55 protein-coding genes and 1 riboswitch (2 of these 56 cut by a window edge) are annotated in these 55,781 nt (G+C 58.5%); of the genes, 43 read left to right on the plus strand and 12 right to left on the minus strand.

Annotated features, from left to right (window positions below):
* The 8 genes from hemE to AC1DCP_RS11690 all read left to right on the plus strand — a co-directional run.
* Positions 1-581, plus strand: partial view of a uroporphyrinogen decarboxylase gene (hemE, locus tag AC1DCP_RS11655; protein ID WP_019565951.1) — the 3' portion only. Its footprint begins 454 nt before the window's first position; only the last 581 of its 1,035 coding nucleotides appear in the window; its start codon lies off the left edge, out of view; it ends in the stop codon at positions 579-581.
* Positions 578-1,123 carry a protoporphyrinogen oxidase HemJ gene (hemJ, locus tag AC1DCP_RS11660; protein WP_026330887.1) on the plus strand — a complete coding sequence of 182 codons (546 nt, stop codon included), beginning with the start codon at positions 578-580 and terminating at the stop codon, positions 1,121-1,123. Before hemE ends, hemJ begins: the two co-directional genes overlap by 4 nt.
* A gap of 185 nt (positions 1,124-1,308) precedes the next feature.
* The gene (gene rho / locus AC1DCP_RS11665; protein WP_013637014.1) at positions 1,309-2,574 is read left to right on the plus strand and encodes a transcription termination factor Rho; all 1,266 of its coding nucleotides are present in this window, start codon (positions 1,309-1,311) and stop codon (positions 2,572-2,574) included.
* An 85-nt stretch (positions 2,575-2,659) separates the two neighbouring features.
* Positions 2,660-3,991 (plus strand): tRNA uridine-5-carboxymethylaminomethyl(34) synthesis GTPase MnmE, encoded by a 1,332-nt coding sequence (mnmE, locus tag AC1DCP_RS11670; RefSeq protein ID WP_065688731.1) that lies wholly within the window; start codon positions 2,660-2,662, stop codon positions 3,989-3,991.
* A gap of 62 nt (positions 3,992-4,053) precedes the next feature.
* The gene (gene mnmG / locus AC1DCP_RS11675) at positions 4,054-5,937 is read left to right on the plus strand and encodes a tRNA uridine-5-carboxymethylaminomethyl(34) synthesis enzyme MnmG (protein ID WP_065688730.1); all 1,884 of its coding nucleotides are present in this window, start codon (positions 4,054-4,056) and stop codon (positions 5,935-5,937) included.
* An 11-nt stretch (positions 5,938-5,948) separates the two neighbouring features.
* Positions 5,949-6,566 (plus strand): 16S rRNA (guanine(527)-N(7))-methyltransferase RsmG, encoded by a 618-nt coding sequence (rsmG, locus tag AC1DCP_RS11680; RefSeq protein WP_065660008.1) that lies wholly within the window; start codon positions 5,949-5,951, stop codon positions 6,564-6,566.
* 19 nt (positions 6,567-6,585) lie between these two features.
* A complete protein-coding gene (locus AC1DCP_RS11685) occupies positions 6,586-7,380 on the plus strand; it encodes a ParA family protein (protein WP_013637010.1) in 795 nt (264 codons plus the stop codon).
* A gap of 31 nt (positions 7,381-7,411) precedes the next feature.
* On the plus strand, positions 7,412-8,293 hold the full coding sequence (locus tag AC1DCP_RS11690) for a ParB/RepB/Spo0J family partition protein (RefSeq protein WP_013637009.1): 882 nt from the start codon (positions 7,412-7,414) through the stop codon (positions 8,291-8,293).
* A gap of 62 nt (positions 8,294-8,355) precedes the next feature.
* On the opposite strand, the gene AC1DCP_RS11695 is transcribed toward AC1DCP_RS11690, so the two are convergent.
* A complete protein-coding gene (locus AC1DCP_RS11695; RefSeq protein WP_003516384.1) occupies positions 8,356-8,556 on the minus strand; it encodes a DUF1674 domain-containing protein in 201 nt (66 codons plus the stop codon).
* A gap of 119 nt (positions 8,557-8,675) precedes the next feature.
* Between AC1DCP_RS11695 and htpX the strand changes: the two genes are divergently transcribed.
* From htpX to purH, 4 genes are all read left to right on the plus strand, one after another.
* Positions 8,676-9,641 (plus strand): zinc metalloprotease HtpX, encoded by a 966-nt coding sequence (gene htpX / locus AC1DCP_RS11700; protein ID WP_013637008.1) that lies wholly within the window; start codon positions 8,676-8,678, stop codon positions 9,639-9,641.
* Positions 9,638-11,023, plus strand: a complete 1,386-nt coding sequence (locus AC1DCP_RS11705; RefSeq protein ID WP_013637007.1) for an RsmB/NOP family class I SAM-dependent RNA methyltransferase — start codon at positions 9,638-9,640, stop codon at positions 11,021-11,023. The genes htpX and AC1DCP_RS11705 overlap by 4 nt, the downstream gene beginning before the upstream one ends.
* A 151-nt stretch (positions 11,024-11,174) precedes the next feature.
* Entirely contained in the window at positions 11,175-12,815 is a 1,641-nt protein-coding gene (locus AC1DCP_RS11710) for a heparinase II/III family protein (protein WP_081308615.1), read from the plus strand.
* Positions 12,816-12,968: 153 nt separating this feature from the next.
* A complete protein-coding gene (purH, locus tag AC1DCP_RS11715; protein ID WP_476774294.1) occupies positions 12,969-14,585 on the plus strand; it encodes a bifunctional phosphoribosylaminoimidazolecarboxamide formyltransferase/IMP cyclohydrolase in 1,617 nt (538 codons plus the stop codon).
* Positions 14,586-14,679: 94 nt separating this feature from the next.
* Here the strand turns inward: purH and AC1DCP_RS11720 are convergent, their stop codons facing one another.
* Together AC1DCP_RS11720 and AC1DCP_RS11725 are read right to left on the minus strand one after the other, a co-directional pair.
* Positions 14,680-16,212 carry a UxaA family hydrolase gene (locus AC1DCP_RS11720; RefSeq protein ID WP_081308603.1) on the minus strand — a complete coding sequence of 511 codons (1,533 nt, stop codon included), beginning with the start codon at positions 16,210-16,212 and terminating at the stop codon, positions 14,680-14,682.
* Positions 16,213-16,255: 43 nt separating this feature from the next.
* Entirely contained in the window at positions 16,256-16,948 is a 693-nt protein-coding gene (locus AC1DCP_RS11725; protein WP_003516394.1) for a FadR/GntR family transcriptional regulator, read from the minus strand.
* Between the two features lie 254 nt (positions 16,949-17,202).
* Here AC1DCP_RS11725 and AC1DCP_RS11730 point away from each other — a divergent pair, with 254 nt between their 5' ends.
* From AC1DCP_RS11730 to AC1DCP_RS11770, 9 genes are all read left to right on the plus strand, one after another.
* The gene (locus AC1DCP_RS11730) at positions 17,203-18,768 is read left to right on the plus strand and encodes a sugar ABC transporter ATP-binding protein (protein ID WP_013637002.1); all 1,566 of its coding nucleotides are present in this window, start codon (positions 17,203-17,205) and stop codon (positions 18,766-18,768) included.
* Between the two features lie 8 nt (positions 18,769-18,776).
* A complete protein-coding gene (locus tag AC1DCP_RS11735; protein WP_003516396.1) occupies positions 18,777-19,799 on the plus strand; it encodes an ABC transporter permease in 1,023 nt (340 codons plus the stop codon).
* A 74-nt stretch (positions 19,800-19,873) separates the two neighbouring features.
* Positions 19,874-20,815: an ABC transporter substrate-binding protein gene (locus AC1DCP_RS11740; protein WP_003516397.1), complete on the plus strand. Its 942-nt coding sequence runs from the start codon at positions 19,874-19,876 to the stop codon at positions 20,813-20,815.
* 121 nt (positions 20,816-20,936) lie between these two features.
* The gene (locus tag AC1DCP_RS11745; RefSeq protein ID WP_065688727.1) at positions 20,937-21,950 is read left to right on the plus strand and encodes an aldo/keto reductase; all 1,014 of its coding nucleotides are present in this window, start codon (positions 20,937-20,939) and stop codon (positions 21,948-21,950) included.
* A gap of 4 nt (positions 21,951-21,954) precedes the next feature.
* Complete coding sequence (locus AC1DCP_RS11750) at positions 21,955-22,776, plus strand: amidohydrolase family protein (protein ID WP_065688726.1); 822 nt, start codon at positions 21,955-21,957, stop codon at positions 22,774-22,776.
* Between the two features lie 3 nt (positions 22,777-22,779).
* Positions 22,780-23,790, plus strand: coding sequence for a zinc-binding alcohol dehydrogenase family protein (locus AC1DCP_RS11755; RefSeq protein ID WP_065688725.1), 1,011 nt, complete (start codon positions 22,780-22,782; stop codon positions 23,788-23,790).
* Positions 23,787-24,920, plus strand: a complete 1,134-nt coding sequence (locus AC1DCP_RS11760) for a mannitol dehydrogenase family protein (RefSeq protein WP_065688724.1) — start codon at positions 23,787-23,789, stop codon at positions 24,918-24,920. Before AC1DCP_RS11755 ends, AC1DCP_RS11760 begins: the two co-directional genes overlap by 4 nt.
* Positions 24,921-24,931: 11 nt before the next feature.
* Positions 24,932-25,261 carry an L-rhamnose mutarotase gene (locus AC1DCP_RS11765; RefSeq protein ID WP_003516404.1) on the plus strand — a complete coding sequence of 110 codons (330 nt, stop codon included), beginning with the start codon at positions 24,932-24,934 and terminating at the stop codon, positions 25,259-25,261.
* Positions 25,262-25,297: 36 nt separating this feature from the next.
* On the plus strand, positions 25,298-26,575 hold the full coding sequence (locus AC1DCP_RS11770) for an L-fuconate dehydratase (protein WP_003516405.1): 1,278 nt from the start codon (positions 25,298-25,300) through the stop codon (positions 26,573-26,575).
* Here the strand turns inward: AC1DCP_RS11770 and cobD are convergent.
* Positions 26,557-27,603, minus strand: a complete 1,047-nt coding sequence (gene cobD, locus AC1DCP_RS11775) for a threonine-phosphate decarboxylase CobD (protein ID WP_065688722.1) — start codon at positions 27,601-27,603, stop codon at positions 26,557-26,559. The genes AC1DCP_RS11770 and cobD overlap by 19 nt on opposite strands.
* Between cobD and cbiB the strand changes: the two genes are divergently transcribed.
* Positions 27,602-28,567, plus strand: a complete 966-nt coding sequence (gene cbiB / locus AC1DCP_RS11780; RefSeq protein ID WP_065688721.1) for an adenosylcobinamide-phosphate synthase CbiB — start codon at positions 27,602-27,604, stop codon at positions 28,565-28,567. The two genes, cobD and cbiB, sit on opposite strands and share 2 nt — an antisense overlap.
* On the opposite strand, the gene AC1DCP_RS11785 is transcribed toward cbiB, so the two are convergent.
* Complete coding sequence (locus AC1DCP_RS11785) at positions 28,554-30,011, minus strand: cobyric acid synthase (RefSeq protein WP_065688720.1); 1,458 nt, start codon at positions 30,009-30,011, stop codon at positions 28,554-28,556. The genes cbiB and AC1DCP_RS11785 overlap by 14 nt on opposite strands.
* A 1-nt stretch (position 30,012) precedes the next feature.
* Entirely contained in the window at positions 30,013-30,630 is a 618-nt protein-coding gene (cobO, locus tag AC1DCP_RS11790) for a cob(I)yrinic acid a,c-diamide adenosyltransferase (RefSeq protein ID WP_038492973.1), read from the minus strand.
* A gap of 127 nt (positions 30,631-30,757) precedes the next feature.
* Positions 30,758-30,972, plus strand: a riboswitch (cobalamin riboswitch).
* Positions 30,973-31,127: 155 nt separating this feature from the next.
* On the opposite strand from cobO, the gene AC1DCP_RS11795 reads away from it, so the two are divergent.
* From AC1DCP_RS11795 to AC1DCP_RS11825, 7 genes are read left to right on the plus strand one after another with little or no spacing between them, the layout of a single operon-like run.
* Positions 31,128-31,514, plus strand: a complete 387-nt coding sequence (locus tag AC1DCP_RS11795; protein ID WP_065688719.1) for a DUF1636 family protein — start codon at positions 31,128-31,130, stop codon at positions 31,512-31,514.
* Positions 31,511-32,548 carry a cobalamin biosynthesis protein CobW gene (gene cobW, locus AC1DCP_RS11800; protein ID WP_003516415.1) on the plus strand — a complete coding sequence of 346 codons (1,038 nt, stop codon included), beginning with the start codon at positions 31,511-31,513 and terminating at the stop codon, positions 32,546-32,548. The genes AC1DCP_RS11795 and cobW overlap by 4 nt, the downstream gene beginning before the upstream one ends.
* Positions 32,549-32,553: 5 nt before the next feature.
* On the plus strand, positions 32,554-35,904 hold the full coding sequence (cobN, locus tag AC1DCP_RS11805; RefSeq protein WP_476774295.1) for a cobaltochelatase subunit CobN: 3,351 nt from the start codon (positions 32,554-32,556) through the stop codon (positions 35,902-35,904).
* Entirely contained in the window at positions 35,901-37,259 is a 1,359-nt protein-coding gene (cobG, locus tag AC1DCP_RS11810) for a precorrin-3B synthase (RefSeq protein ID WP_065659996.1), read from the plus strand. The genes cobN and cobG overlap by 4 nt, the downstream gene beginning before the upstream one ends.
* Complete coding sequence (locus AC1DCP_RS11815; RefSeq protein WP_065659995.1) at positions 37,256-37,888, plus strand: precorrin-8X methylmutase; 633 nt, start codon at positions 37,256-37,258, stop codon at positions 37,886-37,888. The genes cobG and AC1DCP_RS11815 overlap by 4 nt, the downstream gene beginning before the upstream one ends.
* A complete protein-coding gene (locus tag AC1DCP_RS11820) occupies positions 37,885-38,652 on the plus strand; it encodes a precorrin-2 C(20)-methyltransferase (RefSeq protein WP_065659994.1) in 768 nt (255 codons plus the stop codon). The genes AC1DCP_RS11815 and AC1DCP_RS11820 overlap by 4 nt, the downstream gene beginning before the upstream one ends.
* Positions 38,649-39,410, plus strand: coding sequence for a precorrin-3B C(17)-methyltransferase (locus AC1DCP_RS11825; RefSeq protein WP_013636988.1), 762 nt, complete (start codon positions 38,649-38,651; stop codon positions 39,408-39,410). Before AC1DCP_RS11820 ends, AC1DCP_RS11825 begins: the two co-directional genes overlap by 4 nt.
* Here AC1DCP_RS11825 and AC1DCP_RS11830 read toward each other — a convergent pair.
* Positions 39,377-40,159: a cobalt-precorrin-6A reductase gene (locus tag AC1DCP_RS11830; protein WP_065688717.1), complete on the minus strand. Its 783-nt coding sequence runs from the start codon at positions 40,157-40,159 to the stop codon at positions 39,377-39,379. The genes AC1DCP_RS11825 and AC1DCP_RS11830 overlap by 34 nt on opposite strands.
* Here AC1DCP_RS11830 and AC1DCP_RS11835 point away from each other — a divergent pair.
* From AC1DCP_RS11835 to cobM, 3 genes are read left to right on the plus strand one after another with little or no spacing between them, the layout of a single operon-like run.
* Positions 40,158-41,435: a bifunctional cobalt-precorrin-7 (C(5))-methyltransferase/cobalt-precorrin-6B (C(15))-methyltransferase gene (locus tag AC1DCP_RS11835; RefSeq protein ID WP_065688716.1), complete on the plus strand. Its 1,278-nt coding sequence runs from the start codon at positions 40,158-40,160 to the stop codon at positions 41,433-41,435. The two genes, AC1DCP_RS11830 and AC1DCP_RS11835, sit on opposite strands and share 2 nt — an antisense overlap.
* On the plus strand, positions 41,429-41,842 hold the full coding sequence (locus AC1DCP_RS11840) for a cobalamin biosynthesis protein (protein WP_065688715.1): 414 nt from the start codon (positions 41,429-41,431) through the stop codon (positions 41,840-41,842). Before AC1DCP_RS11835 ends, AC1DCP_RS11840 begins: the two co-directional genes overlap by 7 nt.
* On the plus strand, positions 41,839-42,612 hold the full coding sequence (gene cobM, locus AC1DCP_RS11845; RefSeq protein ID WP_065688714.1) for a precorrin-4 C(11)-methyltransferase: 774 nt from the start codon (positions 41,839-41,841) through the stop codon (positions 42,610-42,612). The genes AC1DCP_RS11840 and cobM overlap by 4 nt, the downstream gene beginning before the upstream one ends.
* On the opposite strand, the gene AC1DCP_RS11850 is transcribed toward cobM, so the two are convergent.
* Positions 42,567-43,697 (minus strand): cobalt-precorrin-5B (C(1))-methyltransferase, encoded by a 1,131-nt coding sequence (locus AC1DCP_RS11850; protein ID WP_065688713.1) that lies wholly within the window; start codon positions 43,695-43,697, stop codon positions 42,567-42,569. The genes cobM and AC1DCP_RS11850 overlap by 46 nt on opposite strands.
* A 59-nt stretch (positions 43,698-43,756) precedes the next feature.
* Here AC1DCP_RS11850 and cobA point away from each other — a divergent pair, with 59 nt between their 5' ends.
* The 3 genes from cobA (at position 43,757) to AC1DCP_RS11865 (ending at position 47,232) form a co-directional block, all read left to right on the plus strand.
* A complete protein-coding gene (gene cobA / locus AC1DCP_RS11855; RefSeq protein WP_476774296.1) occupies positions 43,757-44,545 on the plus strand; it encodes a uroporphyrinogen-III C-methyltransferase in 789 nt (262 codons plus the stop codon).
* Entirely contained in the window at positions 44,542-45,858 is a 1,317-nt protein-coding gene (locus tag AC1DCP_RS11860) for a cobyrinic acid a,c-diamide synthase CobB (protein ID WP_320187520.1), read from the plus strand. The genes cobA and AC1DCP_RS11860 overlap by 4 nt, the downstream gene beginning before the upstream one ends.
* 123 nt (positions 45,859-45,981) lie before the next feature.
* On the plus strand, positions 45,982-47,232 hold the full coding sequence (locus tag AC1DCP_RS11865) for a cytochrome-c peroxidase (protein ID WP_112153249.1): 1,251 nt from the start codon (positions 45,982-45,984) through the stop codon (positions 47,230-47,232).
* On the opposite strand, the gene leuB is transcribed toward AC1DCP_RS11865, so the two are convergent.
* The 3 genes from leuB to AC1DCP_RS11880 all read right to left on the minus strand — a co-directional run bounded on the left by leuB (position 47,213) and on the right by AC1DCP_RS11880 (position 49,551).
* Positions 47,213-48,325, minus strand: coding sequence for a 3-isopropylmalate dehydrogenase (gene leuB, locus AC1DCP_RS11870; protein WP_112153248.1), 1,113 nt, complete (start codon positions 48,323-48,325; stop codon positions 47,213-47,215). The genes AC1DCP_RS11865 and leuB overlap by 20 nt on opposite strands.
* 224 nt (positions 48,326-48,549) lie before the next feature.
* Positions 48,550-49,155 carry a 3-isopropylmalate dehydratase small subunit gene (gene leuD / locus AC1DCP_RS11875; protein ID WP_025594665.1) on the minus strand — a complete coding sequence of 202 codons (606 nt, stop codon included), beginning with the start codon at positions 49,153-49,155 and terminating at the stop codon, positions 48,550-48,552.
* Positions 49,156-49,320: 165 nt separating this feature from the next.
* Positions 49,321-49,551, minus strand: a complete 231-nt coding sequence (locus AC1DCP_RS11880) for a hypothetical protein (protein ID WP_112153247.1) — start codon at positions 49,549-49,551, stop codon at positions 49,321-49,323.
* 109 nt (positions 49,552-49,660) lie between these two features.
* Here AC1DCP_RS11880 and AC1DCP_RS11885 point away from each other — a divergent pair, with 109 nt between their 5' ends.
* Positions 49,661-50,572, plus strand: coding sequence for an HpcH/HpaI aldolase/citrate lyase family protein (locus tag AC1DCP_RS11885; RefSeq protein WP_162696131.1), 912 nt, complete (start codon positions 49,661-49,663; stop codon positions 50,570-50,572).
* Entirely contained in the window at positions 50,569-50,775 is a 207-nt protein-coding gene (locus AC1DCP_RS11890) for a DUF1737 domain-containing protein (RefSeq protein ID WP_003505258.1), read from the plus strand. The genes AC1DCP_RS11885 and AC1DCP_RS11890 overlap by 4 nt, the downstream gene beginning before the upstream one ends.
* 21 nt (positions 50,776-50,796) lie before the next feature.
* On the opposite strand, the gene AC1DCP_RS11895 is transcribed toward AC1DCP_RS11890, so the two are convergent.
* Positions 50,797-51,237 (minus strand): metallopeptidase family protein, encoded by a 441-nt coding sequence (locus tag AC1DCP_RS11895; RefSeq protein WP_003516449.1) that lies wholly within the window; start codon positions 51,235-51,237, stop codon positions 50,797-50,799.
* Between the two features lie 328 nt (positions 51,238-51,565).
* On the opposite strand from AC1DCP_RS11895, the gene rplU reads away from it, so the two are divergent.
* The 6 genes from rplU to proB all read left to right on the plus strand — a co-directional run.
* A complete protein-coding gene (rplU, locus tag AC1DCP_RS11900; RefSeq protein ID WP_003516451.1) occupies positions 51,566-51,880 on the plus strand; it encodes a 50S ribosomal protein L21 in 315 nt (104 codons plus the stop codon).
* A 40-nt stretch (positions 51,881-51,920) separates the two neighbouring features.
* Positions 51,921-52,190: a 50S ribosomal protein L27 gene (rpmA, locus tag AC1DCP_RS11905; protein WP_003492686.1), complete on the plus strand. Its 270-nt coding sequence runs from the start codon at positions 51,921-51,923 to the stop codon at positions 52,188-52,190.
* A gap of 131 nt (positions 52,191-52,321) precedes the next feature.
* A complete protein-coding gene (locus tag AC1DCP_RS11910) occupies positions 52,322-52,954 on the plus strand; it encodes a GNAT family N-acetyltransferase (RefSeq protein WP_003516453.1) in 633 nt (210 codons plus the stop codon).
* Complete coding sequence (locus tag AC1DCP_RS11915; RefSeq protein ID WP_025594658.1) at positions 52,951-53,541, plus strand: GNAT family N-acetyltransferase; 591 nt, start codon at positions 52,951-52,953, stop codon at positions 53,539-53,541. Before AC1DCP_RS11910 ends, AC1DCP_RS11915 begins: the two co-directional genes overlap by 4 nt.
* A 168-nt stretch (positions 53,542-53,709) precedes the next feature.
* Positions 53,710-54,777 (plus strand): GTPase ObgE, encoded by a 1,068-nt coding sequence (gene obgE / locus AC1DCP_RS11920; protein ID WP_003516456.1) that lies wholly within the window; start codon positions 53,710-53,712, stop codon positions 54,775-54,777.
* A protein-coding gene (proB, locus tag AC1DCP_RS11925; protein WP_065688708.1) for a glutamate 5-kinase crosses the window boundary here: on the plus strand, positions 54,774-55,781 show its 5' portion. The gene runs 162 nt beyond the window's last position; the window shows 1,008 of its 1,170 coding nt (coding positions 1-1,008); the start codon lies at positions 54,774-54,776; the stop codon falls past the right edge of the window. Before obgE ends, proB begins: the two co-directional genes overlap by 4 nt.

The raw sequence follows: 55,781 nt of genomic DNA on the forward strand, positions 1-55,781 counted from the left end.
CCGGCCACGGAACACCTGATCAGGCGCCGGCGCGCTTGTTCGGTTATCGGGAGCCGGCAGCCATGGAAAAGCTTCTTGCCTTGCTGGCTGAGGTTTCCGCCGACTACCTTGTGGCGCAGATTGATGCCGGGGCCGATGCGGTGCAGGTTTTCGACTCCTGGGCCGGGGTGCTTGGCGAGAAGGAATTCGAGGAATATGCGGTAAAACCCGTCGCCCGTATCATCGCTTCGGTGCGCGCTCGCCGCCCCTCCGCGAAGATCATCGCCTTTGCCAAGGGGGCCGGTTATCTTTTGAAGGATTATCGCCGCAAAACGGGCGCAGACGCCATCGGGCTCGACTGGTCGGTGCCACTCGGTTTCGCAAGGGACTTGCAGAAGGAAGGCCCGGTACAGGGCAATCTGGACCCCATGCTGATGGTGGCGGGTGGCAAGGCTCTGGAGGACGGTATCGACGCTGTGCTGCAGGCTCTGGGACAGGGCCCGCTGATCTTCAATCTCGGCCATGGCATCACGCCGCAGGCCGATCCTGAAAACGTTGCAAGGCTGGTGCAGCGGGTGCGTGCCGGCGGAGCCGGGGCATGAGCGGAGAGAAGCAGACCTCCGCCCGCTCAGGAAACAGGGCCGCCCTTCGCGCAGGTATGGCGCTTGGTGTCTTTGCCGCTTTTGTCGCGCTGTTGTTTTACGCCGATCCGGCCGATCTCTATCTCTGGATCAAGGCGCTTCATATCATCGCGGTGATTTCCTGGATGGCGGCGATTTTTTACCTGCCGCGCCTGTTCATTTACCACACCGATGCACCCACCGGTTCGCAGCAATCCGAAACCTTCAAGGTGATGGAACAGCGGTTGATCAAGGTCATCATGAACCCGGCGATGATGATCAGCTGGATATTAGGGCTTTATCTCGCATGGTCGGTTTATGGTTTTTCCGGCGGCTGGCTACATGCGAAAATCGCACTGGTGGTGCTACTAACCATCGCCCACGTCTATTTCACCCGCAGTGCCAAACGGTTCGCCCGGGATGAAAATATCAGGCCTGCCCGTCACTGGCGGTTGATGAACGAGGTTCCGACGGTACTGATGATCCTCATAGTCATACTTGTGGTTGTGAAACCCTTCGGTTAAGAGGTCGCAACGATAAATTTCGCGGAATTCGTGCTTTCCTCTTGCAGTAGCCCTATTCAATCGCTATTTTCGGACCACTCATCTCGTGGCATGTGAATTATTCAGTCATCTGCGGCTTCTCCCTCAGCATCTGATTCGCGAACACGCCCTCCCCCGACATTACATTATCAAACGGTCTTTCCTTCATGGCTGAAATGAAGCTTCAGGAACTTAAGAGCAAATCGCCTACCGACTTGCTAACTTTTGCTGAATCCCTGGAAGTTGAAAATGCGAGCACCATGCGCAAGCAGGAGCTTATGTTCGCAATCCTCAAGGTTCTCGCGAGCCAGGACATCGAAATTATCGGCGAAGGCGTCGTTGAAGTCCTGCAGGACGGTTTCGGTTTTCTACGGTCCGCAAATGCAAATTATCTGCCGGGTCCGGACGATATCTACATTTCGCCCTCGCAAATTCGCCGTTTCTCTCTGAAGACCGGCGATACTGTCGAGGGGCCGATCCGTGGACCCAAGGAAGGCGAACGTTATTTCGCGCTTCTCAAGGTCAACACGATCAATTTTGACGATCCTGAAAAGATCCGTCACAAGGTTCACTTCGATAACCTGACGCCGCTTTATCCGAATGAGCGGTTCAAGATGGAGCTGGAGCTTCCGACATCGAAGGATCTGTCGTCGCGTGTGATCGATCTGGTCGCGCCACTTGGCAAGGGCCAGCGTGGATTGATCGTCGCGCCGCCGCGTACCGGTAAAACTGTTCTCTTGCAGAACATCGCGCATTCCATCACGGCTAACCATCCAGAATGTTACCTGATCGTCCTTCTGATCGACGAACGTCCGGAAGAAGTCACCGACATGCAGCGCTCAGTCAAGGGTGAGGTGGTGTCGTCAACCTTCGACGAACCGGCTGTACGCCACGTCCAGGTGGCCGAAATGGTCATCGAAAAGGCGAAGCGTCTTGTCGAACATGGCCGCGACGTCGTCATCCTCCTCGATTCAATCACCCGCCTCGGCCGAGCTTATAACACGGTCGTTCCGTCTTCCGGCAAGGTCCTGACCGGTGGTGTGGATGCCAACGCGTTGCAGCGGCCGAAGCGTTTCTTCGGTGCCGCACGTAACATCGAAGAAGGTGGATCGCTGACGATTATCGCGACTGCGCTGATCGACACCGGCAGCCGCATGGACGAAGTCATCTTTGAAGAATTCAAGGGTACGGGTAACTCGGAAATCGTGCTTGACCGTAAGGTCGCTGACAAGCGTATCTTCCCGGCGCTCGATATTCTCAAGTCCGGTACACGTAAGGAAGACCTGCTCGTGCCGCGTCAGGATCTCCAGAAGATTTTCGTGCTTCGCCGCATTCTCGCGCCGATGGGAACGATGGATGCCATCGAGTTCCTGATCGACAAGTTGAAGCAGACCAAGACCAATTCGGATTTCTTCGAATCGATGAATACCTGATCCGGAGTTTTACCGGTTCCATCGACAAAGCTTTAAAGCCGCATCCGTTCATTCGGATGCGGCTTGACTGTTTTAACCGAGGTGAATGATGCCAGCTTCCGCCGATACCATTTATGCGCTCTCCAGTGGAGCATTGCCGGCCGGCGTCGCAATTATCAGGATCAGTGGGCCCGGCGCGTTCGAAGCCTTTGTGACGTTGGCCGGTCGTGACCTTCCCGCACCGCGGCAGGCGGCTCTATGTTCGATTCGAAACCGAAACAATGAGATCATCGACCAGGCGCTGATGATCGTTTTCCCTGCACCAAATTCCTTTACGGGTGAGAACTGCATCGAAATCCACAGCCACGGCAGCCGTGCGGTTGTCGCATCAATTTTTGCCGAGCTCGAACTGCTCGAAGGATTTCGGCCTGCGGATGCCGGCGAGTTCTCCCGCCGTGCGTTTGAAAACGGCAAGATGGATCTTCTCGAAATTGAAGGTCTGGCGGATCTGCTGCAGGCTGAAACGGAGATGCAGCGGCGTCTGGCGGTTGAGCAGAGCACTGGTAAGCTGTCAGCGCTCTACGATGGCTGGGCAGGCCGGTTGACGCGTGCTCGCGCCCTGATCGAGGCAGAGCTGGATTTCGCCGACGAGGAAGATGTGCCGGATTCCGTTGCCGCGCAGGTGTGGGACGCGATGATGCAACTTCATGGTGAAATCAACAGCCATCTCAAGAACGGCGGAAGCAGTGAGATTATTCGTGACGGGTTCAAGGTGGCGCTGGTGGGAGAGCCTAACGCTGGCAAGTCTACGCTTCTTAATGCTCTGAGCGGCCGTGACGTTGCTATTGTCACTGACATTGCTGGTACGACCAGAGACGTGCTGAGCGTTGATATTAATCTCGACGGTTATCTGGTCCGCATATTCGATACGGCCGGAATTCGGGAGACGCAGGATGTGGTCGAAAAGGAAGGCGTAAGGCGGGCCGTTCTGACAGCGGAAACCGCGGATCTTATTTTGATATTGCAAGATAACGATTCGACTCCGAAACAATCGATCATTTCGCTGGAAAATGCTCGCCATTTGCATCTACGGACAAAAACCGCGATTTCCTCTTCTACAGTTGACGCTGTTTTTGATCTCGCCATCTCCGCCAGGGAAGGCGTCGGTCTCGACGAATTGCGTCTATTGATCAAGCGAGAGATTGAAAGCAGGGTTGGTGTTGCACAGACATTGGTCCCTGCCCGCGCCCGCCACAAAAAACGACTTGAAGAGACGCTGAACTATGTTAGTGATGCGCTCAATTCCGAGACCATGGACCTTGCGATAAGGTCCGAATATTTGAGACTCGCAGCAACATCGCTTGGACGCATTACGGGTCGCGTCGATGTGGAAGATTTGCTGGGCGTAATATTCTCGGAATTCTGCATAGGAAAATGATTCACGTGAAACATTGGTGGCCAATACGGCAAAGCCGATGATTTGGGATAAGGCGCAGGGATATGCACCAGTCATTTGATGTCATTGTTATCGGTGGTGGACATGCCGGCAGCGAAGCTGCGGCGGCCGCTGCACGACATGGCGCTAAAACCGCTCTCGTTACCCATAAGCGAGAGACGATCGGGGTGATGTCCTGTAACCCGGCAATCGGTGGTCTCGGTAAAGGACACCTGGTCCGCGAAATTGATGCGCTGGACGGTTTGATGGGCCGGGTTGCTGATGCAGCGGGAATTCAATTCCGTATGCTCAATCGCAAAAAAGGCCCCGCCGTCCGCGGGCCGCGTACGCAGGCTGATCGGCGACTTTATCGCGAGGCCATGCAACGGGAAATCAATGCGATTGAAAACCTTAGCATTATTGAAGGTGATGCTTTCGATATTGAAATGGCGGATGATAAGGTCTGCGCCGTAATCATGGCAAACGGTAGCCGGATTCCTTGTGGTGCTGTTGTGTTGACGAGCGGCACTTTTCTACGCGGCCTTATTCATATCGGCTCCGAAAAGATTCCCGCAGGCCGGGTTGGTGAAAAACCGTCTCTTGGCCTTTCCGAAACGCTTGGCCGTCTGGGCCTCGCCATGGGCCGGCTGAAGACTGGCACCCCTGCCCGGCTTGATGGTCGCACGATCGATTGGAACGCTGTGGATCGGCAAGCGGCCGATGAAGATCCCGTTCCGTTCTCCTTTATGACGGATCGCATTGTCAATCCACAGATCGAATGCGGCGTAACCCGGACGACGCCGGCGGGACACAAGATCATTCAGGATAATATTCATCTGTCAGCGATGTATTCGGGACAGATCGAGGGTGTTGGCCCGCGCTATTGTCCGTCGATCGAAGACAAGATTACACGCTTCGGTGAACGGGACGGCCACCAGATATTCCTAGAGCCAGAAGGCCTTGATGACCACACAATTTATCCAAATGGTATTTCTACGTCGCTTCCTGCCTCAGTTCAGGAGCAGTTTATCCGCACCATCCCCGGCCTTGAGCAAGTCAACATCATTCAGCCCGGCTACGCGATTGAATATGACTATGTCGATCCGCGTGAGCTGAAGCCTTCTCTGGAATGCCGGAAAATTCCGGGATTGTTCCTGGCAGGGCAGATCAATGGCACGACGGGTTATGAAGAGGCGGGCGCCCAGGGTCTGGTTGCCGGGTTGAATGCGTCGCTATATGCAGGCAATGCAGACCCCATTCATTTCAGTCGTACGGAATCCTATATCGGTGTGATGATCGACGATCTCACCTCCAAGGGTGTCAGCGAACCCTATCGAATGTTTACGTCGAGAGCCGAATATCGGCTTTCACTTCGCGTTGACAACGCTGATCTGCGACTTACGCCTGTCGGTCAGATGGCCGGCATTATCGGGCATGACCGCCAAAAACGCTTCGCAGATTTTATCTCAGATCTGGATCGGGGTCGCGAGCTGATGAAGAGCATTTCCATCAGTCCCTCCCAGGCTGCTAAACAGGGATTGAAACTCAACCAGGACGGTCAACGTCGTTCGGTTTATGAAATGCTCGCCTACCCCGATATCACGATGGAAACTCTTACCACTCATTGGCCGGAGCTACGGGCGCTTAATACCAAGGTCGCTGAGGTTTTGGAAATCGAAGCGAGTTACGCTGTCTATATGCAGCGTCAAAGCGCGGATATTGTCGATATCAAGCGAGACGAAGACAGAAAAATCCCCAATGATTTCGATTTCCAGTCTTTGTCCGGTCTCTCCAACGAACTGAAACAAAAGCTGGAAAAGGCACGTCCAGAGAACATTGCCCAGGCTGCGCGTGTTGACGGTATGACACCTGCTGCGATATCGCTGCTTCTCGCACTTCTGCGGAAAGGCTCCGCATCAGGAAGTGAAAAATTGCGCATGCACCAATAGCGAGTCGGACCATGAAGATAAACGGCCAGAGTGTTTCACGTGAAACACAGGAGAGGCTCGAGCATTTCGTCGAGCTTTTCAAGAAGTGGAACAAAACCACAAATCTGGTTGCGCCTTCGACTCTCATTGAGCTCTGGAGCCGGCATGTCGCGGACAGTGCACAGATATTTCAGCTCGCCCCTCAACCGCAAAAATGGATTGATCTGGGAAGCGGCGGCGGTTTTCCGGGCGTCATTACAGCGATTTTTCTCGCGGAACTGGGTGATGGTTGGGTCGATCTGGTTGAGAGCAACAATAAAAAGGCTGCGTTTTTGCGAATTGCGCTGAAGGAAACCGGCGCAAGAGGCGCGGTTCATCCAGTCAGAATTGAAAAAGCGCCTGAAACCGTTGAAAATTGCGATGCGGTTTCGGCAAGAGCCCTCGCCGAGATGAATTTACTTTTCGAATATATTCACCCGTGGGCGCAAAATAATCCAAATCTCAGGGCATATTTCAATAAAGGCAGGGATTATGAATCCGAACTGCAGAAAGCGCATGGCCGCTGGCAGTTTGATCTGATAAAACACCAGAGTGCCATTGAGGCAGATTCTGTTGTTCTTGAAATCAGTAACCTCACTAAGAGGCACTGACGAGCTGGTCAGGTGCGGTATGACTTCTGAAAAAAACCGGATTATCGCAGTCGCAAACCAGAAGGGTGGCGTTGGCAAAACAACGACGGCCATCAATCTGGCTACCGCGTTGGCGGCTATTGGAGAGCGTGTGCTGATCATTGATCTCGATCCGCAGGGTAATGCCAGCACAGGATTGGGAATCGACCGCAAAGAGCGCAAGCTTTCTTCCTATGATCTTCTGGTGGGTGATCATACCGTTGCCGAAGTTGCGGTTCCGACAGCAGTTCCGAACCTCGATATCGTCCCGTCAACGATGGATCTTCTGGGCTTTGAGATGCAGGTTGCGAATGTTGCCAACCGTGTCTTTCTGTTGCGTACCGCCATGGAGACGCAGGAAGCGAGAGACTATTCCTACATTCTGGTAGATTGCCCGCCCTCTTTTAATCTTTTGACGATGAATGCCATGACCGCCGCCCATTCGGTGCTGGTACCGTTGCAGTGCGAGTTCTTTGCGCTGGAAGGCCTCAGCCAGCTGCTGGATACGGTTAGCCAGATACGCGGCTCCGTCAATCCGCAGCTTGATATTCAGGGTATCGTTCTCACGATGTTCGATGCGCGCAACAATCTTGCGCAGCAGGTGGTTTCCGATGTGCGGATGCATCTGGGAGAAAAGGTTTACCACACTCTCATTCCGCGCAATGTTCGGGTTTCCGAAGCGCCGTCTTATGGTAAACCGGCAATTCTTTATGATCTGAAATGCGCTGGCAGCCAGGCTTATTTGCAATTGGCTTCCGAAGTGATCCAGAGAGAGCGTCTGCGCAAGGCGGCCTGACGTTTTGCCGGAGTATATGGAGTAATATCTTATGAGTGATGATCTTTCCAAGCGTCGACTCGGACGCGGTCTCGCGGCGTTGATCGGCGAAATGGATCAGCCTGTGCCGGTGGGTGAACCGCAGCGCGCCGTTAGTGCGGATCGCGCCATCCCGATCGAGTTCATCGCTCGCAGCCAGAGAAACCCACGTCGACACTTTGACGAAAATGAGTTGCAGGATCTTGCCTCATCCATTCGTCAGCACGGGATTGTTCAGCCTGTGGTCGTGCGAACGATTGGCGTCAACCGTTACGAGATAATCGCTGGTGAACGGCGCTGGCGCGCGGCACAGCTGGCCGGTTTTACGGACGTTCCTGTCATCGTTCGGGATGTAGACGACCGCACGGCTCTGGAGCTGGCTATCGTCGAAAACGTCCAGCGTTCCGATCTCAATCCGCTTGAAGAAGCGATGGGCTATGAGCAGCTGATCGCCGAACATGGCTACACTCAGAACGACCTCGGTGAAATCATCGGCAAGAGCCGAAGCCATGTTGCAAACAGCCTTCGTCTTCTGAAACTTCCCGATCCGGTTCGAGACATGTTGGCGGATGGTTCGCTTTCCGCTGGCCATGCGCGCGCGCTTGTTTCCACTTCCGATCCGTCAGGTCTGGCTCGGACTATCGTTTCCAAGGGTCTTTCGGTGCGTGATGCCGAGCGCCTGGCGCAAAACGACATCAAGTCGCAGGGTGACGTCTTGGAGAAGCGGCCTTCGGCTGAGAAGGATTCCGATACGGTCGCGCTTGAACGCAGCCTGTCGGATGCTCTCGGTCTGGACGTGAAGATCAGCCACAAAGGCGGATCGGGACAAATCCGCATCGGATACCGCACGCTAGAGCAGCTGGAAGCCGTGTGCCGGCTTCTGGAGCAAAAATAAGCAAGTATCTGTTTTAATTGATAAAATACCCGCGTTTAGCGGGTATTTTTATGCTGTGGTGCTCAAAAGTCGATAGCGCGGCCGTTTATTTCGTAGTCACCGAAACGAACAGGTTCCGCGCCGCCGCGACCGCCGGTTTCCTGCGGCAATTGAAGATCCGCCTGTTGTTTGCGCCGTTCTTCCGCTTCCTTCAACGCACGTTCCGCCGCCGGCGAAAGCCGCTTGAGCATTTCCGCGCCGTTGTCATTATCCGCATCCTGCATGAGTAATCCTCCCTATGACGGGATATTGAAATATGTTTGCCGTTCACCAGATTATATAAACAGATGGGCTTTATAAACCCCGGAATATTTCCTGAGTGGTAACAAGGAGAATTTGACATATGAACATGATGCGCACGGCAATGCTTCTGGCCTTCATGACGGCATTGTTCATGGGTGTCGGTTTTCTGATCGGCGGTAAGGGCGGCATGATGATTGCCTTGCTTATTGCCGCTGGTATGAATCTTTTCTCCTACTGGAATTCGGACAAGATGGTCTTGTCGGCCTATCGTGCACGCGAGATCGATGAGGCGAATGCGCCTGAATTTTTCCACATGATCCGCGATCTCTCGCATAATGCCGATCTTCCGATGCCCAAGGTTTATATTTATGATAGCCCGCAGCCGAACGCCTTCGCGACGGGAAGAAACCCGCAGAATGCCGCTGTCGCCGCCTCGACGGGCCTGCTGGAGCGCCTCACCCCTGAAGAAGTGGCTGGTGTCATGGCGCATGAGCTGGCCCATGTGCAGAACCGAGATACGCTAACGATGACTGTGACCGCGACGCTGGCAGGCGCCATCTCGATGCTCGGCAACTTCGCGTTTTTCTTTGGTGGCAATCGTGAAAACAACAATAATCCGCTGGGCTTTATCGGCGTACTGGTTGCGATGATCGTGGCGCCGCTTGCCGCGATGCTGGTGCAGATGGCGATCAGCCGTACCCGGGAATATTCTGCCGACCGGCGGGGAGCGGAAATTTGCGGCAATCCGCTCTGGCTCGCTTCGGCACTGCAGAAAATTTCGGGCATGGCGCAGAGCATTCATAATGAGGATGCGGAGCGTAACCCGGCGACGGCGCATATGTTCATCATCAATCCCCTGTCCGGTGAGCGCATGGACAACCTGTTTTCTACGCATCCGAATACGGAAAACCGGGTGGCGGCACTTCACGCTATGGCACAGGAGTTTTCCCCGCGAGGATCGACGCCAGCGCCATCGGGTGATAGACCTCAGCGCAAATCAGGCTCCGTTCCCAATACGGGCTGGGGACGAGGCAAAGAAAACGAGCGCAAGGGACCGTGGTCTTGACATCTGATACTCAAAATAAGCCGTCGCGGTCCAAAAAACCGGGACAGGACCATGCAAGGGGCCGCGAAGACGGCCCTTCGTCTTTCCAGGATAAACCCGGCCTTGCTGCACGCGTTGCCGCAACCCGCATTCTGGCGGCCGTTCTGGAAAAGAAAACCTCGCTGGACGGTATGCTGGACAGCGAAAACGGCAATCCCGTCTATCGCGCGCTATCCCTTGCGGACCGGGCGCTGGTGAGAGCGATCGTCAACAGCGCGCTTCGCCACCTTCCGCGTATCGAAGCCGCCTTGTCGATGCTGCTTGACGGACCGTTGCCGCAGGGCGCCCGGTCGCTTCATCACGTCCTTGTCGTTGGCGCAGCGCAAGTGCTTCACCTTGATGTCCCCGATCATTCTGCGGTCGATCTTGCCGTGGAACAGGCACACCGCGATCCGCGCAACAGGCGCTTTGCCAAGCTGGTGAATGCCGTCCTCAGGCGATTGGGCCGGGAAAAAGCAGAAATCGAAAAGGCGATCGCGGATGTGCCCGTGCTGCCGGACTGGTTCTACGCTCGGCTTGTTTCGGCTTATGGAGATGAGGTTGCCAAACGGATTTCCGAAGCGCAGCTGACGCCCTCTTCCATCGATCTCACGGTGAAGAAGGATCAGGCTGTCTGGGCGGAAAAGCTGGGCGGTACGGTTTTGCCGAATGGCAGTGTCCGTCTCGGTGAATTTGAAGGCCAGATTCCCTCGCTTGAAGGCTTTGCCGAGGGTGCCTGGTGGGTTCAGGATCTCGCGGCCAGCATGCCTGTGAAGCTGATGGGCGATATTTCCGGCAAACGTGTTGCCGACCTCTGTGCAGCTCCGGGCGGCAAGACTGCCCAGCTCGCGCTTGCCGGCGCGAAGGTGACTGCCCTGGACCAATCCGGCAATCGTCTTCGCCGCCTCAGGGAAAATCTCGACCGGCTTGGTCTTCACGCCGAAACCGTTGAAGCCAATATGCTGAAGTACCAGCCGGAACAGCTTTTCGACGCCGTTCTTCTGGATGCCCCCTGCTCGTCTACCGGCACGTTGCGTAAACATCCCGATGTCTGCTGGACGAAGGACGAGAATGATATTGCCAAGCTTGCAGCTCTTCAGGGCCAGATGTTGCGACACGCGCTCACGCTGGTGGGAGCCGGCGGCATTGTGGTGTTTTCCAATTGCTCGCTCGATCCCTCTGAAGGGGAAGCGATGATTGCACAGGTCCTAGCGGAAAACCCGGACTTCGAGCGTGTTGCCGTTCGCAAGGACGATTGGCCAGGAATGGAAGCCGCCGTCACTGCCGAAGGCGATCTTCGTACAACGCCGGATATGTTCGGCGGCATCGACGGGTTTTTTAGCAGTGTCTTGCGTAAGAAGTAGAAAAAAGCCAAGCTTCCGCGAATCATTGGATAATTGCCGATACGTTCCGATCATCACGGTTCACTCATAAAAACAAAACATGTGAAACGGGAAACACAGCTTGTCAGGGTCCTTTGCAGGCAGCATCAATGCCGCCGGTCTTCTCTCGCGGATGGCGTATCGTCATCTGTGTGTGGGCCTCGCTCCTTTGCGCCTGCGCATATCCCGGTTTGCCAATCGCGTTCCCGATGGTCTCGTGGCGGCGCCGACCGATCTGAGGGCAATCGATCCGTATTTTGCCGAGGAATTGCTGCGGGGCCGGATTGCGCTCGCCGGTCGCGTCGTCGAGACCGGCGGTCTATCGCCATTTCAGGTGGACTATCCCTCGCTGGTTTTTGAAGAGCGGCTGCATACATTTGGCTGGCTGCGGCATATCCGTTCCGACAGATCGAGTGAGGCCAGCAAGCGGGCGCGCCGTATCGTTGCCGAATGGATGACTATTCACGGCAAGCGGGTTGCGGGGATCGCCTGGTCTCCGGAGATCGCGGCACAAAGGCTGATTGCCTGGCTGTCCCATTCTCCCGTCGTTTTACATGAGGCCGATGCGGGTTTTTATCGTCGTTTCCTGAAAAGTCTTGCGTTTCACGTGCGTTATCTCGACAGGATCGTCAAACATGCGCCGGATGGGGAAGCGAGGCTGCGGATCAGGATTGCGCTGGCCGTCGCGTCCATCGCCATGCCGACCCGCCTTTCCCATATTACTCGGCACGGAATGAAGCTGGCGCAGGAAATGGAACGCCAGATTCTTCCAGATGGCGGGCATGTTTCCCGCAATCCGCGGGTCATGCTGGATTTGCTGCTCGATCTTTTGCCGCTTAGGCAAAGCTACATCAATCTCGGTCACGATCTGCCCTCGGGGCTGGTGCCGGCGATTGACAGGATGTTTCCGGCCATCCGGTTTTTCCGCCATCAGGGCGGCGATCTGGCGCTGTTCAATGGCGCCACCGCCACGCTTGCCAATGAACTTGTGTCGGTACTTCGTTATGATGAGACAGCCGGCCGGCCGTCCAAAATGCTGCCGGATGTCAATTATCATCGTCTTGCAACTGATGAGACGGTCATCATCGTGGATACTGGTCATCCAGGCTCGGCGGAGCTTTCGCGTAACGCCCATTCGGGCTGCCTGTCCTTTGAGATGTCCTGTGGCAAGAGCCGGTTCATCGTCAATTCGGGCTTCCCGAAAAACGCAGCACCCGAATATCAGCGGGCGAGCCGCTCGACGGCGGCCCATTCGACAGTCACGCTGGCCGACACGTCGTCTTGCAGACTATCCCGCTCGAGACTGCTCGGGCCGATCATGGTTTCCGGTGTCAGTCAGGTGGAGAGCCGCCGCGGAACGGATGCAAATGGCAATGATGTCCTGTGGGCGTCGCATGACGGTTATTTGCAGAATTTCGGTTGCTATCACGATCGGGAAATTGAGCTGAATGTTGCCGGTACGAAGATAAAGGGCCGTGATCTGCTTCGGGCCGACGAGAATGTGGTGAAGGCGCAATTGCAATCCATATCGGCGGTATCGCGGTTCCATATCCATCCCCACATCCAGCTTTACCAACAGGACGAGGAGTCGGTTTATCTGGAGGCAGCGGATGGAACCACCTGGCTGTTTTCTGCGCCGGGACTGGAGCTTTTCGTGACCGAGGATGTTTTTATGGCGGATGCATCCGGCATGCGGCCTTCGCAGCAGATCGAGCTGCCATTCAATCTGGCGAACACTCGGGAAATCCGCTGGATCATCGAACGCAAGGCGTAGAGGATTCCTGGCGAGTTTCAGGCAAAAACCGCCATAGTTTTCGCCGTTCCGCGTCCCCGCTGTTTATTAATATGGCAAGCTGTGTTAACGCGGCGGCAATTGCTGGATCAATCCCAGTCCAGCCTGTCCTCCCCGTCAAACGGAGTATGCCCGATGGCTGTCGTTTCCAAAAAAATCCCCGCTCCCGATAAAGTCAAAATCCGTACAGCCCTTCTTTCCGTTTCTGACAAGACGGACATTATCGAGCTGGCGACTGTCCTGTCCAAACTTGGCGTCAAGCTGCTGTCGACTGGTGGCACGGCAAAGGCCATCGCTGACGCGGGACTGCCGGTAACGGATGTTTCCGATGTGACCAATTTTCCGGAAATCATGGATGGTCGCGTCAAGACCCTGCATCCCAACGTGCATGGTGGACTTCTGGCTATCCGGGATGATGCTGATCACTTCGAGGCAATGAAGGCTCACGGTATCGAGGCGATCGATCTCTCCGTCATCAATCTCTATCCCTTCGAGGAAGTTCGCGCCAAGGGTGGCGACTACCCCACGACGGTCGAGAATATCGATATTGGCGGCCCGGCAATGATCCGCGCTTCGGCCAAGAACCATGCCTATGTCACTGTTGTCACCGATCCGTCCGACTATCCTGCGCTGGTGGAAGCCCTGCAGGCCGATGACGGTCAAACCTCCTACGCGCTGCGCCAGACCTTCGCCGCCAAGGCATATGCCCGCACCGCCGCTTATGATGCGGTGATTTCCAACTGGTTTGCTGAGGCGCTGGCTATCGAGACGCCGGATTACCGTGCCATCGGCGGTGCGCTGAAGGAAAAAATGCGTTACGGCGAGAACCCGCACCAGAGCGCCGGTTTTTACCTGACCGGCGAAAAGCGCCCCGGTGTTTCCACGGCGACGCTTCTTCAGGGCAAGCAGCTTTCCTATAACAACATCAATGATACGGATGCAGCCTACGAGCTGGTAGCGGAATTCCTGCCGGAGAATGCGCCGGCTGTAGCGATCATCAAACACGCCAACCCCTGTGGTGTTGCGACGGGTCCAACACTTGCAGAAGCCTACCGGCGCGCGCTGGCATGCGATTCCGTTTCGGCCTTCGGCGGCGTCATCGCCTTGAACCGCACGCTCGATGCGGAAACGGCAGAAGAGATCGTCAAGCTCTTTACCGAAGTCATCATTGCACCCGATGTGACGGAAGAGGCAAAATCCATTATCGCCCGCAAGCCCAATCTGCGACTGCTGGCAGCTGGTGGCCTGCCAGATCCGCGCGCTGCCGGCATTACGGCCAAGACGGTTTCCGGCGGTCTTCTGGTTCAGAGCCGTGACAACGGCATGGTGGAGGATCTGGAACTGAAGGTGGTCACCAAGCGTGTGCCGACACCTCAGGAACTTGAAGACATGAAGTTCGCCTTCAAGATTGCCAAGCACGTGAAGTCCAATGCGGTGATCTATGCCAAGGACGGCCAGACGGCAGGTATCGGCGCCGGACAGATGAGCCGGGTGGATTCCGCCCGTATCGCCGCCCAGAAGGCGGAAGATGCGGCCAAGGCACTCGGCCTTGCTGAGCCGCTGACGCGGGGCTCTGCCGTGGCTTCTGAAGCGTTTTATCCCTTCGCCGATGGTTTGCTTGCAGCTATTGCAGCAGGTGCCACCGCAGTCATTCAGCCTGGTGGTTCCATGCGCGACCAGGACGTGATCGATGCGGCCAATGAGCACAATGTGGCGATGGTCTTTACCGGCATGCGTCACTTCCGCCATTAAGCAGAAACGGCGCACAGAATTTAAAAGGCCCGGAAAGTGATTTCCGGGCCTTTTGTTTCACGTGGGACAGTCCGATGCACGTATTGGAAGCGGGTCAGGTAACCGCGCCCACCTGCCACGGCACAAATTCATTGTCGCCGTAGTCGTAAATCTCGCTGACGGTCTTGTCTCCCGAAGCGACTGCAAGAATGTGCTCGAAAATTCGTTTGCCGGATTCCTCGATGGTTTCCGCGCCGGTAACGATCTCGCCGCAGTTGAGGTCCATGTCTTCCTTCATGTGCTCGTACATTTCGGAATTGGTGGCGATCTTGATGCAGGGTGCCGGCTTGAATCCCGATACGGAGCCGCGGCCGGTGGTGAAACAGATGACGTTACAGCCGCCGGCGACCTGGCCGGTGACGGCAACAGGATCGTAACCAGGCGTATCCATGAAGACGAAGCCCTGTTCAGTAACGGTTTCCGCGAATTCGTAGACCGCCTTCAGTGGCATGGAGCCACCTTTGGCCACTGCGCCCAGCGATTTTTCAAGAATGGTGGTTAGTCCACCAAGCTTGTTGCCGTGGGATGGGTTGTTGTTCAGCTCATCGCCGTTGCGAGCGGTATAATCCCGCCACCAGTCGATGCGCTGCAACAGCTTTTCGGCAACAGCAGGCGTGACGGCACGCTTCGTCAGCAGGTGTTCAGCGCCGTAAATCTCCGGCGTTTCGGCAAGAACCGTTGTACCGCCGTTGCGGACGATGAGGTCCGATGCATATCCCAAGGCCGGGTTTGCCGATATTCCGGAGTAACCATCCGAACCGCCGCATTCTAGCGCGACCTTCAGTTTTGAAAGCGGCTGTTCAGAGCGCTGGGCAGCATTGACCATTGGCAGCATCGCCTTGATCTCGGCAATGGCGGCATCGATCGTTTTGCGTGTGCCGCCGTGCTGCTGGATCGTCATGGTGCGCAGCCGTTCGCCCTCCTCCATCTTGTAATGTTCGAGGATGGGGGCGATCTGGTTGGTCTCACAGCCGAGGCCGATCAGCAGAATACCGCCGAAATTCGGGTGGCGGGCATAACCCTGAATGGTGCGGATCAGAAGACGATAACCTTCCGATTTCGTATTGAGCGCGCAGCCGCCGCCATGGGTCAGTGCCACAACGCCGTCGACATTGTCGAACCCTACAAGGCCGCCCTGCTTGTTGAAATAATCGGCGATGTAACGCGACACGGTGGCGGAACAGTTCACGGATGCGATGACGCCGATGTAGTTGCGTGTGCCAACGCCACCGAGACCCCGGTCAAAACCCTTGAAGGTCCGGCGCTCGCCCTCGGGCAGCATGCCTTTTTCCTCGATATCGACACTGAACTGATGCGTGTGTTCGGAAGGCACCATGGCGAGATTGTGCAGATGCACATGCCGGCCAGGCTCGATATCCTGTGTCGCGATGCCGATCACCTGTCCGTATTTCAGGACCTCGTCTCCGGATCTGATAAACGTCAGGGCCACCTTGTGGCCGCGTCCGATCATCTCCCGGGCTGTCAGATCGCCTCTGCCCGTCGCACCACCGGCCGGTATCGACCGGCGTGCCACCGCGACATTGTCGTTGGCGTTCAGCAAAATGGTTGCCTCGGAATTCTCACTCACGGGTTTTTCTCCTCCCCGGTACATTGCCTGCTATGTTTTAAATTTAGCCGTCTACCCAGCGTCTCTTGGAACCTTCCAGATGGGTATGCATGGCCGCCTGCGCCAGCAGCGGATCTTTCAACTCCAGGGCCGCCAGAATCGCTTCGTGCTCCTGAAGGGCGTGGGTCCAGGTATCGCGATCCTCAAATTTCACACGCAATTGTGCCGAAATCGGGCTGTGGCGCTCATCGAAGAGGTTTGCCACCAGCCGGGCCAGAACGCTGTTACCGGATTGTTCGGCAATGGTGACGTGGAAAAGCCGGTCCTGATCGAGAGGTTTGCGCGCGGCCTCGATTTCCTGCTGCATCGTGTTGAGAATCTGGCGAAGGTTTGCAATCGTTTCATCGGTCATGCGGCTCGCCGCCAGTACGATTGTCGCGCCTTCCAGCGCTGCGCGCGCCTGCATCAGTTCGGAGGGGCTGTCGCCCAAGGATTTGGTGTTGTGGGTTGTCTGAAGGGCCTCGGCGGAGACATAGACACCGGAACCCATGCGGATTTCGACGGTGTTGTCGATTTCAAGCGCAATCAGTGCCTCGCGCAGTGATGGTCGCGAAACCCCGAGCTTCTGTGCCAGTTCCCGTTCGGCGGGAAGTCGTGTTCCAGGCAGAAACTCTCCCAGATCAATCAGCTCGCGTATCTGGTCCGCAATCTGCTGATAAAGCCTGCGTGGTTCCGCTATTTTGGCCTGACCATTCATGTGTTTTCTGACGAACCTTGTCTGTTATCTGAATTTGGCCTTACCGTAGCGCCAAGCGCATCAATACGCAAGAAATTACTTAAATACATGAATTTACAATCTTATTTCAATAAGTCTTTTGAGATGATTTTGCGTGTACCAGACGCGGGATTCAAATTTTGGGCTAATTGGCTTGACCATTCTAAAAAAGCGGCCTAACCATTTGGCTCATTATTGCCCCCGGTGGAGCGGGGAGCGCGGGTGGAGGTTTCTTGATGTCGCAGGGCGCATCGACAATTCGAGGCGATTTTTCGCCTGAGGAGACGGCGCGCGGCCTTGGTTCAGGCCTCCTGCGTCTCGAAAACATCAGCAAGGAATTTCCGGGCGTCAAAGCGTTGTCGAATGTGCATTTCGACTTGCGCAGCGGCGAGGTTCACGCTGTTTGCGGCGAAAACGGTGCCGGAAAATCCACCCTGATGAAAATCATCAGCGGCGTTTACCAGCCTAGCGACGGAACCATCCTGCACAAGGGCGTCAAAGTGCAATATGCATCGCCGCTGGAATCCGAAGCCGCCGGCATCGCCATCATCCATCAGGAACTCAACCTCGTTCCGCATCTTTCCGTTGCCGAGAACATCTATCTCGCCCGCGAGCCGCGCCGTGGTTTCCTCGTTGACCGCAAGAAGCTGCGGCTTGATGCAAAGCGCTGTCTCGATCGGCTGGGCGTCGATATCGACCCTGACCAGATTGTCCGCGGCCTCTCGGTCGCGCAATGTCAGATGGTCGAAATTGCCAAGGCGCTTTCCCTGGATGCTGAAGTCCTCATTATGGATGAGCCGACCTCCTCGCTGACCGAGCAGGAAACGCGGCTGTTGTTCAAGGTGATCCGCGATCTCAAGGCTTCTGGCGTCGGCATCGTCTATATTTCCCACCGGCTCGATGAAATGGCCGAAATCGTCGACCGCGTGACGGTTTTGCGGGACGGGCGTTATATTTCCACCGACGATTTTGCATCGATCACCGTTGACGATATCGTCACGCGCATGGTCGGGCGTTCGCTGGAGGAGAAGTTCCCGGAACGCACGTCGCGCCCTACGGATGATGTTATTTTCTCTGTGGAAGGGCTGACGCGCAAGGGTGTGTTCCACGATGTCGGTTTCTCGCTGCGGCGCGGTGAGATTCTCGGCTTTGCCGGACTGATGGGTGCGGGTCGCACGGAAGTCGCACGGGCAATCTTCGGTGCCGATCCTCTGGATGCTGGCAAGGTCGTTTTCAACGGGCGGGAGCTTTCCATCAGTTCCCCGCGAGATGCCATCGAAGAGGGTATCGCCTATCTGTCCGAAGACCGCAAAAGCGATGGTCTTGCGATCAAGATGTCGGTTGCGGCCAATACGACGCTTGCCAATATCGGCGAGGTCTCCAACCGCTTCGGGCTGATCGACTTTAAGAAGCACGACGATGTCGCCAGACGTTACGTCGATCTCCTGAACATCCGTACCCCTTCGATCGAACAGACGGTGCGGCTGCTTTCAGGTGGCAATCAGCAGAAAATCATCATTGGCAAATGGCTGTTCCGGCAGTCGCGCGTGCTGTTTTTCGACGAGCCGACGCGCGGCATCGATGTCGGCGCAAAATTCGCGATCTACAAGATCATGGACGAGCTGGCCGCACAGGGCATCGGCGTCATTCTCATCAGTTCGGAACTGCCGGAAATTCTGGGACTGACGGATCGTATCGCCGTTTTCCACCAGGGCCGGATCACGGGCGTGCTTGAGACCGCCAAGACCAATCAGGAAGAAATCATGCGGTACGCGTCCGGTTACGGCCGGGCCGCGCAGTGAGGAACGACATGGCTAATATTGCAGAACCCAAGAAGAGCTTCGCTTTCAGCGACCGCCAGAAGGACATCATCCAGAAGTTTGCGGCTCTTGGCAGTCTCGTTGTGCTGGTTATGGTGTTTTCCGCCACCAGCAGCGCCTTCTTCTCCGTCAACAATGCCATGACCATTGCGCTTCAGGTGACCTCCATCGCCCTTCTCGGCATTGGTGCGACCTGCGTCATCATCACCGGCGGCATTGATCTTTCCGTTGGTTCGGTGCTTGCTCTGGCCGGCGTCGTTGCCGCGCTTGCGGTGAAGGAGTTGGGTATGCCGGTGCCGGTCGGCATGCTGCTTGGCATTCTGACGGGGTCGCTTTGCGGTCTCATCAATGGCCTCATGGTCACGCGCTTCAAGCTGCCACCGTTTATCGCGACACTCGGCATGATGCTGATCGCCCGTGGTGTGGCACTGCAGATCACCGGCGCGCGAGCGGTTTCCGGCCTCGGCGAATCCTTCGGTGAACTCGGCAACGGCGCCCTCTTCCGCATCGTCAATATTGGGGATGACGGTTTTCCGAACGTGGTGTTTCCGGGCATTCCCTACCCCGTCATCCTCATGGTGGTGATTGCGCTGGCTGTTTCCTTCATGCTCAACCGCTCCATCCTTGGCCGTCACATCTATGCCGTCGGTTCGAATGCGGATGCTGCGCGTCTGTCCGGCGTAAACGTCGCACGCGTCACCAATTTCACCTACATCCTGTCCGGTACGCTCGCCGGGTTGACCGGTTGCGTGCTGATGTCGCGCCTCGTCACAGCCCAGCCGAATGAGGGCGTGATGTATGAGCTGGACGCCATTGCCAGCGCCGTTATCGGCGGCACATCGCTCATCGGCGGCGTGGGCACGATTTCAGGCACGGCAATCGGCGCCTTCGTCATCGGCATCCTGCGCAACGGGCTCAATATGAATGGCGTGTCCGCCTTCACGCAACAGATCATCATCGGTCTTGTCATTCTGGTCACCGTCTGGATCGACCAGCTGCGCAACCGCCGCTGATACAGGGCTGCGGACCCTATCCGCAAACAAGATCGGCACGGGAGGCCCGGTATGCCGACATCACGGAGGAAGAAATGAACAAGCTTACGACCGCCCTTCTGACATCCGCAATCGCGCTGTGGAGCGTCTCCACCGTGCAGGCCGGCGAAATCGCCGTCATCGTCAAGACCGTCAACTCCACCTTCTGGCAGAACGTTCAGAAGGGCGCCGATGCGGCGATGAAGGACTCTGCCGGCAACACCATGACCTTCCAGGGTCCGGCTTCTGAATCGGCCATCGCCGATCAGGTCAACATGGTTGAAAACGCTGTAAACCGTAAGGTTTCGGGTATCGTTCTTGCTCCTTCCGATCCTGATGCGCTGGTTCCGGCTGTCAAGAAAGCCTGGGAAGCCCGCATTCCCGTGGTTCTGATCGACTCACAGCTCGCCAAGGGTTCCGAGCAATATTATCAGTCCTTCCTGGCGACCGATAACAAGAAAGCCGGCGAACTGGCTGCTCAGGCGCTGATCGACAAGGTTGGCAAGGAAGGCAAGATCGCCGTGATGTCCTACGTCGCCGGTGCCGGTTCGGAAATCGGCCGCGTTGGCGGTTTCACCGACTATATCCAGATGCATTCCAACCTCAAGATCGTAGGTCCGTTCTATTCGCAGTCGCAGATGGCGACGGCGCTGAACCAGACAACCGACGTTCTGGCCGCCAATTCCGATCTCAAGGGCATCTTCGGCGCCAATGAACCCACCGCAATCGGCGTAGGCCGCGCGCTCGCCCAGGCCGGTAAGGCAGGCAAGGTTGTCGGCATCGGCTTTGACGGTAACCAGGACCTTCAGGGCTTCGTCAAGGACGGCACGCTGGCCGGCATCGTCGTTCAGGGTTCGTATCAGATGGGCGAAAAGGGCATCCAGACCGTTTCCAAGCTCATCAGCAAGGAAAAGGTCGAAAAGTTCGTCGACACCGGCGTTGTTGTTGTCACCAAGGACAATATCGAGAAGCCGGAAGCCAAGAACGTTCTTTATTAACGCATGACGGCGCGCCGCTCTTTGAGCGGCGCGCCTCACAAATTTCAGAAGCGGGATTTCAGTCAATACCGCATACGGTTTTCAACATCCGCTCTACCGAAAAATTCAGGAAGCCCTTGCGATGAAAGTCTCCGATACACGTAAATTGCCGCACCGTGCCGTTGAAGTCACGGTCATGGGCCTTGGTTGCGCCCAGATGGGTAATCTCTACCGCATCACGCCCTACGAGGAATCCAAAGGTGCGTTCGACAAGGCATGGGAAAGCGGCATTCGCTATTTCGATACCGCACCTTTTTACGGTTACACGCGTTCGGAGCGTCGTCTTGGAACCATGGTGACGGAGCATGACCGAAGCGAATACACCCTCTCGACCAAGGTCGGTCGCGTCATGGTTCCCGATGAAACTGTGGGCCCGGAAGAGGACGCCTATATTGCGCCGCTGCCTTTCCGCCCGGTCTATGATTATTCCTATGACGGTATTCTACGCTCCTTCGAAGCGAGCCAGCAGCGGCTCGGCGTTCTGAAGCCGGATATTCTCTATGTGCACGATATCGGCTCTTTCACGCATGGCGAAAAGCACCAGCACTACTGGGAGCAGCTGACCACCGGCGGCGGCTTCCGGGCACTTGGCAAGCTGCGCGAGGAAGGGTCGACGGGTGCTATCGGCCTCGGCGTCAACGAGTGGGAAATCGTCGGCGACGCCATGGATGTTTTCGACATCGACGTTGCCATGCTTGCCGGCCGTTATACGCTTCTGGAGCAGCAGAGCCTTGACTTCATGAACCGCTGCGCGGAAACCGGCGTTGCGATCGTGGTCGCCGGTGCTTTCAATTCAGGCATTCTGGCAGGCAACCGCAAATTCAACTATGCCGATGCGCCTGCCGACATCATCACGCGGGTGGATGCGCTTCAGGGCGTTTGTGACGACGTTGGTGTTTCGTTGCAGGCGGCTGCGCTGCAGTTTCCGCTCGGGCATCCGGCTTCGGTCACGGTCGTATCCGGCGCGCGCAATGCGCAGCAACTTGCCGCAAACATCGAATGGTTCGAACAGGTTGTTCCGGACGAATTCTGGTCGGAGCTGCAAAAGCGTGGCCTGATTTCCGAAGGCGCACCCGTGCCCGGCACAAAGGCCTGAAGCGATGATCATCGATGCCCACCAGCATTTCTGGCTGATGAAGGATCGTGCCGGGCAATGGCCGCCACCGTCTCTGGCTGCCATCTACCGGGATTTTCTTCCGCAGGATCTGTCTCCTCTGCTGGCAAAGGCCGGAGTTTCCGGAACGGTGCTGGTGCAGACGATGGAAAGTGCGGCCGATACGGATTTCATGCTCGATCTGGCTGGAAGCACCGATTTCATCAAGGGCGTTGTCGGCTGGGTGGACATGAAGTCCGTGGATGCTACGGCGGAAATCTCCCGGCGGGCAAAACATCCGGCCTTCAAGGGCGTACGGCCGATGCTGCAAGGCATGGAAGATGTGACCTGGATCGATGATCCCGCGCTCGATGCCGCCGTGGATGCGCTGGTGAAACACGCACTGGTGTTCGATGCGCTAGTCCTGCCGCCGCATCTGTCGCATCTTCTCGCCTTCGCGCGCCGCCATCCGCAATTGCCTGTTGTCATCGATCACGGGGCGAAGCCGCTTATCGCCACGGGCCAATATGGGGACTGGCGCAGGGACATGGCAGCTTTGGCGGCCCTTCCCAACCTCCATTGCAAGCTGTCCGGCCTTTTGACCGAGCGTGGCGAGCAGAGACCGGAAGCCGTCCGGCCCTATGCCGAAACCATTCTGGAACTGTTCGGCGGCGAACGCGTGATCTTCGGCAGCGACTGGCCGGTATTGCGGCTGGCTGGCGACTATCAGGAATGGCTGGACTTCTGCCGCGAAATCGTGCCTGAGCACGACCATGCGGCCGTCTTTGGCGGCAACGCCGTTCGTTTTTATTCCCTTCCCAACAGGTGATGCATGCTGGCGATTTTCTGCGAGACCCCCGGTCAACTTGTCCCCAAGGAACTACCAAAGCCCGCCCGTGGCGAAGGTGAAGTGCTGGTGCGTATTCGTCGCATTGGTGTCTGCGGCACGGACCTGCATATTTTCACCGGTAATCAGCCTTATCTTTCTTATCCGCGCATCATGGGCCACGAGCTTTCCGGCACGGTGGAAGAGGCGCCGGAAGGCAGCCATCTTTCGGTGGGCGATGTGGTTACCGTCATACCCTATATTTCCTGTGGTGAGTGCAGCGCCTGCCGTAAAGGAAAGAGCAATTGCTGCCGCAACATCGGTGTGCTTGGCGTTCATCGCGATGGCGGCATGGTCGAATATCTGAGCGTTCCGCAGCAATTCGTGCTGAAGGCGGAGGGCCTGAGCCTCGATCAGGCGGCAATGACCGAATTTCTGGCGATTGGCGCGCATGCCGTGCGTCGTGGGTCGGTGGAAAAGGGCCAGAAGGTCCTGATCGTCGGCGCCGGTCCGATCGGCATGGCGGTTGCGGTTTTCGCCGTTCTCGATGGCGGCGAGGTGACGATGATTGACGGGCGCACCGACCGGCTGGATTTCTGCAAGGACCATCTCGGCGTTGCCCATACGGTGACGCTTGGCGAGGGCGACAAGGATCGCCTGTCGGATATCACCGGCGGCGATTTCTTCGATGCCGTTTTTGATGCGACCGGTAATCCTAAAGCCATGGAGCGTGGCTTTTCCTTCGTCGGCCACGGTGGTTCCTATGTGCTGGTTTCCATCGTTGCCAGCGATATCTCCTTCAACGATCCGGAGTTTCACAAGCGCGAAACCACGCTGCTTGGCAGCCGCAACGCCACGCCGGAGGATTTCGAGCGGGTGCTGCAGGCGCTGCGGGAAGGCAAGGTACCGGAGGCACTCATCACTCACCGCATGACACTTGCCGATGTGCCTTCCAAATTCGCCGGGCTGACCGATCCGAAAGCCGGAGTCATCAAGGGCATGGTGGAGGTCGCATGACGACCGACACACCCATCCTGCAATTCGGTACCAGCCGCTTTCTTCTGGCGCATGCGGATTTGTTCATTTCGCAGGCGCTGGAAAAAGGCGAGGCCCTCGGGCGCATCGCAATCGTTCAGACGACCGGCAATGCGGAGAGCCTGAAGCGTGTGGCAGCATTGAACGATGGCACGCCCTATCCGGTGCGCATTCGCGGCATTCGCGACGGGCAAGAGGTGGATGAGGAAATTCCAGGTAAGGCTGTCGCGCGCGCGCTGACGGCGGCGGCCGACTGGGCCGAGGTGCGGCGCATCGCCTGCGGGGCAGGGGTCATTCTGTCCAATACGGGTGACCGCGGTTATGAGCTGGATTCGTTCGACGGTCCGGGTCTTACCGACGACTTCACGCTTGTGCCAAAGAGTTTTCCGGCAAAGCTCTGCCTGTTGCTGCTGGAACGTTTTCAGACCAATCCGGAAGCCCCTGTATCGATCTTTCCTTGCGAGCTTGTTCCGCGCAACGGCGACCGGTTGAAAGAGGTTGTTCGCCAGCTTGCCGACGAATGGCAGCTGCCGGCGGGTTTCGGCTTCTACCTGAATGAGAAATGCCGTTTTGCCAACAGCCTTGTAGACCGCATCGTTTCCGAGCCGATCGATCCGGTTGGCGCAGTTGCCGAGCCCTATGCGCTTTGGGCAATCGAGAAGCAGGAGGGCCTTGTTCTGCCCTGCACCCACCCTGCGGTGGTGCTGACTGATGATCTCGACCACTATGAAAAGCTGAAGCTGTTCCTGCTCAATCTTGGCCATTCCTATCTGGCGGAGCGATGGTTGCGGGATGCCCGTGCGAAAAACGAGACCGTGCGGCAGGCAATGGCCGACGATGCGCTTTCGGGAGATCTGGAAACGCTCTGGCGGGACGAGGTTCTGCCGGTCTTTGCCGCAGAAGGCATGGGAGAAGAAGCGCAATCCTATATCCGTGCGGTGCGGGAGCGTTTCCTGAACCCCTTTCTCGCCCACCGGCTCGCGGACATTTCAGGCAATCACGATGAAAAGAAACGCCGTCGTTTTGTCCCGGTCATCGCTGCGGCGGAACGTTTGGGGTTAAACGTGCCGCAGCAGAAACTGCGTGCGGCGCTCGCCACCATCAAGCAATAACGGAGTTTTGTATGCAGCGCATGGGAATGGTCATCGGCGTCAAACCGGACATGATCGCGGAATATAGAAGACTGCACGCCGCCGTCTGGCCCGAAATTCTGGCGCTCATCAGCGATTGCAACATCCGCAACTACACGATCTTCCTGCGCGAACCGGAAAATCTGCTGTTCGGATATTGGGAATATCACGGCACCGATTTCAGCGCCGATATGGCGAAGATGGCGGCAAGCCCAAAGAACCAGGAATGGTGGTCTTTCACCATTCCCTGCCAGCAACCACTCGAAAGCCGCAAGGAAGGCGAGTGGTGGGCAATGATGGAAGAAACCTTCCACCACGACTGAACGATTTCCTTTGACACTGACCGCGAGTGAACGGCCATGACCAAAATTACTGATCTGCGAGTTTTCGACCTGCGTTTTCCGACCTCCCAGAGCCTTGATGGTTCGGATGCGATGAACCCCGACCCGGATTATTCGGCGGCTTACGTCATTCTCGACACCGACGAACCGGAACTGAAAGGCCACGGGCTGACCTTCACCATTGGCCGCGGTAATGAGATTTGCTGCATGGCCATCAAGGCGATGCGCCATCTGGTGGTCGGAACCGATCTGGCGACGGTCACCGAGAACCCCGGCAAATACTGGCGCCACCTGACTGGTGATAGCCAGCTGCGCTGGATCGGCCCGGACAAGGGCGCGATGCATCTCGCCACCGGCGCCGTCGTCAATGCTGTCTGGGATTTGCTGGCCAAAAAGGCGGGCAAACCCGTCTGGCAGCTTGTTGCCGATATGAGCCCGGAAGAAATCGCCGATATCGTCGATTACCGCTATCTGACTGACGTGCTGACGAAGGACGATGCGCTTGCGATCCTCAAAAAAGCCGAAAGCGGCAAAAAGGAACGTATCGAGACGCTGAAGAACGAAGGCTACGCCTGCTACACCACATCAGCCGGCTGGCTCGGTTATGACGACGCCAAGCTGCGCCGTCTTTGCCAGGAAGCGATCGATGCCGGTTTCAACCATGTAAAGATGAAGGTTGGCCGTGATCTCGAAGACGATATCCGCCGCCTCACCATAGCCCGCGAGGTGATCGGCCCCGACCGTTATCTGATGATCGACGCCAACCAGGTGTGGGAAGTGGATCAGGCGATTGAATGGGTCAAGCAACTTGCCTTCGCCAAGCCCTTCTTCATTGAAGAGCCGACCAGCCCGGACGATGTCGCCGGCCATCGCAAGATCCGTGCAGCCATCGGCTCCGTGAAGGTGGCAACCGGCGAAATGTGCCAGAACCGTATCATGTTCAAGCAGTTCATCGCCGAAGGTGCAATCGACGTGGTGCAGATCGACAGCTGCCGCATGGGTGGTCTTAACGAGGTGCTGGCGGTTCTGTTGATTGCTGCCAAATACAATTTGCCGGTCTGGCCGCATGCCGGTGGCGTCGGCCTTTGCGAATATGTGCAGCATCTGTCGATGATCGACTATCTCGTGGTTTCCGGCACCAAGGAAGGCCGCGTGATCGAATATGTCGACCATCTGCACGAGCATTTCATCGAACCCTGCGATATTCGCAATGCCGCGTACATGCCGCCGAAGCTGCCCGGTTTCTCCATTGAAATGAAGCCGGATTCTATTGCGACCTACACGTTCAAGGGATGATTGAAGGATAACAGCGCTTCCGTGAGGCGCTGCCACTCCGCTTCGCTGCCGGGAAGGCCGAAACGCATGTCGTTCGGCCTTTCATCAAAAATGCGCACCAGAATGCCGTGCAGGCCAAGGTGATCGAAAAGTTCTTTGGCCCGGTGGTCCCGCACCAGGGTGAACAGGGACGTACCGCCGGCAATCTTCAGGCCCACTTTTTCCAGCAATTCACTCATACGCTGTGCTTCTGCCGCAAGCCGGAGCCGCATGGATGATTGCCATTCCCTGTCCGCCAAAGCCTGCGTCGCGATATTGAGCGCCGGCCCGGATACTGCCCAGGGGCCAAGCCTTGCCTCCAGTTCCGCAGCGATGTCGGGATGCGCAAGCGCAAAACCGAGTCGGACCCCTGCCATGCCATAGAACTTGCCGAAGGATCGCAGTATTATCAGCGCGTCACGCCCTGCGACATTTGCAAGACTTTCCGTATGTCCTGTCTCGATAAAGGCCTCGTCAACGACGAGCAGGCCGCCTTTGCGGCGCATCGCCTCGGCCAGCGACAACAAAGCTTCTCGATCCGTGATGCGACCATCGGGGTTGTTGGGATTGACCACCACCGCATAGTCGTACGCTGACAGATCACTGATATGGTCTACCTCGGTCACGGTCAGTCCGGCCATGCGCGCGGTGCGGGCATGTTCGGCATAAGCGGGTGAGAGCACGGCTCCGCTTTTCGCTCCGCGTTCGAGTGCCAGGTGAGCCAGCAATGGCATCAGCATCTGGGTGCCGGGGGACAGTGCCACATGCCCCGTGGATGGTGCGCCGAAAGAGGCGCCAGCCAGCCTTTTCAATTCTTCGGCCGCGTCAGGCTCCGGCAGGCGGGCAAATGCGCTGGCGGGAACGGGAGAATGCGGGTAGGAGTGCGGATTGATCCCGGTCGACAGGTCGATCCACGGTTCCGGCGCTTCAGGAAACATCAGACGCGCCTTGCCGAGATTGCCGCCGTGACGGATCGTAGCCTGCGCCTTTTCCGGTACCTTATCGCCCATGTTCTTCGCTCTCGCTTTTCTGTCGCTCTTGATCGAACGCCTGACTGGATATCCGGACTGGCTGTTCAAACGCATCGGTCATCCCGTCACCTGGATCGGTTCGCTTATCGCGCTGCTGGACAAAAAATGGAACCGGGAGAGTGCTTCATTTTCGCAGCGCAAGGCGGCAGGCGTCGCGGCGCTCTCCGTTTTTCTGGCGCTGACGGTGCTTGTTGCATGGTTAGTGCAATTTGTTCTGCTTTTATTGCCCCTTGGTCTGTTGCTTGTTGCGGTGCTTGGGGCGTCACTTCCGGCCCAAAAAAGTCTGGAACAGCATGTTGAGGCCGTTGCCATTGCGCTGGAACGCGAGGGGATTGACGGCGGGCGCAAAGCTGTCTCCATGATCGTCGGGCGCGATCCGCAGGCGCTGGATGAGCCGGCAATCTGCCGGGCGGCGATTGAAAGTCTGGCTGAGAATTTCTCTGACGGCATTGTCGCCCCTTCCCTCTGGCTTGGTCTTCTGGGGCTGCCAGGCGGTGCGGGTTATAAGGCAATCAACACGGCCGACAGCATGATCGGTCATCGCTCGCCACGCCATGAGGCCTTTGGTTGGGCGTCGGCCCGGCTGGACGATCTGGTCAATTTGCCGGCATCGAGACTGAGCGGCGGTCTTTTCGTGGTCGCCGCGTTTTTCGTGAAGGGTGCATCACCGAAAGGGGCAATTGCCGCGATACGCCGCGATGCGCGGCATCACCGCTCTCCCAATGCCGGCTGGCCGGAGGCGGCACTGGCCGGGGCACTGGGCTTTGCGCTGGCCGGGCCGCGCTCCTATGGCGGGCAGATGATCGACGCTCGTTTCATGGGCGAAGGCGGAAGAGCGACACTGGTTGCTGGCGATATTCGCACAGCGCTCAGGCTGGCGAGGATCGCAGACTTCCTGCTGATCGCGCTGTTCGGATTGCTGGCAATCCTTATCGCGCTATAGAAAGCAGTCTGTCGAGATCGAGGTGGTTCTCCATATGGGCCGCCAGGCGATCAAGAACGGCATCCACCTGCGCATCATAGTTCAATTCAGTGCCCTGCCCACCAAGCCGCTCAAGCCACGCCCCGCGTTGGCGGTCATCCGCAAACAGGCCGTGGATATAGGTGCCTAAGATGCGGCCATCGGGCGAAATTGCGCCATCGGCATGTCCGTCAATGGTCGAAAATGGCAGGTTGCCCGCGGCACCCGTTGTTTCGCCAACATGCATTTCATAGCCGGATAAGGGAATTCCGTCGAAACTCTGTCCCTGGACGGAAACGAGCCTCTTGTCACCGGTCAAAACCGTCGTCACATCCAGCAGGCCCAACCCATTGACCGTCATTGGTGGTCCTTCGATGCCGTCAGGGTCGGCAACGGTTTTTCCAAGCATCTGGTATCCGCCGCAGAGACCGAGAACATAACCGCCGCGGCGCACATGTGCCTTGATGTCGATGTCGAGGCCTGCATTTTTCAGCACGGCGATATCAGCTATGGTGGATTTCGAACCGCAGAGCAGAACCAGCCGGCAATCGGCGGGAATGGTCTCGCCCGGCCGCACTCGGATCAGCTCCACATCCGGCTCCATGTCGAGCGGATCCAGATCGTCGAAATTGGAGATATGCGGCAGGATCGGCACGGCAATGCGGATTTTCGCGCCGGGCTTTTGTTGCGCTGGGCCAGTAAGCCCAAGGGCGTCCTCCGCTGGCAATTTCGCAGCATCGGAAAAATGCGGCAATAGCCCGATGGACGCCCAGCCGGTCTTTTCCGCGATCATCCGCATGCCGTCTGAAAACAGCGTAGGGTCACCGCGAAAGCGGTTCACGATGAAGCCCTCTATCATCGCGGCATCATCGCGTTCGAGAACGGTTTTTGTGCCCACGAGGCTGGCGATGACCCCGCCCCGGTCGATATCGCCGATCAGGATCACGGGAGCATCTGCGGCGCGGGCAAAACCCATATTGGCGATGTCGTTAGCGCGGAGGTTGATTTCGGAAGCACTTCCCGCCCCTTCCACCAGCACCAGATCGGCCTGTTGTTTCAGGTGCTCGAAGCTCTCCAGCACACGCGGCATCAGCCCGGCTTTCATGTGCTGATAATCGGCTGCCTTGGCATTGCCGACAATTTTGCCCTGTACGACGACCTGTGCGCCGGTTTCGCTCTGCGGCTTTAAAAGCACCGGGTTCATGTGAACCGACAGCGGAACGCCTGCTGCCCGCGCCTGCAGCGCCTGCGCGCGACCGATCTCGCCGCCATCGGCAGTGACCGCCGCATTGTTCGACATGTTCTGCGGCTTGAACGGCATGACGGACAGGCCACGCCTGACGAAGGCGCGGGCAAGGCCAGCCACCATCAGCGATTTGCCGACATCCGAGCCGGTTCCCTGAAACATCAGCACACGTGCAGTCATGTCAGTATTCTATCCCGGCCTGCGCCTTTACGCCCGCCTTGAAGTGATGTTTGACGAGGGTCATTTCCGTCACCATGTCGGCAGCGTCGATCAACGGTTGTTTGGCGTTGCGGCCGGTAACGATGACATGCAGATCGGATCTACGGTTGGAAAGCGTTTCGACGACCTCTTCCAGCGGCAGGTATTCATAGCGGAGCGCAATGTTCAGTTCGTCGAGAACCAGCAATCCGATCGTCTCGTCGGCCATCAGTGCTTTCGCTTCCTCCCAGGCCTTTGTAGCTGCCGCGACATCGCGCTTCAGGTCCTGCGTGTCCCAGGTAAACCCCTCGCCCATGGTGCGCCATTCCACCCTGTCGCCGAACAAAGTCAGGGCCTGCTGTTCACCCGTCGACCATGCGCCCTTGATGAATTGCACGACGCCGACCCGCCGCCCGGTGCCGAGCATGCGCAGGGCAAGGCCGAAAGCGGCCGTGGATTTGCCTTTGCCAGGGCCGGTATTGATCATCAGCAGACCTTTTTCGATGGTCTTTTCCGCGACTTCGGCATCCTGAACCGTCTTGCGGTTGACCATTTTCTGCCGGTGGCGTTCGGCTTCGCTGTCGCTGATATCGCGTGTCATCGCGTTTTCCTTCTCGTCCAGAGGCGCGGGACCGTATGCCCCCGCCATTCGGAGCGGCGACTATACTCAATTTGCCGCACCCGGCAATCGACAAGCCGGCAGCATTGACCGTCACGCCCGTTCAGCCTAAGGGTAAGGCACTGACGGTCTTTTCCCGGCAACGGGAAAAGCTAAGAGGGAACACGGTTCCACCCCATAACGGGTCATTCCGTGGCTGCCCCCGCAACTGTAAGCGGTAAGCCCGCACTGTGAAGCCACTGGACCATAAAATTGGTCCGGGAAGGTGGTGCAGGGTGTTTTAAAGCCGCAAGCCAGGAGACCTGCCGTTTCAGGAAAAAACGTCTCCCGGGCGGGGTGCTCCGGTCAGCCGGTCGAATTGAATTGCAGCCGCGCTTTTCAGTGCGCTGTTTTCGACATCCGCACCCCGACGAGTTTAAAGGCGCGGAAAGCGGAACGGTTTGGATATTACCACAACATCTTCTTGTGCGGACGGGACAATGGAAGTCAACACAGCTTCCGGCGTGGTCGTTTTTGTCTGCCGAAGCTGTCGCGACGACACCGATCCCAATGCGGAGCCGCGCCCCGGCACCATCCTTGCGGAAGCTGCCATCGCAAAAGCGCGTGACTCCGGCATCGATGTTCGCTCCGTCAATTGCCTTGCCAATTGCAAACGCGGCCTCAGTGCCGTGCTGCGCGGTGCCGATGGCTGGTCCTATGTATTCGGCGGGCTGACGCCCAACGATGCGGAAGACCTGCTCACGGGCGCGCAAATGCTGGCCGCCTCCGCAGATGGCCTGATGCCCTGGCGCGGCCGCCCCGACACATTGAAGCGCGGCATGGTGGCGCGCATTCCCCCATTCGATTTTACCGAGGAGAGATCATGAGCACCCTTCTGGACCGCGTTCCCTGCACCATCGTCACTGGCTTTCTGGGGGCTGGAAAAACCACGCTGCTGCGCGGTCTTCTCGAAAAGCTTGATGGCAAGCGGCTTGCCATCATCGTCAACGAATTCGGTGATATCGGCATCGATGGCGATATCCTCAAGGGATGCGGCATTGAGAGCTGCCCGGAGGAAAACATCGTTGAGCTGGCCAATGGCTGCATCTGCTGCACGGTGGCGGATGATTTCCAGCCGGCCATCGAGCAGATTCTGAGCCGCCAGCCGAAGGTGGAGCATATCCTCATCGAGACCTCCGGCCTTGCCCTACCCAAGCCGCTGGTGCAGGCATTTCAATGGCCGGCCATCAAGAGCCGCGTGACGGTTGACGCTGTGGTAGCTGTTGTGGATGGCGCTGCCCTTGCCGAGGGTCAGGTGGCGCATGACATGGAAGCCCTTGCCGCCCAGCGCGCAAATGACGAAGCCCTCGATCACGACGATCCGGTCGAAGAGGTTTTTGAGGACCAGATCGCCTGTGCCGATCTTATCGTGCTGACCAAGGCGGATCTGCTCGATAGCGCCGGTCTGGACAAGGCGAAGGCTCATATTCTCGAGCATTTGCCGCGGGCCGCAAAGATCGTCGTCGCCTCGAATGGCGTCATCGATCCGGCCGTGCTGATCGGCCTCGGTCTTGCGGTTGAAGAGGATATCGAAAACCGCCGCACCCATCACGATGGTGAACTCGACCACGAACATGACGATTTCGACAGCTTCGTCATCGACCTGCCGGCCGTGACCGATCCGGAAGCGCTGGCGGCTCGTATCGCCGAGACGGCGGCTGCGGAAAATGTTCTGCGCATCAAAGGTTTCGTCGAAGTATCTACCAAGCCGATGCGCCTGCAGGTGCAGGCAGTCGGTAGCCGCGTCAACCATTATTATGACCGTCCCTGGGCGGCCGGTGAAGAGCGCCGCAGCCGCCTCGTCGTCATAGGCGAAAAGGGCCTCAACCGCGAAAAGATCGAACAGATGCTGGCCGCCTGATAGAAATGCACATTCTCGCCACCACATCTTCGTCTCTGGACGACCTGATCGAGCCGGTTGATCTCAACCAGCCGCGATCGGATGTGGTGATGCTGTCTTTTTCGGCAAGCGATCTTGCCGGGMTGGAACAGGCATGGCGGCAGGCAGAGGGCGCGCTTCCGTCATTGTCTGCCGCCAACCTCTCCGAGCTTCGGCATCCGATGTCGGTCGATCTGTGGATTGAGAAGACGGCCGAACATGCCCGTGTCATCCTTATCCGGATTCTCGGCGGCGCGGAACGCTGGCGCTATGGCGTCGATCAGCTCAGCACGATGGCGCGGCGACGTGGCATAAAACTTATGCTCCTGCCGGGTGAATGCAGTGAGAGAGACGAAAAGCTCGAAGCAGCCTCGACTGTTGATCGCCAGACGTTGGCGTCGGTCCTCGCCTTCTTCCGCGAGGGTGGGCGGGAAAATATGGACCGGCTTGCCATTGGTCTTGCTGCCCTTGTAAGTGGTGGCGCATGGCCAGATATCGAGGCTCAACCGCTGCCGAAAGCCGGCTTTTACCGGCCGGGTAAAGGCGTCGTGGATCAGGCGGAAGCCTGCGCCGGTTTTCCCGCCGTTGCAGCTGTCCTTCCCATTCTCTTTTACCGCTCCATGCTTCTTGCGGCCGATGCGGCGCCCGTGGATGCGCTTTTTAACGCGCTCTCTCAGCGTGGTTTTGCGCCATTGCCGATTTTCGTCAGCGGCCTCAAGGATGCGGAGGCAATTCGCTTTCTCGAAACCGTACTGCCCGAACTCCAGCCCGCCGCCATCGTTGCCGCCACGGCTTTTGCCAGTCAGATGGACGACAGCGGTAAAACCCTGTTTGACCGCATCGGCGTGCCGGTGTTTCAGGTGGTTATGGCGACGACGCGAAGGGACGGCTGGGCGGAAAATGCGCGCGGTCTCAACCCTTCCGATCTTGCCATGCATGTGGTCCTGCCGGAACTCGATGGCCGGATTCTTGCTGGCGCGATATCATTCAAGCAGGTGCGGACTGATGGCGGTATCAGCCTCATCAATGTACCGGAGGCTGATCGCGTCGAACAGGTGGCAAACCGAATCGCTGCCTTTCTGCAATTAAAACAGTCCACGCCACAGGAACGGCGGATCATCATTCTGATGCCGGATTATCCCGGTGCTGCGCCGGGGCGCACGGGTTATGCCGTTGGTCTTGATGTGCCGCAAAGCGTGCTTGAAATGCTGCGCGATCTGGCCGCGGCAGGATATGTGGTCTCGGATATTCCCGAAACGGCGCGGGCTTTGCTGGATTGTGTCGAGCAGCAGGAAGCGGCTGTCGGACTTTCAGACTATCGTGATTTTCTTTTGGGTTTGCCTGAAGGGGTTGCCGCCTCCGTGGATGGCACGTGGGGTTCGGCCGAACAGGACGACGCACTAGCCGACGGCGCATTCCGTTTTCGCGTCGCCCGTTTCGGCCAGATATTCGTGGCCCTGGCACCGGATCGTGGGCGAAATGAGGATCGGCGGGTGGATTACCATGACCCTGCCCTGCCGCCACGTCATGCGTTGGTCGCTTTCGGCGCCTGGATGCAGCGTGTCGCAGGGGCGCATGCCATTGTGCATGTCGGTGCGCATGGCACGCTGGAATGGCTGCCCGGCAAGACAGTTGCGCTTTCCCGCGATTGTTTTCCTGAAATCGTCACCGGGTCTTTGCCGGTGGTCTATCCGTTCATCGTTTCCAATCCGGGCGAAGCGGCGGTTGCCAAACGGCGGATCGCTGCCGTCACGATCGGCCATGTTCCGCCTGTGCTGGTAGATGCCGGGCTTTCGCCGGAACAATCGGCTCTGGAACAGCTCGTCGACGAATATGCGCAGGCGGATGGGCTCGACCGCCGCCGCCGCGACCGGCTGGCGAAACTGATCGTAGAGAAGGCGCTGGAAACCGGTCTTGCGGCGGATGCCGGTGTCGGTGCAAAGGACGATGCCGATGCGGCGCTGTCGCGCATCGACGCCTTCCTCTGCGATCTCAAGGACTTCGCCATCAAGGATGGCCAGCATGTTTTTGGCCGCAGCCCCGAAGGCGAGACCGATCTTCTGAGGCTTGAAAGTGCTGCGGCGGAAAAAACAGCGCTGCTTACCGCGCTCGATGGCCGCCATATTGTCCCCGGTCCTTCCGGCGCACCCGCGCGCGGGCGTCTCGATGTCCTGCCGACGGGCCGCAATCTTTATGCTGCCGATCCGCGCACCATGCCGACGCCGACGGCTTTCGAGCTGGGCCGCATGGCGGGCGAAGAAGTGCTTCGGCACCATCTGCAATCCCATGGCGACTGGCCGAAACATCTGGTTTTTGATCTCTGGGGCAGCGCCAGCCTGCGCAATGGCGGCGAGGATGTGGCGCAGGCGCTGCATCTGATGGGAGCAAGACCGATCCATGACCCGGCGACGGGCCGCGTCACAGGCATTGAGGTTCTGCCGCCGGCCAGTATCGGGCGGCCGCGTGTTGATGTTACATTTCGGATTTCCGGGCTGTTCCGCGACATGTTTCCGGCGTTGATCGCTCTTCTAGACGCCGCCGCCAAGGCTGTCGCGTGGCGGGATGAAGCGCCGGGTGACAATCCGCTGGCGGAAGAAGCGGCGGCACTCGGGCATATACCGGCACGCATCTTCGGCTCCGCACCCGGCACCTATGGTGCGGGCACAGAGGAAAAACTCGCCAGCGGAAAATGGGAAGAACGCGAGGAACTGGGCCAGGCGTATCTGGATGCGGCAAGCCATGCCTTTGACGGTGCGGATGGGCTTGAGATTTTCGAGGATGCCGGTTTTGTCGAGCTGGTGCGCCGGGCCGATCTTCTCATTCACACCGGTGACGATCCGGGCCGCGATCTTCTCGACGGCTCGTCAGATGTCGCCTTTATCGGTGGTTTTTCCGCCGCAAAAGCACTCCTTGGCGGCGTTGCCGATATTGTGGCGCTGGATACGACCGATCCCGCGCGTCCGCGCGCGCGGTCCATTTCACAGGCGCTGACGCGCGTTGTTCGGGCCCGCGCCGTCAATCCGCGCTTTATCGCCGGCCAGATGCGGCACGGCCCGCGCGGGGCGGCGGAATTTGCCGAGACGGTTGACCGGCTGATCGGTTTTGCGGAAACCACCCATGCGGTATCTTCCTCGCTGATCGAGGCGCTTTACGACGCCTATTTCGGCGATGAGGACGTGCGTAATTTCATCCTGCGGGAAAATCCGAAAGCGGCGGAGGTCATGGCGACGCGCTTTTTATCCGCCCGTCGTCGCGGGTTGTGGCACAGCCGCCGCAATGCGGTGGATGCGGAACTTGAAATGCTGATCCTGCCCCGTTCTGAAAGGGTCGGCGCATGAGGACGGCCCCTTCCGATCCGGTCCAGCCGTTTGGCCGCCGTGGCACGTGTCCGGCCTTATCGACCCCGATGCTGACCGGTGACGGCTACCTGTCGCGCATCGCATTCGAGGCGGATATTGCGCCCCATGATATGATCGCGCTTTGTGAACTTGCTGAGCGACACGGCAACGGGGTGATCGACATCACGGCACGCGGCAGCCTGCAATTTCGAGGCCTGACGCGGGAAAGCGCCTGCGACCTGGAGAATGATGTTCTGGCGCTTGGTTTGCCGCTTCGAGACGGACTGGCAGTCGAGACCTCACCTCTTTCCGGTCGGGACGATCGGGAAATCGCCGATGGCAGTGCTATTGCGGATGAGATTCGCAGAGAGGCTGCCGCGCTGGCGCTGCATGAAAAGCTCGCCGCCAAAATGTCCGTCATCATCGATGGGGGCGGCCATCTTTCAATGGGCGATTTGCTGGCCGATATCCGTCTGAAGGCGGTGCGGCTCGATCATCGAGTTTTCTGGCAATTGCTTGTCGGAGGCCCGGAGAGCAAGGCGTTGCGTGCGGGATTTGTTGAGGCCGACAAGGCAGCCGATGTGGTCCTGTTGCTGCTCGTCCATCTGGCCGGCAAAGGACCGCTTGCCCGTGGCCGCGATCTGGATTTGCGGACGATAAAGGCGATTTGCGGAGACCGCCTGGTAGATAGCGAGAGCCAAGGCGAGATGCCTGCGCCTTCCTCGCCCCTGGGGCTGATGGCGGCCGGTAATGGTACCTTTGCTGCCGGTATCACGCCTGCTTTCGCGCAAGTTCGTGCTTCCGATCTGTCGCGGCTCTGTGGACTGGCGCGCGCATTTGATATCGAAACATTGCGGCCGTCGCTCAATCATAGCCTGCTATTTTTCGGGTCGCGGGATGCTTGCGATGCGCTGATGCAAACTGCGGACAGTGCCGGTTTCATCACAAGGGCAGGTGATGCGCGGTCTTCCATCGCTGTCTGTCCCGGCACGCCGGGGTGCGCTTCGGCTTTCTTTCCCACACATGATCTGGCGGCCTTTGCATCGCGGGAATTAGCTTCCATGCTCGATGGCTCCTTCACACTGCATCTCTCCGGCTGCGGAAAGGGTTGCGCGCATCCCGCCCCCTCGTTTTTGACCTTTTCCGGCACCGCCGATGGTCTCGCCTTTTCGTTTTCGAGCCGCGCCTGCGACCCGCAGGACGGTATTTTACCTTTCGAGCAACAGAGGACGGCGCTTTCGCGACTTGCCCGTCTTTACGAAAAAGAACATAAGCCCGGGGAAAACGCTGCCGACCTGCTTGCCCGTCTGGGTAAGGAGGCAATCGTTGCCGCGTTTCGACAGGATGACCGATGACCGACCATGACTATATTCGCGACGGCAATGCGATTTACGAGCGCTCCTTCGCCATCATTCGCGAGGAAGCGGATTTGTCCGTTTTTACCGAAGATCAGGCGGATATCGCTATTCGCATGATCCATGCCTGCGGGCTGGTGGAAGCGGCCAGCCATTTCCGTTTTTCTCCGGATTTCGTTGCCGCTGCACGTAGTGCTTTGCTGGCGGGCAAGCCCGTTCTGTGCGATGCGGAAATGGTCGCCCACGGCGTGACCCGTGCCCGCCTTCCGGCCAATAATGACGTGATCTGCACCCTTCGCGATCCGCGCACCCCTGAGCTTGCGAAAACGATTGGCAATACCCGTTCCGCCGCCGCACTCGATCTCTGGGCGGAAAAGCTGGACGGTGCTCTCGTTGCTATCGGCAACGCGCCGACAGCGCTGTTCTATCTTCTGGAGATGCTTGAAAAAGGCGCTCCACGTCCAGCTGCCATTATCGGCATGCCGGTGGGTTTTGTCGGTGCGGCGGAATCGAAGGATGCGCTGGAGGCTAGTTTGCTAGGCATTCCCTATGCCATCGTCAAGGGACGTATGGGTGGATCGGCCATGACGGCCGCTGCCGTCAACGCCGTTGCGAGGGCAGGTCTGTGAGCGCGGCTCTTTTCGAAAATTCCAAGGGTAAACTCGTGGGCGTCGGCACCGGCCCCGGCGATCCAGAGCTTCTGACGCTGAAAGCCGTGCGCGCCATCGAAAATGCCGATGTTCTCGCCTTCTTCTGCAAGAAAGGCAGCAGCGGCAATGGTCGCGGTATCGTTGAGGCCTTCATTCGTCCGGGCACACTGGAAATGCCGCTGGTCTATCCGGTAACCGTCGAGAGCGATAAAAACGGCGAGGATTATCGCGGTGCGATCGCCGCTTTTTTCGATCAGTCGGCCACGGATATTGCCGCTCATCTCGATGCCGGGCGCAATGTCGCCGTGCTGTCGGAAGGCGATCCGCTGTTTTACGGTTCCTATATGCATCTTCATCTGCGGCTTGCGCCTTCCTATGAGGCGGAGGTCGTTGCCGGCATTACCGCCATGTCCGGCTGCTGGTCGATGGCCGGTCTACCGCTGGTGCAGGGTGACGATATCTTGAGCGTGCTTCCCGGCACTCTTGCCGAAGATGTTCTGACAGAGCGTCTGTCCGGCACGGATGGCGCCGTGATCATGAAGGTCGGCCGCAACCTGCCGAAGATCCGCCGGGCGCTGGAAAAGGCCGGCAAGCTTAATGAAGCGCTGTATGTCGAGCGCGGCACCATGGCGAACAGCCATGCGGTGCCGCTGATCGAGCGGGACGCATCGCCCGCCCCCTATTTTTCGCTGGTTCTGGTACCTGGCTGGAAAACCAGACCCGCTGGCGGTGAAGCGTCATGAACGGCAGGCTGGTCGTTGTCGGCCTCGGCCCTGGCAGTTCTGCGCAGGTGACACCGGAGGCGCTCGCCGCCGTTGAGGCGTCGGAGGATTTCTTCGGTTACATTCCCTATCTCGATCGGCTGTCGCTCAGACCCGACCAACGTCGCCATGCCTCTGACAATCGCGAGGAAATCTCCCGTGCCGAACAGGCTCTGCGGCTTGCAGCCGGGGGCGGCAAGGTCTGCGTGGTTTCGGGCGGCGATCCCGGCGTTTTTGCCATGGCGGCGGCTGTTTGCGAGGCGATTGAACATGGCCCGCGCGAATGGCGTGAGATAGACTTTTCGGTCGTGCCGGGCGTGACGGCCATGCTTGCGGTTGCTGCACGAGCCGGCGCGCCGCTCGGGCATGATTTCTGCGCCATCTCGCTGTCGGACAATTTGAAGCCCTGGGGCATTATTGAAAAGCGGCTGATCGCGGCTGCGGAAGCCGGATTCGTGATGGCTTTCTATAATCCCGTCAGCAAGGCGCGCCCGCACCAGCTTGGCACCGCCTTCGATCTTTTGCGGGCACATTTGCCCGGCTCGGTGCCGGTGATCTTTGGCCGTGCGGCAGGCCGTGCGGATGAGCGCATCCGGGTCGTGCCTTTGTCTGAAGCATCGAGCGACATGGCGGATATGGCCACCTGCATCATCGTCGGTTCGGTGGAAACGCGTTTGATTGAACGTTCCGATAAAGACCCGCTGGTCTATTCGCCACGTTTTTCGAAAAGAGAAAGCTGATGGCGGATGGCGGTGAGCGCAGTCGCTATATCCGGCACGTTCGCGCCATCGAGGATTGCGGCGTTCAGCTTTGGCGGCCGCTCGATCATGATAACCGGCAGGCCAAGCCGCCTAGCCGCTTCGATCTTGCCGTAACTGGCGTTGCCGCCGGAGTTCTTGGAAACCACAGTGCCGATACGGTTTCCCTCCAGCATGCGGATCTCTTCATCCAGCGCAAAGGGGCCGCGCGCTGTAATATAGCGAGCATCCGGCACCTTCAGCGGCGGCTCTACCGGATCAACGCTGCGAATGAGATAGCTGTGTTGGGGTGCGGCCTCGAAAGGAAGAAGTTCCTGCCGGCCGAGCGCCAGAAACACCCGCTTGCCTTCAGCGCCGAGCGCAATAACAGCCTGTTCGATGGTATCGACCCTCTGCCATTTGTCATTCGGTTGGCGCTCCCAGGCGGGGCGCGAAAGCATGATCAGCGGAACTTTGGCAAGTCTCGCCGCCTCCACGGCATTTGCGGAAATCCTCGCCGCATAGGGATGGGTGGCGTCGACCAGAATATCGAAATTCCCGGTGCGGATGAAATCCGCCAAACCCGCAGCACCGCCAAACCCGCCACTGCGCATCGGCACAGGCTGTTCCACTGGCGAAAGCGTACGCCCGGCCATGGAGAGCAGGATTCGGTAGCCGGAGTCCACCGCCAGCTTGCCGGCCAGAATGCGGGCATCCGCCGTGCCGCCAAGGATGAGTATGGAGCGTGTCATGACGTCTGAATATTCCGGAACGGGCAACGCTTCCACTCAAAAGAAGGCTTCCACTGAAAAGAAAGGCAAGCCATGGCTTTTCATCGTCGGCATTGGCGAAGATGGGCTGGATGGGCTCGGTCGCAATGCCGTGGCGGCAATAGAGGCGGCCGAGATTGTTTTCGGTGGCAAACGCCATCTGGAACTGGCGGCTGCAGCCATTCGTGGTGAGGCGCGCCCTTGGCCGGTGCCGTTCGATGCGGAGATGAGCGATGTCGTGGCGTTGCGCGGTAGACGGGTCTGCGTGCTCGCCTCCGGCGATCCGTTCTTTTATGGCGCCGGCGTAACACTTCTGCGGCGGATACCGTCGGAGGAGACAGTCTGCTATCCCTCACCTTCAGCCTTCTCCCAGGCTGCGGCGCGGCTTGGCTGGGCATTGCAGTCGACCGAATGCGTGTCGTTGCACGGGCGTTCCATCGATTTTTTGCGACCGCATCTGCATCCCGGAGCGAGGATCATCGCGCTTACTTCTGATGAGCGCGCGCCCGCTCTCATCGCGGAATTGCTGTCTCAATCCGGTTTCGGCCAGTCGGAATTTGTCCTGCTCGAAGCTTTGGGCGGAAAGCGGGAGAGGCGGCGGCAAATCAGGGCGGTCGATTTTACCTTTGACGACATCGATTCTTTGAACGTCGTGGCTATCGATGTCGTTGCTGCTGAGGGCGCACGCGTCCTGCCTTTTGTGCAGGGGCTGGATGACAGCCTGTTCGAACATGACGGGCAGATCACCAAGCGTGAAATCCGTGCCGTGACGCTTTCATCGCTGGCTCCGCGCCGGGGCGAGCTGCTGTGGGATATCGGTGCCGGTTCGGGTTCGATTGGTATTGAATGGATGCTGTCGCACCCCTCGCTCCGTGCCATCGCCATAGAGCAGCATCCCGACAGGGCGGAGCGTATCGCCCGCAATGCCGAGGCATTTGGCGTTCCGGAGCTTGAAGTCATGATCGGTGCAGCACCTGCGGCTTTTGAAGGCCTGCCTCAACCGAATGCGATCTTCATTGGTGGTGGCGGCAGCGAAACGGGCGTGTTTGAGGCTGCTCTGGAGGCCTTGAAGCCAGGCGGGCGGCTGGTTGCCAATGCGGTGACGCTTGAAATGGAAGCGGTGCTGCTTGCGGCCCACGCCAGGTTCGGCGGTTCGATGATCCGTCTCGATGTGTCGCGCGTTGTTGCTGTCGGCTCCATGTCGGGCTGGCGTCCGGCCATGCCGGTGACGCAATGGAGCTGGGTCAAGCCATGGTGACTGTCGCTGGCATAGGCTGCCGCAAGGGCACGGGTTCAGATGCAATTATTGCAGCCGTGCACGCTGCCGAGCTTGCTTTTGGCAGGACCGTTGAATGCTTGGCGACTGCGCCGCTCAAGGCAAAAGAAGCTGGTCTTGTGGAAGCGGCGAAACGTCTGGCGCTGCCGCTTGAAATCGTATCGAAGGAACAGCTCGAGGCGGCTGCTTCGAAAACAATGACATTTTCACAGGCAAGCCTTGATCATGCCGGGACGCCCAGCGTCAGTGAAGCGGCGGCACTTGCTGCCGCCGGAGAAAATGCGCGGCTGGTCGCGGCGCGTCTCGTGGTTGGCGATGTGACGGTAGCCATCGCCACGACGAGCGACGCGCGAAATGGCCGCGCCATCGAACATGGAGAACAACAATGACGGTTCATTTCATCGGCGCCGGTCCGGGCGCCGCCGATCTCATCACGGTGCGCGGGCGCGATCTTATCGCTGCCTGCCCGGTCTGCCTTTATGCCGGCTCGCTGGTGCCGAAGGCGCTGATCGAGTATTGCCCGACGGATGCACGCATTGTCGATACGGCAGCACTGTCGCTTGATGAGATCGAGGCGGAGTTCGTTGCGGCGGCAAAGGCCGGCAAGGATGTGGCACGGCTGCATTCCGGTGATCTGTCCGTCTGGAGCGCCATGGGTGAACAGATCCGCCGGCTGGAACGGCTGGGTCTCGATTATACCGTGACTCCAGGTGTGCCCTCTTTCGCTGCTGCCGCTGCCACCCTGCAGCGGGAATTGACGGTGCCGGAAGTGGCGCAAAGCCTTGTTCTGACCCGTATTTCGGGCCGCGCTTCGAAAATGCCCGAGGGCGAGACGCTGAAAGCCTTCGGTGCGACGGGGGCGACACTTGCCATCCATCTCGCCATCCATGCCATCGGCCAGGTGGTGGAAGAACTGACGCCGCTTTATGGTTCCGATTGCCCAGTCGTCATAGTCGTCCGCGCCTCCTGGCCGGATGAGCGGGTCATTCGCGGCACGTTGTTCGACATCGAAGGAAAACTTGCGGCCGAACCGGTGGAGCGGACGGCGCTGATCTTCGTCGGGCATGGGCTTGCCTCGACGGATTTTCGCGAGAGCGCACTTTATAGTACCGATTATGTCCGGCGGTTCCGCTCCCCGAAGGAAGATGCGAAGGGCTGATGCGACGGCGTGGAGGCGGTGCGTCCCTTGAGCGTGCCCTGACGATCGAACACCAGAATATCAAGCTCGATGCCGGGCACCTTCAAAGCGGCAGCCGCTGTTACCCAGGCTTTTTCCGCAACGATCGCGCCGAGGTCTATCCCCGCGCGTTCGGCCAGCTCAAAGGCGTGCGCAACCATGTTGGCCTGACGAATGGCGAGGGCAAGATTTTCATCTCCGCCAGCCTCGGTTGCGAGTACCGCCAGCGCATCAAGATCGGCCAGGCCTTTCTTGGAATGCACGTCGAGCATGCCCTGGGCGAGCTTGGTCATCTTGGCGACGCCGCCGGCAATCGTGACCCGCTCGACAGGGTGGCTGCGGAGATATTTCAGCATGCCGCCGATAAAATCACCCATATCGATCAGCGCGGTCTCTGGCAGGTCGTAAAGTGCCTTTCCGGCTTTTTCCGAAGTGTTGCCGGTCGCGCCGAGCAGATGGGTGCAGCCGGTGGCGCGCGCCACATCGATGCCGCGCCAGATGGAGTGGATCCATGCCGAGCAGGAAAACGGGATGACAATGCCGGTGGTGCCAAGGATGGAAATGCCGCCGACAATACCGAGCCTGCCATTCAGGGTCTTTTCCGCGATTTTCTCGCCGTCGCGAACGGAAATCTCGACTTCGAAATCTGCATCGTCTCCGGCTACTTCGCGAATGGCGGTTTCGATCATCTTGCGCGGTACGGGGTTGATCGCGGGTTCGCCCGGCGGCAGGGGCAATCCAGGCCGGGTGATGGTGCCGACGCCTTTTCCGGCCTTGAAGGTTATGCCGCTGCCGGGCTTTCCCCGTCGCACGGTGCTTTCGATCAGCGCACCATGGGTCACGTCGGGATCGTCGCCAGCATCCTTGACGACGCCGGCTCTTGCGAAGTTTTCACCTTTTTCCTCAGTGGCGAGAGAAAATGCCGGCCTCACGCCGCTTGGAAGTTCGACTTCGACAGGGTAAGGAAACTCGCCGGTCAGAAGGGCAGCGCAGGCCGCCTTCGTGGCGGCTGCCGCGCAAGTGCCCGTGGTCCAGCCGCGGCGAAGGGTCTTTCCATCCGTTTCCATATGAATTCCTATAGCCGGGACGGCTATTTCCGTCATCGTTAAAAAAGCAGCCGAGAAGAATGTCGATAGCGCAGGTTTTGAACAGCATCGCCGCAAAAGGTCCGGTCTTTGAGTCCGGGCATGTCTGGCTCGCAGGCGCGGGTCCGGGCGATGTGCGTTATCTGACGCTCGAAGTCGCGCTCGCGCTTTCGCAGGCCGATGTGATCGTGCGCGACGCGCTGGTAAGCGACGATGTCGTTTCCCTGGGGCCTCAGGCTGAAATCGTGTTTGCCGGCAAGCGCGGCGGCAAGCCGTCGGCAACGCAGGACGACATCACCGCCTCCCTGATTGATCTCGCCCGACAGGGTAAGAAGGTGTTGCGGCTTAAGGGTGGCGATCCGTTTATTTTCGGGCGTGGCGGCGAAGAGGCGGAGGCGCTTGTCCGCGCCGGCATCTCATTTCGTATCTTGCCGGGCATGACCTCGTCGCTTGCAGCCCTTGCTTCAGCGCGCATTCCCGCCACCATGCGCGGTATCAGCCGCGCTGTCACGCTTGCCACCGGCCATGCCGCCGGGACCGAAGAGGATCTGGATTGGCTGGCACTGGCGAAGACACAGGAACCCATTGTCTTTTATATGGGGCTTAAGAACATAGGCTCGATCGCGGGTCTTCTGATGCAGGGCGGTCGTTCGGGCAAGACGCCGGTCGCCGTCATCATGTCGGCAACGACCGCGCAGGAACGTATTTTCATCGGCACACTGGAAAGCATAGCTGACGATGCAAAACGGGAAAAATTCGAGGCGCCGGCGCTGATCGTTATTGGTGAGATCGTTTCGATGCGCGACCGACTTGGGGTGCCGACCTTATGACCACACGGGCGATCATCATCGGCGCACCGCGCTCTGGTTCTGGCAAGACCAGCGTAACAATCGGCTTGCTCAGGGCCTTTGCCCGGCGCGGCATCAAGGTGCGCGGCATCAAGACGGGGCCGGATTATATCGACCCCGGCTTCCATGCCTTCGCCACCGGCACATCCGGTCTCAATCTCGACAGCTGGGCCATGCAGCCGGAATTGCTTCGACACCTGTTGTTGCAACAGGCTGATGGTGCTGACCTCGTTTTGATCGAAAGCGCCATGGGCCTGTTCGACGGCATCCCCGTGGCGGAAAACCGCACTGGTTCTGCGGCGGATCTGGCCCGGCTGTTCGGCATTCCCGTGCTGCTGGTGCTGGATGTGTCGGGTCAATCGCAGACAGCCGCTGCTGTTGCCTATGGTTTTGCCCACTATGATCCTGTTGTCACCATGGCGGCGGTGGTGCTGAACCGCGCCGGCAGCGAAAGACACCGGACGCTGTGCACGGAGGCCATCGAAAAAATCGGTCTGCCTGTCGCAGGATGCGTCCTGCGTGATCCGTCACTCATCCTGCCGGAACGGCATCTGGGCCTGGTGCAGGCCAGCGAACATCCGGAAATCGACGCGCATATAGAACGGCTGGCGGATGCGATGGAAAGGTCCATTGATCTCGATGCCTTGCTTTCGCTCGCTGCGCCTGTAGATGTGCCCTCCGGCTCGGTGGAGGCAGCGATTGCGCCGCCCGGCCAGCGCATCGCGCTTGCAGACGACGCGGCTTTCACCTTTCTTTATCCGCACCTCAAGAACCACTGGCATGCAGCGGGGGCGGAGATCGTGCCCTTCTCACCGCTGGCCGACGAGGCGCCCGATGAGACCTGTGACATTTGCTGGCTGCCAGGTGGTTATCCCGAACTTTACGCTGGAAGGCTTGCCGATGCTGCCGGGTTTAAAGCGGGGATTGTCCGTTTTGCCGAGACGAAGCCGGTGCATGGCGAGTGCGGCGGCTATATGGTTTTGGGAGCGGCGCTGGAAGATGCCGATGGTGTCACCCATGCCATGACCGGGCTTCTGTCACATGCCACCAGTTTCGCCACGCGCAAGATGAACCTCGGTTACCGGCAGGCTGCAATCGTGGCAGATGGGCCGCTGGGCAAGGCGGGCGAGGTTCTGCGCGGTCACGAGTTTCACTATGCGCGTGTCATCGATCCGGGTCACGATGAGCCTTTCGCTCAGATTGCTGAGGGGCAGGGTCGTCCGCTCGGCCCCTCCGGTGGCAGGCGGGGTCTTGTTTCAGGCACTTTCTTCCACGCGATAGCCAAAGCCGGGTAAGCAATTTGGCGTCCGGATGCGGGGTTGCGTCAAAGTGGAGCGGGCTGCGAAAGTTTGTAGTCTGGTGCGATAGGTAAGTGCTATATAGCCACTGTCGTCCCGAGTTTCCGAAACGCTATTTCAATGAAAAGACTGCGCCTATTCATTTCTGCCGCCCTTGCCGTGGCCATGATACCGGTTCCGCTCGAGATCGGTGCTGGTCAAATGCAGGCTCATGGCGGCGAAGATTATGCAACGCTTGAAAAACTCGGCGCTGCGCTGTTCGATGATGCCAATCTTTCCATGAACCGCACGATGGCGTGTTCCACCTGCCATATGCAGGCGGCGGGTTTTTCCGATGCGCGCGAAAGCGACAAGGTCGGCCGGGACGTCTCTCTCGGCGATGACGGGATGTCGTTGGGCGACCGTAATGCGCCGACTGCAGCCTATGCCCGGTTCACGCCGCCATTCGGTAGGAACGCTGCGGGAGAGTATGTCGGCGGGCAATTCTGGGACGGTCGTGCCTCCCTGCTGGAAGACCAGGCGGGTGGACCACCGCTCAACCCGATCGAAATGGGCATGCCGGATAAAGCCTCTGTCGTCAAACGGCTCAAGGAAAACCCTGATTATGTTGCGGCGTTCGGCACACAGTTCGGCAGCGATGTTTTCCAGAGTGACGAAGGCGCCTTTGCTGCGATGACCAAGGCGCTGGCGAGCTTCGAGCGTTCCGATGAATTCTCCACCTTCGATTCCAGGTATGACCGTTTCCTGCGCGGCGAAGAAAAGCTGACCGATCAGGAGGAGCTGGGCCGGGTTCTGATCTCCTCGACACAGTTCACCAATTGCAATACCTGCCATGAAATCCGTGGCGCCAAGGGTTTGGAAGACGGCCTCTTCACCAACCACAAATATTTCAACATCGGTGTTCCGGCCAACACGTCGGTCAGGGCAGTCAACGGCTCCAAGCCGGATGCGGTCGATCTCGGATTGGCGCAAAATCCCGCCGTGGCCGGCGATCCGGCTCAGCGCGGCAAGTTCAAGGTGCCTACCCTTCGCAACGTCGCTGTCACTGGTCCCTACATGCACAATGGCGTGTTTAAGGATCTGCGCACGGTGGTGCTGTTTTACGTGAAATACAAAAGCAAGAAACCCAGCCGGCAGATCAACCCTGAAACGGGTAAAACCTGGGATGCGCCGGAAGTGCCTGATAATATCGCCATGACAGAGCTGACTTCCGCACCGGCGCTGGACGACAAGCGTGTGGACGCCATCGTCGCCTTTTTGAAGACGCTGACTGACAAAAGATATGAACATCTTTTGCCAAAGGAAGATGGGCAAGCGACCGTGCCGCCTGCCCAACCGGTTTCGGTGAGTGTTACGCCGAAAGCGCCTTGAATTCTGCGAGAACCGCGTCACCCATTTCGGAGGTGCTGACCTGACGGGAACCGTCGGACATGATGTCGGCGGTGCGGATGCCCTTGTCGAGCACGTTCGCAATTGCAGTTTCGAGCTTCGTTGCCTCATCTACCATGTTGAACGAATAGCGCAGGCACATGGCGAAGGACGCGATCATGGCAATGGGGTTGGCGATGCCCTTGCCGGCAATGTCAGGTGCCGAACCGTGCACCGGCTCGTACATGGCCTTGCGCTTGCCGGTCTTGGCATCCGGTGCACCAAGCGATGCCGACGGCAGCATGCCGAGCGAGCCCGTCAGCATGGCAGCGACGTCGGAAAGCATGTCGCCGAAGAGGTTGTCGGTCACGATCACGTCGAACTGCTTGGGCTTGCGCACCAGCTGCATGCCGCCGGCATCGGCCAGCATATGGTCCAGCTGAACGTCCTTGTATTTCGCAGCGTGGGTTTCGGTGACGACCTGGTTCCACAAAACGCCAGATTTCATGACGTTGCGCTTCTCCATGGAGCAGACGCGGTTATCGCGCGTGCGTGCCAGTTCGAAAGCGACGCTGGCGATGCGCTCGATCTCGAAGGTGTCGTAGATCTGCGTGTCGATACCGCGCTTCTGGCCGTTGCCGAGGTCGATGATCTGCTTGGGCTCGCCGAAATAGACACCGCCCGTCAATTCGCGGACGATGAGGATATCGAGACCCTCTACCAGCTCCGGCTTCAGTGAGGAGGCTTCGGCAAGTGCCGGGTAGCAGATGGCGGGGCGCAGGTTGGCGAAAAGTTCGAGATCCTTGCGCAGGCGAAGCAGGCCGGCTTCCGGGCGGTGTTCGTAGGGAACGCCATCCCACTTTGGGCCGCCCACGGCGCCAAACAGGATCGCATCGGCGGCAAGGGCCTTTTCCATATCTGCGTCGGAAATCGCGACGCCATGGGCATCATAAGCGGAGCCGCCGACCAGGCCTTCCTGCGTGGTGAAGCCGGCATTTTTCGCGCTGTTCATATAGTCGATCAGCTTGCGGACTTCGGCCATGGCCTCGGGGCCGATACCGTCACCGGGCAGAAGGAAAAGCGTGCGGACTGTCATGAGAACCCTCCTTGGGCGGCGCGCCGGAAACCATCATGAAGGGTTTTCTATTGCGGCGAGCGCGGCGTCAAACTCGTTTCCGTCCTGCCGCCTCACAAGTCTATCGCCAGCCGAACGGGATCGGGGGCTTCTTATCCCCGCCTCAACGGCTTTTCAAGCAAAGCAAAAGCCGATCCGGTACGGTTTTGTACCGGATCGGCTTTTAAAAGAGGATAGAATTGCGGTCAGGCCCAGGGGCGGACCGAGGCATTTGCCTTTTCGAACGTGTCGATAGCGCCGGAATGCTCAAGTGTCAGGCCGATGTCGTCGAGGCCGTTCAGCATGCAATGGCGCTTGAATTCATCGATCTCGAAGGTGATCGTGCCGCCATCAGGGCCGCTGATTTCCTGGCGTTCCAGATCGATGGACAGAACGGCGTTCGAGCCGCGCGATGCGTCGTCCAACAGCTTTTCGAGATTCTCGGGGCTGACGACGACAGGCAGGATGCCGTTCTTGAAACAGTTGTTATAAAAGATATCGGCGAAGCTGGTGGAGATCACGCAGCGGATGCCGAAATCGAGAAGCGCCCATGGTGCATGTTCGCGCGAGGAGCCGCAGCCAAAATTATCGCCCGCGACGAGGATCTGGGCGTTCTGGTAAGCGGGCTTGTTCAGCACAAAATCGGGATTGGGCGAGCCATCTTCGAGATAACGTGACTCAGCAAAAAGGCCAGTGCCAAGACCCGTGCGCTTGATGGTCTTAAGATAGTCTTTGGGAATGATCATATCGGTGTCGATATTGACGACCGGCATGGGCGCAGCAACGCCCGTCAGCTTGGTGAATTTTTCCATCTGTCGCTTCCCGTGTTTCCCTGGTCACAAAATCCGGCGTGGACTGACGCCCGCCGGATATTTTCTGTCGGGAAATACTGCAAAACGGATCGCTTTAGAAGCGCAAACCCGCATTCTTCGGTACGCCGCGTGCAGCGTTCTCGCATTTTGACAGGATTAACGATCTCAGAGATCGATGATCGTGCCTTTGCCGTCGTTCCAGACGCGCATGTCGCGCTGGTTGCGGGGCTTGACCGGAATGGGTGCCGGCTTCACACGCGCCGAAAGCAGACGGGCAGCGCTGAGAACGGCGAGCACGCCGATAAAAGCGACCGTAAGCGAGGCGGTAAACAGAGCCACCAAAGCCAGAAGTGCGATGCCGGATGCGGCAATGAAAAATGAACGGATGCCTTGCATGATTCAACCTTTCTTTCCAGACGAATGTGGGCCTTCTTCTTCCGGCTTGCAAGAGGATTCAGTGGATTGTCGTGTTGCAGATGTCACAAAAGCTTGACACAAGTGCGGCATGACTAATTTTTTCGAAAATATTCCTGTGAGACCGCGCCGTTCGCTGCTATCGGTTCCGGCCATCAATGTCAGGGCGCTCGAAAAAATCCGCGATCTCGATTGCGATGGGGTTATTCTCGATCTGGAGGATTCCGTTGCACCCGATGTGAAGGGCGCGGCGCGAGAGAATCTGGGCAGGCTGTTTTCGGATGCGCCCTTTGTGGGACGCGAGATCATTATCCGTATCAATCCGCTGTCAACGCCGGATGGTATGGAGGATTTAAAGCTCGTGCTTTCCTGCCGGCCGGATGCGGTATTATTACCGAAGGTAGAGCAGCCCGCCGATATTCACGATGTGGCCGACCTTCTGGCGGAGGCCGATGCGCCCCAGGGCTTGAAAATCTGGGCGATGATCGAGACGCCGCTCGGTGTGTTGAACGCAGCGTCCATTGCTGACGCTGCCCATACGCCTGATGGACGGCTTGCCGCTTTCGTCCTCGGGCTGAACGATCTGCGCAAGGAGACACGGGTTCCTTCCGTGCCCGGGCGAACCTACCTCGTGCCATGGATGATGCAGGTGGTGCTTGCCGCCCGCGCCTATGGGCTTGATGTCGTCGATAGCGTGTCGAATGATTTTCGCGATATCGCGGCTTTTGGCACCGAGTGCGAGCAGGGCCACGCCATGGGCTTCGATGGCAAGATGCTGATCCACCCGGCCCAGATCGAGCCCGCCAATCGTCACTTCGGCCCCGATGAGGCCGCTGTCGCTGAAGCCAGGGCGATTATTTACGCTTTCGCAAAACCCGAATCTGTGGAATTGAACGTCATCAACATGAACGGGCGGATGATCGAACGGCTGCATGTGAGCCAAGCCGAAAGGCTGGTTGCCATGGCCGATATCATCACACAACGAAAGGCGCAAAAGACGTGAAGGTCTATCGTTTCATTACAGGTCCCGATGACGCGAAGTTCTGTCACCGGGTCACCGAAGCTCTGAACAAGGGGTGGGAACTTGCCGGTTCGCCCAGCTACGCCTTCAACGCCGCAAGCGGTGTCATGCATTGCGGCCAGGCCGTGACCAAGGTGGTCGAGGGCAAGGAATACCACCCGGATATGAAGCTCGGCGAGCAATAAGAAGCGTGGCTGTCGGCGGGCTCAGCGCTCCGCCGCGGCCTCGTCGGCGCTTTCCTCGATCCGCTCCATGTCGTCATCCGACAGGCCGAAGTGATGGCCGATCTCGTGGATGAGGACATGGGTGATGATGTCGCCCAGCGTTTCCTCATTCTCGGCCCAATAGTCGAGAATGGGGCGGCGATAAAGCGTGATGCGGTTCACCATCTCGCCGGTTTCCATGGTGAAACGTTCGGAGATACCGCGCCCCTCGAACAATCCCAACAGGTCGAACGGTGTTTCGAGCGCCATGTCCTCGAACACTTCGTCTGTCGGGAAATCCGAGATCTCGATGACGAGATCCTTGGTCAACGCACGGAATTCTTCTGGCAGGTGGCCATATGCCTCGATCGCAAGCGACTCGAAGGCGGAAAGTGTCGGCGCATGGCGGTCCCGCCAATCGTCGGTCTGGTCTATGCGGGCCATTTCTGCTCCTTGTTGAAGGCCCATATAAACACTTGCTGCGCAAATTTCGAGACCTGACTGCTTCGCTTGCCAAAAAAGCATGAAATTCTTGGCGTTAGAGTTACTTTTCAAACATCCGTCATCTTGACATAAACTGATGTCTCGCGTAATTCGCACCCAAATTGATGGCGTATTGCGCCTTCTGTTTATTCCGCCCCTCAAAGGCGGCTTCACCGGCAGACTTTCAAAAGGGCATTCAGTCCTGACGGATTTCCGCTACTCCGACTGATAAAAAGACGGCCAGCTTGCTTTGGCGGGCAGAGCCGGAACGAACATGAAAGGATAACAAATGTTCGCAGTCATCAAGACCGGCGGTAAGCAGTACCGCGTAGCGGCCGATGCCGTGCTGACCATCGAAAAGCTGGAAGCAGAGGCAGGCGCAACCGTAGAATTCACCGAAGTTCTCGTGATCGGCGAAGGCGCCGACGCTCAGTTCGGTGCTCCCTTTGTCAAGGGTGCCATCGTCAAGGCTGAAGTTGTCGAGCACAATCGCGGCAAGAAGGTCATCGCCTTCAAGAAGCGTCGTCGTCAGAACTCCAAGCGTTCGCGCGGCCATCGTCAGCATCACACTGTCGTCCGCATCACGGACATCGTTGCTGCCTGATAGGCGCGACACGGGAAACAAGGTTTAAAGGAGAACTCCAATGGCACACAAAAAAGCTGGCGGTTCATCGCGTAACGGTCGCGATTCCGAATCCAAGCGCCTTGGCGTAAAGAAGTTCGGCGGCGAAGCTGTCATTCCAGGCAACATTATTCTGCGTCAGCGCGGAACCCAGTGGCATCCGGGCGCCAACGTTGGCATCGGCAAGGACCACACGATTTTCGCACTGACCGCAGGTAACGTGAACTTCCGTACGAAGGCCAACGGCCGCGTATTCGTATCCGTGGCCCCGAAAGCGGAAGCCGCAGAATAAGCCGGTAAGCGTCATATGCAGCCGGTGTCCCATCGACCCGGCTGAGACGTATCAGGTTCAGTCAAGAAAACAGGGGAGATGGGGCACCACCCAACTCCCCTTTTTCTTTAACCCCCAGGAGGGACTGAACCATGCAAGCTGAATTGTTGAGGGTTGACCAATCACGGTCACCCGAAGAGCGGCCGAGGCCCGATCGGTCGAGGAGCGATTGCCCCGTTTTACTGTCGCAGAGGCTGGTTTTACGCAAGCCTCACGAAGAAGACATCGACGCCCTTGCCCATCTTGCCAACAATGCCAATATCGCGACCATGGTGTCGCGTATGCCGCACCCGTACACGGCCAAAGACGCCGCGGACTTCGTGCGACGCACCAATGCTGGCGAGATCGGCAAGTGCGTCTATGCGATTACCCGCATGGACAATGGCGAGTTTCTGGGTTGCTGCGCGCTTGAACCGCAGGAAGACGAAAAGACGCTGGAAATTGGTTACTGGCTGGGGGAACCCTACTGGAACCGGGGCTACATGACCGAAGCCACGCATGCGCTGATCGACATGGCCTTCCGCACGCGTGAAATCGACCAGATCGATGCCCGCTGCCGGGTCACCAACATCCCCTCGCGCCGGGTCATCCAGAAGTGCGGTTTCCAGTTCCAGGGCTCCGGCATGGTCGGTTCGCTGGCATTGGGTGGCATGGTACCGGTAGAATGGTACAGGCTGGACCGCAAGACCTGGGTTTCGCTGAAGAGCTGGGGGGACATGGGATGAGCACGATCGAGCTTACCCGTCACCGTGCAACTGCGACGGTCGCGCCGCCCGGCCCCTGCCCGGTCATCGAGACGTCGCGTCTGGTGCTGCGTCCGCAGCGGCTTTCCGATGCTGGCAGCATTGCGGAGTCGCTTGGCGATTTTGCCGTGACCAGGATGCTGGCCCGTGTTCCCGCGCCGTATCATCGACAGGATGCGCTGGAATGGCTGGTCCTGCGCACTTCAGGCACCCTGCCCGATTGGGATTTCGCCATCACAAGCGGTGACGATACACTCATCGGCGTCGTCTCGGTCGAATTGCGGCACGGCGAGTGGCATCTCGGCTACTGGCTGAACCGGTTCTACTGGGGCAAGGGTTACATGACCGAGGCGGTGGCCGCCGTGGTCGAGCGGTTCTTCCGCCGCATGCCCGGTGTGGTTCTCCATTCCGGTGTGTTTGCGGATAATCCGGCTTCGCTGCGCGTGCAGGAAAAACTGGGCTTCCGGGTGACCGGCTGCCACCAGATTTACGCCACGGCGCGTGCTGCGATGGTGGCGCATATCGATACGGCGATCACGGCTGAGGATTTCGTTCCGCAGCACCGCTGACAATCAAAACAAGGCCGGTTGCCGCAAACCGGCCTTGTCTCACGCAGGCGCTTCCCGCACGATAGTCTTTGACCTTGTGGAGAAGCGCTTGTATTCGAAACGACGATATTTTTGTTTGGCACAACGCCTTGAGCTGATGTGCCCGCAAACCGACAGAACGGCAGTCCGATGAAATTTCTCGATGAAGCAAAAATCTATATCAAGTCCGGTGATGGCGGCGCGGGCGCCGTTTCCTTCCGACGCGAAAAATTCATCGAGTTCGGCGGCCCTGATGGCGGCGATGGCGGACGCGGCGGCGACGTCTGGATCGAGGTGGTCAACGGTCTCAACACGCTGATCGACTTCCGCTTCCAGCAGCATTTTAAGGCCTCGATCGGACAGCACGGCATGGGTAAGACCCGCACCGGCGCCAAGGGTTCCGACGTGGTTCTGAAAGTGCCTGTCGGCACGCAGATTTTCGAGGAAGACAACGAGACGCTGATCGTCGACCTGACAAAGGAAGGCCAGCGTTTTCGTCTTGCCGCTGGCGGTAACGGCGGTTTCGGCAACGCCTATTTCAAGTCTTCGACCAATCAGGCGCCGACCCATGCCAATCCGGGCCTTGCGGGCGAAGAAAAGACGCTCTGGCTTCGCTTGAAGCTGATCGCTGACGCCGGTCTCGTTGGTCTGCCAAATGCAGGTAAGTCGACATTCCTCGCGACCGTGACGCGTGCGCGGCCAAAGATTGCCAATTATCCTTTCACGACCCTGCATCCGAATCTCGGCGTCGCGACCATTGACGGCCGTGAATTCGTGCTGGCCGATATTCCCGGCCTGATCGAAGGCGCGCATGAGGGTGTGGGCATCGGCGACCGTTTCCTCGGCCACGTGGAGCGCACCCGTGTGCTTCTGCATCTCGTCTCCGCGCAGGAAGAAAAGGTCGGGCAGGCCTATAAGACTGTTAAGGCCGAACTGGATGCCTATGGTGGCGGGCTGACCGACAAGCCAGAAATCGTGGCGCTTTCGCAGATCGACGTGCTGGACGAAAAAGAACTGAAAAAGAAGGCAAAGGAACTGGAAAAGGCCTGCGGCCGTCCTCCGCTCCTTCTGTCTGCCGCTGCCCACATCGGTATGACGGAGGCGCTGCGCGCCCTTCGCGATATCATCGTCTCGGCAAGCAATGGCGGCGAGACTGCCCTTCCCGACCGCTCAATGCCTGTGGATAGCGAGGCCGAGGAAGAGGACGATCGCCTATGAGCCTCACCCGCAAACCGCTGGGTAGCCACCACCGGATCGTTATCAAGATCGGTTCGGCACTTCTGGTGGACCGGAAAAGCGGGCTGAAGAAAGATTGGCTCGACGCCATTTGCGAGGACATCGCTGCGCTGAAGAAAAACGGCGCAGATGTTCAGGTGGTGTCTTCTGGTGCCATCGCGCTCGGCCGCACGGTGCTCGGTCTGCCCTCCGGCGCATTAAAGCTGGAGGAAAGCCAGGCAGCGGCGGCCGTTGGCCAGATCGCTCTGGCGCGGGCATGGTCGGAAAGCCTGTCGCGGCATGAGATCGTCGCTGGCCAGATTCTGCTGACGCTGTCCGACACCGAGGAGCGCCGCCGTTACCTCAATGCGCGCGCCACCATCAACCAGCTGCTGAAGATCGGTGCCATTCCGATCATCAATGAAAACGACACGGTGGCAACCACCGAAATCCGCTACGGCGACAATGACCGTCTGGCCGCCCGCGTGGCCACCATGACCGGTGCCGATCTTCTGGTATTGCTGTCTGATATTGACGGGCTTTACACGGCTCCGCCGCATCTTGATCCGGATGCGAAGTTCCTTGAGACGATTGCAGATATTACGCCCGAGATTGAGGCCATGGCAGGCGGTGCGGCTTCCGAGCTTTCACGCGGCGGCATGCGTACCAAGATCGATGCCGGCAAGATCGCGACCGCTGCCGGTTGCGGCATGATCATCGCTTCCGGCAAGACGCTCAATCCGTTGAAGGCCATCGAAAACGGCGCCCGCTCCTCGTGGTTTGCGCCATCAGGCACACCGGTGACGGCGCGAAAGACCTGGATTGCCGGTCAGTTGCAGCCGGCAGGTGAGATTCATGTGGATGCGGGTGCGGAAAAAGCGCTCTATGCCGGTAAAAGCCTGCTTCCCGCGGGCGTGCGGGTGGTGAAGGGCAATTTTGGACGCGGCGATGCGATTGCCATTATCGGCGTCGAAGGCCGAGAGGTCGCGCGCGGCCTTGCAGGCTAC

Source organism: Agrobacterium sp. 10T429, from assembly GCF_056393925.1.

Bases quoted from the DNA above. Each gene is read 5' to 3' on its own strand.
- hemJ (WP_026330887.1), top strand. From the start codon at position 578: ATGAGCGGAGAGAAGCAGACCTCCGCCCGCTCAGGAAACAGGGCCGCC.
- rho (WP_013637014.1), top strand. From the start codon at position 1,309: ATGGCTGAAATGAAGCTTCAGGAACTTAAGAGCAAATCGCCTACCGAC.
- mnmE (WP_065688731.1), top strand. From the start codon at position 2,660: ATGATGCCAGCTTCCGCCGATACCATTTATGCGCTCTCCAGTGGAGCA.
- mnmG (WP_065688730.1), top strand. From the start codon at position 4,054: ATGCACCAGTCATTTGATGTCATTGTTATCGGTGGTGGACATGCCGGC.
- rsmG (WP_065660008.1), top strand. From the start codon at position 5,949: ATGAAGATAAACGGCCAGAGTGTTTCACGTGAAACACAGGAGAGGCTC.
- AC1DCP_RS11685 (WP_013637010.1), top strand. From the start codon at position 6,586: ATGACTTCTGAAAAAAACCGGATTATCGCAGTCGCAAACCAGAAGGGT.
- AC1DCP_RS11690 (WP_013637009.1), top strand. From the start codon at position 7,412: ATGAGTGATGATCTTTCCAAGCGTCGACTCGGACGCGGTCTCGCGGCG.
- AC1DCP_RS11695 (WP_003516384.1), bottom strand. From the start codon at position 8,556: ATGCAGGATGCGGATAATGACAACGGCGCGGAAATGCTCAAGCGGCTT.
- htpX (WP_013637008.1), top strand. From the start codon at position 8,676: ATGAACATGATGCGCACGGCAATGCTTCTGGCCTTCATGACGGCATTG.
- AC1DCP_RS11710 (WP_081308615.1), top strand. From the start codon at position 11,175: ATGGCGTATCGTCATCTGTGTGTGGGCCTCGCTCCTTTGCGCCTGCGC.
- purH (WP_476774294.1), top strand. From the start codon at position 12,969: ATGGCTGTCGTTTCCAAAAAAATCCCCGCTCCCGATAAAGTCAAAATC.
- AC1DCP_RS11725 (WP_003516394.1), bottom strand. From the start codon at position 16,948: ATGAATGGTCAGGCCAAAATAGCGGAACCACGCAGGCTTTATCAGCAG.
- AC1DCP_RS11730 (WP_013637002.1), top strand. From the start codon at position 17,203: ATGTCGCAGGGCGCATCGACAATTCGAGGCGATTTTTCGCCTGAGGAG.
- AC1DCP_RS11735 (WP_003516396.1), top strand. From the start codon at position 18,777: ATGGCTAATATTGCAGAACCCAAGAAGAGCTTCGCTTTCAGCGACCGC.
- AC1DCP_RS11740 (WP_003516397.1), top strand. From the start codon at position 19,874: ATGAACAAGCTTACGACCGCCCTTCTGACATCCGCAATCGCGCTGTGG.
- AC1DCP_RS11745 (WP_065688727.1), top strand. From the start codon at position 20,937: ATGAAAGTCTCCGATACACGTAAATTGCCGCACCGTGCCGTTGAAGTC.
- AC1DCP_RS11750 (WP_065688726.1), top strand. From the start codon at position 21,955: ATGATCATCGATGCCCACCAGCATTTCTGGCTGATGAAGGATCGTGCC.
- AC1DCP_RS11755 (WP_065688725.1), top strand. From the start codon at position 22,780: ATGCTGGCGATTTTCTGCGAGACCCCCGGTCAACTTGTCCCCAAGGAA.
- AC1DCP_RS11760 (WP_065688724.1), top strand. From the start codon at position 23,787: ATGACGACCGACACACCCATCCTGCAATTCGGTACCAGCCGCTTTCTT.
- AC1DCP_RS11765 (WP_003516404.1), top strand. From the start codon at position 24,932: ATGCAGCGCATGGGAATGGTCATCGGCGTCAAACCGGACATGATCGCG.
- AC1DCP_RS11770 (WP_003516405.1), top strand. From the start codon at position 25,298: ATGACCAAAATTACTGATCTGCGAGTTTTCGACCTGCGTTTTCCGACC.
- cbiB (WP_065688721.1), top strand. From the start codon at position 27,602: ATGTTCTTCGCTCTCGCTTTTCTGTCGCTCTTGATCGAACGCCTGACT.
- cobD (WP_065688722.1), bottom strand. From the start codon at position 27,603: ATGGGCGATAAGGTACCGGAAAAGGCGCAGGCTACGATCCGTCACGGC.
- AC1DCP_RS11785 (WP_065688720.1), bottom strand. From the start codon at position 30,011: ATGACTGCACGTGTGCTGATGTTTCAGGGAACCGGCTCGGATGTCGGC.
- cobO (WP_038492973.1), bottom strand. From the start codon at position 30,630: ATGACACGCGATATCAGCGACAGCGAAGCCGAACGCCACCGGCAGAAA.
- AC1DCP_RS11795 (WP_065688719.1), top strand. From the start codon at position 31,128: ATGGAAGTCAACACAGCTTCCGGCGTGGTCGTTTTTGTCTGCCGAAGC.
- cobW (WP_003516415.1), top strand. From the start codon at position 31,511: ATGAGCACCCTTCTGGACCGCGTTCCCTGCACCATCGTCACTGGCTTT.
- cobG (WP_065659996.1), top strand. From the start codon at position 35,901: ATGAGGACGGCCCCTTCCGATCCGGTCCAGCCGTTTGGCCGCCGTGGC.
- AC1DCP_RS11815 (WP_065659995.1), top strand. From the start codon at position 37,256: ATGACCGACCATGACTATATTCGCGACGGCAATGCGATTTACGAGCGC.
- AC1DCP_RS11825 (WP_013636988.1), top strand. From the start codon at position 38,649: ATGAACGGCAGGCTGGTCGTTGTCGGCCTCGGCCCTGGCAGTTCTGCG.
- AC1DCP_RS11835 (WP_065688716.1), top strand. From the start codon at position 40,158: ATGACGTCTGAATATTCCGGAACGGGCAACGCTTCCACTCAAAAGAAG.
- AC1DCP_RS11830 (WP_065688717.1), bottom strand. From the start codon at position 40,159: ATGACACGCTCCATACTCATCCTTGGCGGCACGGCGGATGCCCGCATT.
- AC1DCP_RS11840 (WP_065688715.1), top strand. From the start codon at position 41,429: ATGGTGACTGTCGCTGGCATAGGCTGCCGCAAGGGCACGGGTTCAGAT.
- cobM (WP_065688714.1), top strand. From the start codon at position 41,839: ATGACGGTTCATTTCATCGGCGCCGGTCCGGGCGCCGCCGATCTCATC.
- AC1DCP_RS11850 (WP_065688713.1), bottom strand. From the start codon at position 43,697: ATGGAAACGGATGGAAAGACCCTTCGCCGCGGCTGGACCACGGGCACT.
- cobA (WP_476774296.1), top strand. From the start codon at position 43,757: ATGTCGATAGCGCAGGTTTTGAACAGCATCGCCGCAAAAGGTCCGGTC.
- AC1DCP_RS11860 (WP_320187520.1), top strand. From the start codon at position 44,542: ATGACCACACGGGCGATCATCATCGGCGCACCGCGCTCTGGTTCTGGC.
- AC1DCP_RS11865 (WP_112153249.1), top strand. From the start codon at position 45,982: ATGAAAAGACTGCGCCTATTCATTTCTGCCGCCCTTGCCGTGGCCATG.
- leuB (WP_112153248.1), bottom strand. From the start codon at position 48,325: ATGACAGTCCGCACGCTTTTCCTTCTGCCCGGTGACGGTATCGGCCCC.
- leuD (WP_025594665.1), bottom strand. From the start codon at position 49,155: ATGGAAAAATTCACCAAGCTGACGGGCGTTGCTGCGCCCATGCCGGTC.
- AC1DCP_RS11880 (WP_112153247.1), bottom strand. From the start codon at position 49,551: ATGCAAGGCATCCGTTCATTTTTCATTGCCGCATCCGGCATCGCACTT.
- AC1DCP_RS11885 (WP_162696131.1), top strand. From the start codon at position 49,661: ATGACTAATTTTTTCGAAAATATTCCTGTGAGACCGCGCCGTTCGCTG.
- AC1DCP_RS11895 (WP_003516449.1), bottom strand. From the start codon at position 51,237: ATGGCCCGCATAGACCAGACCGACGATTGGCGGGACCGCCATGCGCCG.
- rplU (WP_003516451.1), top strand. From the start codon at position 51,566: ATGTTCGCAGTCATCAAGACCGGCGGTAAGCAGTACCGCGTAGCGGCC.
- rpmA (WP_003492686.1), top strand. From the start codon at position 51,921: ATGGCACACAAAAAAGCTGGCGGTTCATCGCGTAACGGTCGCGATTCC.
- AC1DCP_RS11910 (WP_003516453.1), top strand. From the start codon at position 52,322: ATGCAAGCTGAATTGTTGAGGGTTGACCAATCACGGTCACCCGAAGAG.
- AC1DCP_RS11915 (WP_025594658.1), top strand. From the start codon at position 52,951: ATGAGCACGATCGAGCTTACCCGTCACCGTGCAACTGCGACGGTCGCG.
- obgE (WP_003516456.1), top strand. From the start codon at position 53,710: ATGAAATTTCTCGATGAAGCAAAAATCTATATCAAGTCCGGTGATGGC.